General features: G+C 63.6%; 49 protein-coding genes (1 of these 49 running past the window's edge). 17 read left to right on the forward strand and 32 right to left on the reverse strand.

From position 1 onward, the window contains the following. Positions 1-182 (forward strand): hypothetical protein (locus AB4037_RS29835; protein WP_441773972.1); only part of this gene is annotated, 182 nt, incomplete at its 5' end. 89 nt (positions 183-271) lie between these two features. Here AB4037_RS29835 and AB4037_RS29840 read toward each other — a convergent pair. Continuing rightward, on the reverse strand, positions 272-3,967 hold the full coding sequence (locus AB4037_RS29840; RefSeq protein ID WP_441773973.1) for an AsmA family protein: 3,696 nt from the start codon (positions 3,965-3,967) through the stop codon (positions 272-274). Between the two features lie 723 nt (positions 3,968-4,690). Here AB4037_RS29840 and AB4037_RS29845 point away from each other — a divergent pair. Then, a complete protein-coding gene (locus tag AB4037_RS29845) occupies positions 4,691-4,852 on the forward strand; it encodes a hypothetical protein (protein WP_156771335.1) in 162 nt (53 codons plus the stop codon). A gap of 312 nt (positions 4,853-5,164) precedes the next feature. Here the strand turns inward: AB4037_RS29845 and AB4037_RS29850 are convergent, their stop codons facing one another. Further along, positions 5,165-6,577 carry an FAD-binding oxidoreductase gene (locus tag AB4037_RS29850; RefSeq protein WP_441773974.1) on the reverse strand — a complete coding sequence of 471 codons (1,413 nt, stop codon included), beginning with the start codon at positions 6,575-6,577 and terminating at the stop codon, positions 5,165-5,167. Positions 6,578-6,879: 302 nt separating this feature from the next. On the opposite strand from AB4037_RS29850, the gene AB4037_RS29855 reads away from it, so the two are divergent. After that, positions 6,880-7,398: a thioesterase family protein gene (locus tag AB4037_RS29855; protein WP_441773975.1), complete on the forward strand. Its 519-nt coding sequence runs from the start codon at positions 6,880-6,882 to the stop codon at positions 7,396-7,398. Here AB4037_RS29855 and AB4037_RS29860 read toward each other — a convergent pair. Beyond that, on the reverse strand, positions 7,381-8,190 hold the full coding sequence (locus AB4037_RS29860; RefSeq protein WP_441773976.1) for a DUF817 domain-containing protein: 810 nt from the start codon (positions 8,188-8,190) through the stop codon (positions 7,381-7,383). The genes AB4037_RS29855 and AB4037_RS29860 overlap by 18 nt on opposite strands. 32 nt (positions 8,191-8,222) lie before the next feature. Here AB4037_RS29860 and AB4037_RS29865 point away from each other — a divergent pair, with 32 nt between their 5' ends. From AB4037_RS29865 to AB4037_RS29880, 4 genes are all read left to right on the forward strand, one after another. Further along, positions 8,223-8,402, forward strand: a complete 180-nt coding sequence (locus tag AB4037_RS29865) for a hypothetical protein (protein ID WP_441773977.1) — start codon at positions 8,223-8,225, stop codon at positions 8,400-8,402. A 108-nt stretch (positions 8,403-8,510) separates the two neighbouring features. Continuing rightward, positions 8,511-9,482, forward strand: coding sequence for an ABC transporter substrate-binding protein (locus tag AB4037_RS29870; RefSeq protein ID WP_441773978.1), 972 nt, complete (start codon positions 8,511-8,513; stop codon positions 9,480-9,482). Between the two features lie 231 nt (positions 9,483-9,713). Further along, a complete protein-coding gene (locus AB4037_RS29875) occupies positions 9,714-10,790 on the forward strand; it encodes a quaternary amine ABC transporter ATP-binding protein (protein WP_441773979.1) in 1,077 nt (358 codons plus the stop codon). Further along, positions 10,787-12,766: an ABC transporter permease gene (locus tag AB4037_RS29880; RefSeq protein WP_441773980.1), complete on the forward strand. Its 1,980-nt coding sequence runs from the start codon at positions 10,787-10,789 to the stop codon at positions 12,764-12,766. Before AB4037_RS29875 ends, AB4037_RS29880 begins: the two co-directional genes overlap by 4 nt. Before the next feature lie 204 nt (positions 12,767-12,970). Here AB4037_RS29880 and AB4037_RS29885 read toward each other — a convergent pair whose 3' ends face one another. Then, positions 12,971-13,612 carry a LysE family translocator gene (locus tag AB4037_RS29885; protein ID WP_441773981.1) on the reverse strand — a complete coding sequence of 214 codons (642 nt, stop codon included), beginning with the start codon at positions 13,610-13,612 and terminating at the stop codon, positions 12,971-12,973. A 101-nt stretch (positions 13,613-13,713) separates the two neighbouring features. Between AB4037_RS29885 and AB4037_RS29890 the strand changes: the two genes are divergently transcribed. Continuing rightward, positions 13,714-14,631 carry a DMT family transporter gene (locus AB4037_RS29890; RefSeq protein ID WP_441773982.1) on the forward strand — a complete coding sequence of 306 codons (918 nt, stop codon included), beginning with the start codon at positions 13,714-13,716 and terminating at the stop codon, positions 14,629-14,631. 140 nt (positions 14,632-14,771) lie between these two features. Continuing rightward, the gene (locus tag AB4037_RS29895; RefSeq protein WP_441773983.1) at positions 14,772-17,132 is read left to right on the forward strand and encodes an ATP-dependent helicase; all 2,361 of its coding nucleotides are present in this window, start codon (positions 14,772-14,774) and stop codon (positions 17,130-17,132) included. 205 nt (positions 17,133-17,337) lie between these two features. Here AB4037_RS29895 and AB4037_RS29900 read toward each other — a convergent pair whose 3' ends face one another. Both AB4037_RS29900 and AB4037_RS29905 read right to left on the reverse strand, forming a co-directional pair. Continuing rightward, the gene (locus tag AB4037_RS29900) at positions 17,338-18,699 is read right to left on the reverse strand and encodes a dicarboxylate/amino acid:cation symporter (RefSeq protein ID WP_434955766.1); all 1,362 of its coding nucleotides are present in this window, start codon (positions 18,697-18,699) and stop codon (positions 17,338-17,340) included. A 367-nt stretch (positions 18,700-19,066) separates the two neighbouring features. Then, complete coding sequence (locus tag AB4037_RS29905; protein ID WP_441773984.1) at positions 19,067-20,302, reverse strand: cytochrome P450; 1,236 nt, start codon at positions 20,300-20,302, stop codon at positions 19,067-19,069. Positions 20,303-20,397: 95 nt separating this feature from the next. On the opposite strand from AB4037_RS29905, the gene AB4037_RS29910 reads away from it, so the two are divergent. From AB4037_RS29910 to AB4037_RS29920, 3 genes are all read left to right on the forward strand, one after another. Then, positions 20,398-21,567: an aminotransferase gene (locus AB4037_RS29910; RefSeq protein WP_441773985.1), complete on the forward strand. Its 1,170-nt coding sequence runs from the start codon at positions 20,398-20,400 to the stop codon at positions 21,565-21,567. Positions 21,568-21,649: 82 nt separating this feature from the next. Further along, the gene (locus AB4037_RS29915) at positions 21,650-22,573 is read left to right on the forward strand and encodes a 50S ribosomal protein L11 methyltransferase (RefSeq protein ID WP_434955763.1); all 924 of its coding nucleotides are present in this window, start codon (positions 21,650-21,652) and stop codon (positions 22,571-22,573) included. A gap of 140 nt (positions 22,574-22,713) precedes the next feature. Further along, complete coding sequence (locus tag AB4037_RS29920) at positions 22,714-24,525, forward strand: aminopeptidase P family protein (protein WP_441773986.1); 1,812 nt, start codon at positions 22,714-22,716, stop codon at positions 24,523-24,525. Between the two features lie 72 nt (positions 24,526-24,597). Here AB4037_RS29920 and AB4037_RS29925 read toward each other — a convergent pair whose 3' ends face one another. The 13 genes from AB4037_RS29925 to murB form a co-directional block, all read right to left on the reverse strand. Then, the gene (locus tag AB4037_RS29925; RefSeq protein WP_434955761.1) at positions 24,598-24,900 is read right to left on the reverse strand and encodes an AzlD family protein; all 303 of its coding nucleotides are present in this window, start codon (positions 24,898-24,900) and stop codon (positions 24,598-24,600) included. Continuing rightward, the gene (locus tag AB4037_RS29930) at positions 24,890-25,630 is read right to left on the reverse strand and encodes an AzlC family ABC transporter permease (RefSeq protein WP_434955760.1); all 741 of its coding nucleotides are present in this window, start codon (positions 25,628-25,630) and stop codon (positions 24,890-24,892) included. Before AB4037_RS29930 ends, AB4037_RS29925 begins: the two co-directional genes overlap by 11 nt. Before the next feature lie 119 nt (positions 25,631-25,749). Continuing rightward, positions 25,750-26,607, reverse strand: coding sequence for an AraC family transcriptional regulator (locus tag AB4037_RS29935; protein WP_434955759.1), 858 nt, complete (start codon positions 26,605-26,607; stop codon positions 25,750-25,752). 68 nt (positions 26,608-26,675) lie between these two features. Next, complete coding sequence (locus AB4037_RS29940; RefSeq protein ID WP_434955758.1) at positions 26,676-27,155, reverse strand: DUF3828 domain-containing protein; 480 nt, start codon at positions 27,153-27,155, stop codon at positions 26,676-26,678. Positions 27,156-27,160: 5 nt separating this feature from the next. Next, positions 27,161-29,284 (reverse strand): NAD-dependent DNA ligase LigA, encoded by a 2,124-nt coding sequence (gene ligA, locus AB4037_RS29945; protein ID WP_441773987.1) that lies wholly within the window; start codon positions 29,282-29,284, stop codon positions 27,161-27,163. 106 nt (positions 29,285-29,390) lie between these two features. Then, on the reverse strand, positions 29,391-29,954 hold the full coding sequence (locus AB4037_RS29950) for an REP-associated tyrosine transposase (protein WP_441773988.1): 564 nt from the start codon (positions 29,952-29,954) through the stop codon (positions 29,391-29,393). Positions 29,955-30,024: 70 nt separating this feature from the next. Beyond that, positions 30,025-31,719, reverse strand: a complete 1,695-nt coding sequence (recN, locus tag AB4037_RS29955; protein ID WP_441773989.1) for a DNA repair protein RecN — start codon at positions 31,717-31,719, stop codon at positions 30,025-30,027. Positions 31,720-31,836: 117 nt separating this feature from the next. Then, complete coding sequence (locus AB4037_RS29960; RefSeq protein WP_434955754.1) at positions 31,837-32,703, reverse strand: outer membrane protein assembly factor BamD; 867 nt, start codon at positions 32,701-32,703, stop codon at positions 31,837-31,839. A gap of 263 nt (positions 32,704-32,966) precedes the next feature. Next, positions 32,967-33,926 (reverse strand): UDP-3-O-acyl-N-acetylglucosamine deacetylase, encoded by a 960-nt coding sequence (lpxC, locus tag AB4037_RS29965; RefSeq protein WP_434955753.1) that lies wholly within the window; start codon positions 33,924-33,926, stop codon positions 32,967-32,969. A gap of 326 nt (positions 33,927-34,252) precedes the next feature. Next, on the reverse strand, positions 34,253-35,917 hold the full coding sequence (gene ftsZ / locus AB4037_RS29970) for a cell division protein FtsZ (protein ID WP_441773990.1): 1,665 nt from the start codon (positions 35,915-35,917) through the stop codon (positions 34,253-34,255). Positions 35,918-36,155: 238 nt separating this feature from the next. Continuing rightward, positions 36,156-37,481: a cell division protein FtsA gene (ftsA, locus tag AB4037_RS29975; RefSeq protein ID WP_434955751.1), complete on the reverse strand. Its 1,326-nt coding sequence runs from the start codon at positions 37,479-37,481 to the stop codon at positions 36,156-36,158. After that, positions 37,478-38,374 carry a cell division protein FtsQ/DivIB gene (locus AB4037_RS29980; protein ID WP_441773991.1) on the reverse strand — a complete coding sequence of 299 codons (897 nt, stop codon included), beginning with the start codon at positions 38,372-38,374 and terminating at the stop codon, positions 37,478-37,480. Before AB4037_RS29980 ends, ftsA begins: the two co-directional genes overlap by 4 nt. A gap of 355 nt (positions 38,375-38,729) precedes the next feature. Continuing rightward, entirely contained in the window at positions 38,730-39,647 is a 918-nt protein-coding gene (gene murB / locus AB4037_RS29985) for a UDP-N-acetylmuramate dehydrogenase (protein ID WP_434955749.1), read from the reverse strand. Positions 39,648-39,762: 115 nt separating this feature from the next. On the opposite strand from murB, the gene AB4037_RS29990 reads away from it, so the two are divergent. Together AB4037_RS29990 and AB4037_RS29995 are read left to right on the forward strand one after the other, a co-directional pair. After that, on the forward strand, positions 39,763-40,350 hold the full coding sequence (locus AB4037_RS29990) for a nucleotidyltransferase family protein (protein ID WP_441773992.1): 588 nt from the start codon (positions 39,763-39,765) through the stop codon (positions 40,348-40,350). Next, positions 40,347-40,898: a DUF4269 domain-containing protein gene (locus AB4037_RS29995; protein ID WP_441773993.1), complete on the forward strand. Its 552-nt coding sequence runs from the start codon at positions 40,347-40,349 to the stop codon at positions 40,896-40,898. Before AB4037_RS29990 ends, AB4037_RS29995 begins: the two co-directional genes overlap by 4 nt. Before the next feature lie 31 nt (positions 40,899-40,929). Here the strand turns inward: AB4037_RS29995 and AB4037_RS30000 are convergent, their stop codons facing one another. Together AB4037_RS30000 and murC are read right to left on the reverse strand one after the other, a co-directional pair. Continuing rightward, positions 40,930-41,610: a DNA alkylation repair protein gene (locus tag AB4037_RS30000; protein WP_441773994.1), complete on the reverse strand. Its 681-nt coding sequence runs from the start codon at positions 41,608-41,610 to the stop codon at positions 40,930-40,932. A gap of 51 nt (positions 41,611-41,661) precedes the next feature. Further along, positions 41,662-43,065, reverse strand: coding sequence for a UDP-N-acetylmuramate--L-alanine ligase (gene murC, locus AB4037_RS30005; RefSeq protein ID WP_434955745.1), 1,404 nt, complete (start codon positions 43,063-43,065; stop codon positions 41,662-41,664). 213 nt (positions 43,066-43,278) lie between these two features. On the opposite strand from murC, the gene AB4037_RS30010 reads away from it, so the two are divergent. Then, positions 43,279-43,749 carry a hypothetical protein gene (locus tag AB4037_RS30010; RefSeq protein WP_441773995.1) on the forward strand — a complete coding sequence of 157 codons (471 nt, stop codon included), beginning with the start codon at positions 43,279-43,281 and terminating at the stop codon, positions 43,747-43,749. 72 nt (positions 43,750-43,821) lie between these two features. Here AB4037_RS30010 and AB4037_RS30015 read toward each other — a convergent pair whose 3' ends face one another. The 6 genes from AB4037_RS30015 to AB4037_RS30040 all read right to left on the reverse strand — a co-directional run bounded on the left by AB4037_RS30015 (position 43,822) and on the right by AB4037_RS30040 (position 50,051). Then, positions 43,822-44,874, reverse strand: a complete 1,053-nt coding sequence (locus tag AB4037_RS30015; RefSeq protein ID WP_434955743.1) for a DUF2955 domain-containing protein — start codon at positions 44,872-44,874, stop codon at positions 43,822-43,824. After that, positions 44,864-45,976 (reverse strand): HlyD family secretion protein, encoded by a 1,113-nt coding sequence (locus AB4037_RS30020; protein WP_434955742.1) that lies wholly within the window; start codon positions 45,974-45,976, stop codon positions 44,864-44,866. The genes AB4037_RS30015 and AB4037_RS30020 overlap by 11 nt, the downstream gene beginning before the upstream one ends. Further along, positions 45,976-46,608, reverse strand: coding sequence for a MarC family protein (locus AB4037_RS30025; RefSeq protein ID WP_441773996.1), 633 nt, complete (start codon positions 46,606-46,608; stop codon positions 45,976-45,978). Before AB4037_RS30025 ends, AB4037_RS30020 begins: the two co-directional genes overlap by 1 nt. A gap of 388 nt (positions 46,609-46,996) precedes the next feature. After that, positions 46,997-48,091 (reverse strand): undecaprenyldiphospho-muramoylpentapeptide beta-N-acetylglucosaminyltransferase, encoded by a 1,095-nt coding sequence (gene murG / locus AB4037_RS30030; RefSeq protein ID WP_441774038.1) that lies wholly within the window; start codon positions 48,089-48,091, stop codon positions 46,997-46,999. Beyond that, positions 48,085-49,254, reverse strand: coding sequence for an FtsW/RodA/SpoVE family cell cycle protein (locus AB4037_RS30035; RefSeq protein WP_441773997.1), 1,170 nt, complete (start codon positions 49,252-49,254; stop codon positions 48,085-48,087). Before AB4037_RS30035 ends, murG begins: the two co-directional genes overlap by 7 nt. 179 nt (positions 49,255-49,433) lie before the next feature. Continuing rightward, on the reverse strand, positions 49,434-50,051 hold the full coding sequence (locus AB4037_RS30040; protein ID WP_434959614.1) for a TetR/AcrR family transcriptional regulator: 618 nt from the start codon (positions 50,049-50,051) through the stop codon (positions 49,434-49,436). 78 nt (positions 50,052-50,129) lie between these two features. Here AB4037_RS30040 and AB4037_RS30045 point away from each other — a divergent pair, with 78 nt between their 5' ends. Then, complete coding sequence (locus AB4037_RS30045; RefSeq protein ID WP_441773998.1) at positions 50,130-51,101, forward strand: alpha/beta fold hydrolase; 972 nt, start codon at positions 50,130-50,132, stop codon at positions 51,099-51,101. A 92-nt stretch (positions 51,102-51,193) separates the two neighbouring features. Here the strand turns inward: AB4037_RS30045 and AB4037_RS30050 are convergent, their stop codons facing one another. Next, on the reverse strand, positions 51,194-51,379 hold the full coding sequence (locus tag AB4037_RS30050; protein ID WP_434955739.1) for a 4-oxalocrotonate tautomerase: 186 nt from the start codon (positions 51,377-51,379) through the stop codon (positions 51,194-51,196). Positions 51,380-51,492: 113 nt separating this feature from the next. Between AB4037_RS30050 and AB4037_RS30055 the strand changes: the two genes are divergently transcribed. Then, entirely contained in the window at positions 51,493-52,377 is an 885-nt protein-coding gene (locus tag AB4037_RS30055; RefSeq protein ID WP_441773999.1) for a LysR family transcriptional regulator, read from the forward strand. 11 nt (positions 52,378-52,388) lie between these two features. On the opposite strand, the gene murD is transcribed toward AB4037_RS30055, so the two are convergent. The 4 genes from murD to AB4037_RS30075 form a co-directional block, all read right to left on the reverse strand. Beyond that, positions 52,389-53,777: a UDP-N-acetylmuramoyl-L-alanine--D-glutamate ligase gene (murD, locus tag AB4037_RS30060; RefSeq protein ID WP_441774000.1), complete on the reverse strand. Its 1,389-nt coding sequence runs from the start codon at positions 53,775-53,777 to the stop codon at positions 52,389-52,391. A gap of 14 nt (positions 53,778-53,791) precedes the next feature. Next, on the reverse strand, positions 53,792-54,913 hold the full coding sequence (mraY, locus tag AB4037_RS30065; RefSeq protein ID WP_434955736.1) for a phospho-N-acetylmuramoyl-pentapeptide-transferase: 1,122 nt from the start codon (positions 54,911-54,913) through the stop codon (positions 53,792-53,794). A gap of 172 nt (positions 54,914-55,085) precedes the next feature. Further along, the gene (locus AB4037_RS30070; protein ID WP_441774001.1) at positions 55,086-56,537 is read right to left on the reverse strand and encodes a UDP-N-acetylmuramoyl-L-alanyl-D-glutamate--2,6-diaminopimelate ligase; all 1,452 of its coding nucleotides are present in this window, start codon (positions 56,535-56,537) and stop codon (positions 55,086-55,088) included. Between the two features lie 154 nt (positions 56,538-56,691). Then, positions 56,692-57,671, reverse strand: the 3' portion of a protein-coding gene (locus AB4037_RS30075; protein WP_441774002.1) for a peptidoglycan D,D-transpeptidase FtsI family protein. Its footprint extends 826 nt past the window's final position; 980 of the gene's 1,806 nt are visible here — the last part of the coding sequence; the start codon falls outside the window, past its right edge; its stop codon occupies positions 56,692-56,694.

Genomic DNA, 57,671 nt, shown 5'->3' on the forward strand with positions numbered 1-57,671 from the left:
GCGCGAATGGCCGTGCGCGAATGGCCGTTCTCAACAAAGCTGACAATCCGATCGCGAAGATCCTGAGAATAGCTCCTGCCCATGATCCACCTCCAATAACGGTGAATCACAAATTGCCCTCCAAGGGAATCGCCGATTCCAGTTTCAGATCCGACGCTCTAGATCTGCTGTCTTGTGTGTAACGCAAAATAGACGGCCTTATAATACCACCCGCAACCACCGACATCTGCTTTCAACCTGGAATAGCGGTAAGCAACGGCCCTCCCCCGCCTCAGGGGCCGATCGGCGGTGATCCGATGGGAGCCTGCGGCAAGGCCGGCCCGGAATTCGGCAGAAGCGGGGCTGGCACCACCGTGGTGTGGCCGGGGGTTACCGACGAGGCGGGCAGGTTTTCGAGAGAAGGCAATTTCACCGGCGGCACGCCGGGAAGCCCGGCCGTGGGCGCCAGCGGGACCCCCGCCCCGCCCGTTGCCGGCACCGGTGCTCCCGGCCTCAGTTGCAGAGGTGGACTGGTGGGTGCCGGGACCTGAAGCTGGGCTTTCCGACGCGCATCTTCGATCGCCTTCTGCATCTTCAAGGCTTCCGCGCGACGCGCGTCCTCCTGAGCCTTCTCCTCGATCCGCCGTTGTGCCTCCAATACCTCGAGTTTGCGGGCCTGCTGTTCGACACCGCGAATACTGAGCCAGGCGACAAGGCTCGATACATCGACCTGCTTTTGCAAGGCGTCGATGGTGCCGCGCAATTGCACCGGGATGATTGGGGCCGGGCCCCCGAAGCCATCGGCCGGATTGGTGGGGGAGAGCGCGATGTCGGCCTTCACCGTCAGGTCCGAGAGATCCAGCAGACCGGAGAGGGCAATGCTGCCCTGCGCCGAGGTGGCTCGGGTCGAGGAGAGACGGAGCACGCCGCCCGCGAGCGAGAGATTGCCGTTGATCGTCCCGGTCTTCAGCGGAGCTTCATCCAAGCTGCGTTCGAAGGCTTCCCTGACGTGACCGGCGTCGCCGGAAAGTCCACCATCTACCGCCACCACCGTCTGGCCGAAGGCCTTTTCGGAGAGCCCCGCCAGCGATGCCTGGGCAAGTTCGGCGGTTCCTCCCCCCGTGAGGGAGGACATCAACGCGTCGGGCGAGCGGCCATTGCCCTGGAATTCGACGCCCATGGCCAGTTCGCCAGAAAGCTGACGTCCCTGCAGCGCGACCTTGTGCAACGAGAAATGTCCGCTTGCGGCAGTATCGAGGGCGGCATGCGAAAGCTGGAGGGCACCGCTGACATCACCGCCGGCGAGTTTTGCAGCAAAATCATCGACGGCCACCTTGCCATTGCCGAAATTCAGCACCGCGCGCGCATTGTCGAGTTCGGGCAGGCGTCGAGACAGGCGCAACGTCTTGGCCGAGACGGAGAGCCGACCTGCGAAGGCATCGAAGGTTCCCGCACCAAAGCTCTCATCGGAAAAGGCATTGCCATTGGTGTTCCCCGCGCCCAGATCCGCTCCCGAGAACAGCGAGCCGAGCAGTTGCCCATCAGCCTTGAGAAAATTCAGGCGACCGTCGAGGCGCGTCGGCTTGCCGGCATTGATGGTGAGCGCTCCGCTGACCGGCATGCCGAGCACTGTCCCCGTCAGATCATCGAAGACATAACGACCTGCCCTGGCACGAAAACCGGAGTCCAGCGTGGCACTCTGGGAAGGAACCACGCCCGGAAGCGGCAGGCTCAGTAGCTGGGCCGGCACCAGCGCATCGTCGGTGCTGGCCGTCAGGCGCCCGTCGAAAGCCGGCGCTTCGAGTGAACCGGTCATCTTGCCGGTACCGGAGAGTTGCAGCCCCGCTCCTTCGAAACTGGCGTTCCAACGCATCGCGCCGTTGAGCGGACCCGACAGGGCCATCTCCAGCGAGGCACGCCCGGGCACGGAACCCACCGCATAGTCGAGCCCAGCCTGGCGCATCAGCGTGGCGACGTCGAGGCTGTCGGCCTTCACCCTGATATCGGCGTTCTCGCCTGCGCCCGTGCCCGCGAATTGGGTGTCGAGTTGCAGAACGCTGCCGCCGAACTTGCCGTCGACCGAATAACGCCGCGCAGCCCCGAAGGCAACGGAAAGGCTGGCATTGGCCGGCGAGAGCGAGGCCGCGCGGGCCGCAAAGGCATTGACCCAGAAAACCGGCAGCGTGCTGCGCTTGAGCGTGGTAGCCAGCCCCGAAAGATCCTTGCCGTTCAATACGATGCGGATCTCGCCCTGTGGCTCGGCACCGATATTGTCGATGCGGCCATTGGCGGTGAGATTGGCGCCGCCGAGGTCGTTGACGACCACATCCTCGAGCGCGATCAGCTTGCCGCCCGCCTTGATATGCCCACTGACCGATTTGGCCTCGATTCCCGACAGGGCCAACGCTTCCGCCTGCAAGCGGATATCGGCTTCGCTGAACAGATCGCTGCTGCCGGGCAGGAGAGCGGCCACCGATGGCAGCACGTCGAGATCGATACGCTGCGCGGCCAGATTGGCTTCGACCCGCCCGGCGGACCGGCCGTGTGCCAGGCGGTTCCAGGCCAGCCTGCCCTTGACCGCGGCATCGTCGATGGCGAGGGTCAGCTGCGAAAAGTCCACCTTGTCGGCGTCGGCGTCGAGGGCTGCCTTCAGGGACAGTTTGCGGGCGGCATCCGGCCGCCCCAGAACGGGCTGGCCCTGCAGCCAGCCGATCAGGCCGGTGGCCTGGCCCGATTTGAGGTCGAGATTGCCCTTGAACCCGCCTCCTTCGTCATTGACGTCGCCGGCCAGCAAGAGATGGCTCTTGCCCGGCAATGTCGCCTCGAGACGATCGACCTGCAATTTCCCCTCGGCAACCCTGAGGCTCGCCCGGGCATTCTGGATCAACTCGCCGCCCAGCATGAGGCCATCGGCGGCAAGATCGATCTGGGCGTTGGTGGCGGCTCCGGCAAGCGTCGGTACGGTCCTGGCAAGCCTGGCCAGCACCGCGGCCGGTGGCTGGCGCTTGTCGGGGCCGATACCGGCGAAACGATCGAGTTCGAGCTGCTTGCCGGCAAGGTTCGCCTCCAGCACCGGCGTGGCGCCGAAAGCCAGGTTCACGCTGCCGGCAAGCTTGAGGGCCCGCTCGTCCGGCCCAAGCTGGATCGACACCTTGTCGGAGGCCACGCCTGCGGGCGTGGCGGTCACCGGCCCCGACATACTCCAGGCCAATTGCTCGCCAGCGGCCTGATCATCCGGCCCCCCTTCTCCCGCCGCCTTCGCGGAGAAGGTCGGACGCAGCAGCGTCGCCATCCCGACAAAGGTCGGCTTGCCACCCTGAAGCTTGACCTGACCGTCGAGATCGAGCGTCACCGGCTTGTCCGCCGGCACCGCGGTGATGCGCAGATTGAGGCTGCCCTTCTCGGCAACGCCCGTCGCGATCTTTATCGTATGAGGCACGCCGGCGATCTTGATGCCGCCCTCGGCCTTGTAGGGACCGAGTACCGAACCGGATTCACCGACCAGATTGATGCCGGTCAGGCTGATGTCCTGGCCGTCGACCTTGTTCACATAATGAAGCGATCCGCCGCTGACCTCGAAGCTTTCGACCGCGGCCCCGAGCGACACCGGATATTTCGAAAGGGGAGCGATTGTCCCCTCGTCATCGGCCGCTACCGACAGGGCGGGATCACGCACCACCACATTGGAAAGATCGACATCGCCGCGCAGCAGGCCGCCGAGGCTGACGTCTCCATCGATGCGCGCAACGTTCAGCCTGGTAGTGCCATAGGGGTCTCCGATGCTGACATCCGAGAGCGAAAGCCAGGGCTGGGGCAAGAGGCGCGCTTCGATCGGGCCACGAATGATGACGGTTGTGCCGAAATGCTGCGTGAGGCGGTTGCCGATATCCTCGCGCCAAGCGTTCCAGTCGACGTAGAGGGGCGCGGTGAACACAGCCGCGAACGCCACGATCAACAAAAATCCGATAACGGTGAGCGCCTCGCGCACGCCGCACGTCCTTTCCAATGCCTTTGCAATCCAGTACCGGGAATCGCAAAGGTGCCTCCAAACGAAGGGTTAGAGCAAAATGCGTTCCGTCAGAACACGCTTTGCCCTCGACCGCCAAATGTTTCACCCCGCCGATGGCGCCACGGTGAATCCGGTTTCGAGGTCCCTTCCCTGCCAGCGACGACCATACGCGAAAACCGCGGCGAGACGAAACCGGGAACGTGGAGAAACTGTGGTCCCGGGTCACTGCACAGGGCGGCGGGAGATGGTCCCAAACGGTCGAAATCCCGATCGAAACTTTCATTATGAACAGATTCGGCAGCAATTGTCTTACGAACGACCCGCCATGTTCACATTTTCACCAAGTCTTTAGATTTCATTAAGACCCGTACAAAATTTGTGCTATGACATCCTCCGCCGGAATAAATGCTAAAGCATGAGCCGGCTGGGCTGTGCCTGAATGCTCCCCTACAAAAGAATGAGCAGCGGGCGAAAAAGGGGCGGTCGAATTCGTGGCCGTTCGTCACAACAGCGTCGCGTCAATAGAGGAACGGTATCTCTCGCTTTCAGTGAGGTGGGTACACAATGTTACGCTTGATCAGCTCCGTCGGAGTCGTATTGGCGTTAGGTGTCTTCGGCGCAGGCTTCTATACGGTTGGGACTAGCACGGGGCAGTCTCCGTTGGCCCGTAGTGAGCCGACAAGCCGTGTAGCAGCAGCGAACATGCTGGTTTTTCTTTCGGTGGACAAGCAAACACAGCAGGCTGGTTATCTCGACGGCCGGCCCGTTCCTTCCGGTTTGACGATGCCGATCATCGTTCGTGTCAAACCCAAGGACGCTACTGAAGGAAAGGCCGCTGGTCAGCCGGTGGTGGTGACGCCATAGGAGAGGATAGATTCAACGGCCAAAGCGTTTTGCGATTGGACAGGATCGCAAAGACGCGTCGAAACGGGAGTTAGAGCAGGAGAGCGTTGAGCCATAAACGCACTTTGTTCTAGGAGGGACCGGGCCGGAACTATCCTTGAGCAAACAGAGCCGGGCCCGATCGCAGGCAAGGTTCAACAGGCACCCGGATACGTGCCCAAGATGAATGAAGACGATGGGCGGATGTTTCGAGGAGAAGCATCCGCCTGTTGCTTTTTGCGGCGGTTCCTGAAGCCGGTACGCTCGAACGGGTGTCCGGCTCCGGCAGGCCGCTCAATCGGGAAAGATCTTGCCAGGATTCATGATGCCGGCCGGATCCAAGGCCTGCTTGATCGCCCGCATCGCCGCCAGGGCCGGGGCACCGTGTTCGGCCTTGAGATATTTGCGCTTGCCCTGCCCCACGCCATGCTCGCCGGTGCAGGTCCCTTCCATGGCCAGCGCCCGCTCCACCAGCCGTTCGAGAAAGCCCTCGCAGGCAGCGACCTCGCGAGGATCGCTCATGTCGATCATCGGCTGCACGTGGAAATTACCGTCGCCGACATGCCCGACGATCGGCGCGATCAGACCGGTGGCATCGATGTCCCGGCGGGTTTCGGCCACGCATTCGGCTAGGCGCGACAGCGGCACGCAGACATCGGTGGCAACGATCTCCGCGCCCTGCCACATGGACTTGACCGCCCAATAGGCGTTGTGGCGCGCCGCCCATAGCTTGGTGCGCTCCTCGGGCTTGGTGGCCCAGGTGAAGGGACCGCCGCCGAACTCGGTCGCGATTTCGCCGAAGCGTTCGGCCTGCTCGGCCACGCCGGCATCGCTGCCATGGAATTCCAGGAACAGCATCGGGGTCTCTGGCAAGCCCAGGCCGGAATAGGCATTGGCCGCCTTCACCATCAACGTGTCGAGCAGTTCGATGCGCGCCACGGCAAGGCCGGACTGGATGGTGGCGATCACGGCATCGCAGGCGGCCTTCTCACTGCCGAAGGGACAGATACCGGCGCTGATGGCCTCGGGAATGCCATGCAGGCGCAGGGTCACTTCCGTGATGAGGCCAAGCGTTCCCTCCGAACCGACGAGCAAGCGCGTAAGGTCATAGCCGGCCGAGCTCTTCTTGGCCCGGCTCGCCGTCGAGACGATCTCGCCATTGGCCAGCACCGCCCGCAGCGAAAGAACATTATCCTTCATGGTGCCATAGCGCACCGCATTGGTGCCGGAGGCACGCGTTGCCGCCATGCCGCCCAGGGAAGCGTCGGCACCGGGATCGATGGGAAAGAACAGCCCCTGGTCGCGCAGATAGTCATTGAGCTGCTTGCGCGTGACCCCCGGCTGCACCACGGCGTCGAGATCCTCGGCATGCACGGCAACGATGGCGTTCATGCGGCTGGTATCGACGGAGACGCCGCCTTCCGGTGCATTGACATGCCCTTCCAGACCGGTTCCGGTGCCGTAGGGAATGATGGGCACGCCATGGCCGGCACACAACCTGACGATATTAGCCACTTCATTTTCATTCTCAGGGAAAACCACGGCATCCGGCGCCTGGGCGGGCAGCCAGGTCAGCGTGCTTGCATGCTGGTCGCGCAAAGCCTGGCTTGCCGAAAAGCGCGGACCGAATTGTCCGGCCAGGGCATCGCAGACGGCAGAGAGATCTTCGGGCTGGTAGCGCCGGGAATTTGCGCCGGAATTGACCATAATATGTTACTTTGTCTTGAGGTATCAGCCATTTGGCATACACTGACTTGGAAGCCCTGCGCCAGAGGGTATCGCGATCGTGATCGATCGTCGCCCATCCAGTGTGGGCAGACCTGGAACGAGACTGAATATCCGAGCCTGCCCAACAGGTTCGGATATTCAGTTTGAAGTGGGTGAGAGGGCAGAAGATCGAGGGCTTTTTGCGACTACCAAGAGTCGTAGAGGCACCGCAAAACAAGGAGTTAGAAGCAAAAGTGCGTTTTTTTCAAAACGTGCTTTGCTCTAGTGGCGTGGAGGCGGAAATGTTTGACACCAGCAAATTGCCAGCATTGTTCTTCGCGCCGTTCGTATCGTCACAGATGCGCATCGAGCCCCATTGGATCGACTATAACGGCCATCTGAACATGGCCTATTATCACGTCCTGTTCGACAACGCCCTTGGCGAAGCCCTGGCGCTCGTCGGTCTGGGGGAGGATTATATCCGTGAGCGCGGCATGTCCTTCTTCACCGGGGAAGTACACGTTATCTACAAGCGTGAACTTCACCTCGACGATCCCGTGCGTGTGCGCTTGCAACTGGTCGGCTATGACGAAAAGCGTCTGCATATCTATGAAGAACTCTGTCATGCCACCGAAGGCTGGGTGTCGGCCACCTGTGAACTGATCTCGCTCAATATCGACATGGCGACCCGGCGGGTGGCTCCCTTCCCTTACGACATCATCGACAATCTCGCCGAGATGCGCTCCTCGCATGGCTATCTGCCCACGCCCGAGATCGTCGGCCGGGCCATCCGCACCCCGGCGCTAGTCAGCCGGCAATAGCCGGCGGGCGCTACGCGCCAGCAGCACCGGCCGGTGCACCAGCGACACCAGCACGAAGCTGACGATCATCAGCAGATACCAGGCCCCGAGCTTGCCGAAGGAAACCAAGGCGAAGCCGTGGCGCTGGTTGGGATAGATCCAGACCTGGCCGAAACTGCCGATGTTCTCGGCGATCCAGATGAAGAAGGCAACCAGGAAGAAACCGAGCAGCAGCGGCATGGAGCGCGGTTCCCGGTCCACCGTAAAATAGATCTGCGTGCGCCAGAACAGGATGACTATGGCGGCGAACAGGCCGAGGCGGATATCCGGCAGAAAATGGTGGGTGAAGAAATTCACATAGATCAGTCCGGCCAGCAGGATCGTCCAGCGCATGCGGGGATAGAAACTGTAGCGGAAGTCGAACAGGCGGGCCGCGCGGGCGATGTAGCTGCCGACGGCCGAATACATGAAGCCCGAGAACAGCGGCACTTCGCCGATCTTCAGCAGGCTCGGCTCGGGATAGGCCCAGGAACCGGCCTGCGTTTTGTAGATCTCCATGACGGTGCCGACGACATGGAAGACCGCGATCACGGCGGCTTCTTCCCAGGTCTCGAGCTTGAGCGCAAGCAACAGGCCCTGGATACCCAGTGCCGCAAAGCAGAGGAAATCATAGCGGCTGCCCCAGGCTCCCTCGGGATAATAGAAGCGCGTTGCCAGGATGAGGGCGAGAAAGGAACCGCCGAACAGGCAGGCCCAGCCCTGCTTGAGGCCGAAGAGCCAGAATTCGCGAAGGAAGAGCCTGAACATTGCCATGCCCAATCCTTGCAGGCGCGTTTGCAGCCTCGATGCAGATGCAATGGCGCGCCCGTGAAATCCGGGCGCAGGATCGGCGTACGCCATGGCGGAAAATGAGCGCACCGCTGCGCCGCATTTTCGAGCAAAGCGCCCAAATAATCACCATCAACGCTTTGAAATATAAACAATATTCTTGGCACGAAAATAACTTGCCCAAGGGCTTTGTCTGAGCGACACTTCCAGGATCGGCATTGGCGACAGACCTTGGGCGGAAGACCTCGCCCCACAAGAGGCACAAGCGCCGGCCGGCCATTCAGAGAGACGGAAGGGTGCCTATTATGGACTGCCTGAAAGTATTTCGACGCAGCGGCCTTGCGGCCGTGGCGGCCGCTTTGCTCGTGGGAATTTCACCGGCCTCGGCGGCTTCGCCGGAATCCTCCGATCCCATCAAGATCGCCTTGTTCGATTGGACCAGTGTCAATCTCAATGCCAAGATCCTGGGCGGCATCCTGGAAAAGCTGGGATACACCGTCGAATATCCCACCGCCGACTATCTCTCCAGCCTGTCGACCGGCCTTACCAATGGCGATCTGACCCTCGGCGTCGAATTTTGGGACACCACCGCCGGCGAGGCCATGAAGGCCTCCGACGCCACCAAGCAGACCGAACGCCTGGGCAAGCTTGGTCCCAAGGCCAAGGAGGAATGGTGGTACCCGATCTATATGAAGGAGAAATGCCCCGGTCTGCCCGATTGGAAGGCTTTGCTGGACCCCAAATGTGCCGAGGCCTTCTCCACGCCCGATACCGCTCCCAAAGGCCGCTACCTCGGCGGACCCGTGACCTGGGAAGGCTTCGATGACGAGCGCGTGGCAGCCCTGAAGCTGCCCTTCACGGTCATCCATGCCGGCACGGACGGTGCCATGTTCGCCGAGCTCGATTCCGCCTATCAGCGCAAGGCCCCAATCATGCTGTGGATCTATTCGCCACATTGGGCCACGGCGAAATATCAGGGCGAATGGGTGAAATTCCCCGAATATGAGCCGGCCTGCTACACCGATCCGAAATGGGGTACCAACCCGGATGCCAAATATGATTGCGGCAAGCCGCATGGCGAGATCTGGAAATATGCCTGGGCCGGCATGAAGGACAAATGGCCCGTGGCCTACAAGGTTGCCAAGGCCTACACGATCGAGACCGACGAACTCAACAAGCTGAGCGGCCAGGTCGATCTCGAAGGCAAGAGCCTGGACGAGGTCGCGGCCAAGTGGGTCACCGACCACGAAGCGGCCTGGAAAGCCTGGGCCCAATGACTCGCCGAGACGGGCGAGCCTGGAGAAGCTGAACGAAAAATCGCAGGAACCTCAAGGTTTTTGTCGTCACCGGGCTGTCCCGGAGATCCTTGCGCCCTCCAGGCTGCGGCATCTGGATGCCCGGGACAGGCCAGGGCATGACAAAATCAGAACACCCGCGTTCTGGCCTCGATTTCCAAGTCAGGCTCCGGAGGCCCGTCCCTCAATCCCCGATGCAACCAAGAGGCACCGATGCAAGCCGCGATCGCTTCGCCAGGCCCGGACACCGCCACACGCGCCGTGAAGCTGGCCTGCCGCGACGTCTGGAAGGTTTTCGGCCCAAATGCCGCCCGCGAACTGGCCCGGCACGGCCAGCGACCGACGGATGAGGACCTTGCCAAGGCAAGCCTGGTCGCCGCCGTGCGCGAGGCCAGCCTTACCGTGCACGAGGGCGAGATCTTCATCATCATGGGGCTGTCCGGCTCGGGCAAATCTACCCTGCTGCGTTGCCTGGCCCGATTGATCGAGCCGACCGCCGGCACAGTCGAGTTCGACGGCAGGAATCTGCTCAAGGCCAGCGAGGCCGAGATGATCGAACTTCGCCGCCACAAGATGGGCATGGTGTTCCAAAACTTCGCCCTGCTGCCGCATCTGAGCGTGATCGAGAATGTCGCCTTTCCGCTGGCCGTCCAGGGCATCGCCAAGGCCGAGCGACTGAAACGAGCGCAGGACATGGTCGATCTGGTCGGCCTGCGCGGCCGCGAAGGCTTCTATCCGCGCGAACTCTCAGGCGGCCAGCAACAGCGCGTCGGCATCGCGCGCAGCCTCGCCACCAAGCCCGAACTCTGGTTCCTCGACGAACCCTTCTCTGCTCTCGATCCGCTGATCCGCCGGGAGATGCAGGACGAACTCGTCCGGCTGCAGAAGGTGCTGCACAAGACCATCGTCTTCATCACCCATGACTTCGACGAGGCGATCCGCCTCGCCGATCGTGTCGCCATCATGAAGGATGGCGCCATCATCCAGACCGGTACGCCGGAGGAACTCGTCACCCGGCCGGCAACCGACTATGTCGCCGAGTTCACCCGTGACGTCCAAAGGGCGAAGGTGGTTTCCGCCCGCGGCCTCATGCGTCCCGCCCAGCCCGGTTCCGCCTATGCCGGCAATCTCGCCCCGGCGGACAAGGTCTCCTCTTTCGCCGCCGACATCATCGGTGCCGCCGCGCCCTTCGCGGTCCGCGATCCTGCCGGCGCCCTGCTCGGCGAGGTCATGCCCGACGCCGTGCTCGATATCCTGACCGGCGGCGACCAGCGCAGGAACGCCGCTTGAGCAAGTCAGCCCCCCTTTCCCTCGCTCAACCGCATACATCGCCTGGTGGCCGGGTAACGACCTGGACCGTGATCTGGTGCCTTGCTTTCCTGCTCGCCATCACGCTCTACTTCATGAGGTCGAATGCAGGCTGGCTTTCCGCCTGGCCCGATGACTGGGTCATTCCCTTCGCAGGTTGGATGTCGGCCGTCATGGCCTGGATGAAAAGCAATCTGAGCTGGCTGACACGGGCGATCGCCGCCATCCTCGACCTTCCTCTCCAGATTGCTTTCGGATTGCTGGCCAAGCCGTTGAAATTATGGGGCATCCCGCTGCCGACATTATCCTGGCTGGGCGTGATCTCAGCGGCGATCATCGCAGGCCATGCTGCCGGAGGGCTGCGGCTCGCGGCCCTGATGGCGGCCTGCTTTGGCTATATCGCGCTTTTCGGCCAGTGGCAGGGGGCCCTGCTTACCCTCGCTTTGATCCTGATCTCGGTGCCGCTTTGCGTGCTGACAGGCCTGTTGTTCGGCGTCGCCGCCTGGCGTTTTCCGAAGCTGGATCGGCTGGCGGTCACCCCGGCCCTCGATCTGATGCAAACGATCCCGACCTTCGCCTATCTCATCCCCATGTTGATCCTGTTCGGCAACAGCCCGGTCTCGGCGATGATCGCCACTTCGATCTTCGCCACGCCGCCAATGGTGCGGGCCACCATGGTGGCGCTGTCCCGGATTCCCTCCGAGATCGCCGATTTTGCCGTCATGGCAGGCTGCACGCCGCGCCAGAAGCTCTGGCGCGTGCTGATCCCCACGGCGCGGCCCATGCTCATGGTCGGCGTCAACCAGGTGATCATGCTGGCGCTGAACATGGTGATCATCTCCTCGATGATCGGCGCGGGCGGGCTCGGCTATGACGTGCTGCTGGCCCTGCGCGCCCTCAAGATCGGCCAGGGCATGGAGGCGGGCTTCGCCATCGTGGTGCTGGCCATCGCCCTCGATCGGCTCTCGCAGGCCTTTGCCTATCGCGGCGGCCAGCCCGTGCATCGGGAGGGCAGCGGGCTCTTCGCCCGCCATCCCCATCTCGTCCTGGCGCTGGCTCTGCTGATTGCAAGCACGCTGGCCAGTCTCGTCTTGCCGGCTCTCGCCAAAATCCCCTCGGGCTGGACCTTGTCGACTGCGCCGTGGTGGAAGGCGGGCGTCGATTGGATCACCGTGCATTTCTTCGACGTGATCGAGGCCCTGCGCGTCGGGCTTCTCGTTTATGTGCTCAACCCGGTCCGGGCCTTCTGCGAAGCCATTCCCTGGCTCGCCGCCCTGGTCCTGCTGGTGCTGGCGGGTTACCGCCTTGCAGGCTGGCGCCTCGCCGCCCTCATCGGCTTGCTCGTGCTTTTCTGCGCCTCGTCCGGGCTGTGGCAGAAGACGATGTCGACCGTCTATCTCTGCGGCGTGTCAGCGATCCTCGCCACGCTGATCGGCATGCCGATCGGCGTCTGGGCCTCGCGGAGCGACCGGGTGTATCGCGTGATCGAACCTGTAGTCGATACCCTGCAGACCCTGCCGTCCTTCTGCTTCATCATTCCGATCGTGATGCTGTTCCGGGTTGGCGACGTCACTGCCCTGATCGCCACGGTCTCCTTCGCCGTCGTCCCAGCCATCCGCTATACCAATCATGGCCTGCGGCAAGTGCCGCCGACCCTGATTGAAGCAGCGAAGACGGCCGGTTGCACGCGCTGGCAGACCTTCCGCCTGGTGCAATTGCCGATGGCGCTGCCCGAGATCATGCTCGGCATCAACCAGACCATCCTGCTGTCGCTGAGCATGATCATCATCTGCGCGATGATCGGCACGCGCGATCTCGGCCAGGAGGTCTTCATCGCCCTCGCCAAGGCGGATGCCGGCCGCGGCATCGTCGCCGGCCTTGCCATCGCCTTCATCGGCATCGTCGCCGACCGCCTGATCGGGGGCGCCAGCGCCAAGGCGCGCAAGCGTTTGGGGTGATGCCAGCTGTCATGGGGAGTTCGACGAACAAGTGTAGCTGCCATCCTCGGCCGAGCAGCTTACGAGCATCGCGAGGAAGCGCGAGGGGAAGGGGATCCAGGAGGTGAGGTGGCGCATTTGCCCCCTGGATCCCCTTCCCTCGCCACTGCGTGGCTTGCCGGGGATGACAGCGTGAAGCGACTACCTATTTCCCGGGTTCTCGCTTTACCCGCGCGCGGAATCCGCCAGGCCGCGCGCGCCATCGAGCAGCGATTTCAGGCCGAAACCGATGAAGACGACGCCGACGATCCGCGTCACCCACAGGCCATGGCGTGCGAAGAAAGTCCGGATCGGCTTGAGGCCGATGGCGACATAGAGGACGAAGTCCGCCGCCACGAAACCGAGAAAGGCGGCCACGATCAGGCCGGGCGTCGCGCTCCAGGTGATGTGATCGCCATAGGGCGCCACCAGCGCCCCGAAGGTGGCGAGTGCCACGGGATAGGATTTCGGGTTGGTCAGGCCGAAGATCACGCCATTGACCAGAGGCCGGTCGGCGCCGATCACCGCAGCCTTGCAGTCCCGGCGCGTCATCACGGCCCTCACCCCCATATAGATCAGGTAGAGGCCGCAGCCGATGCCTAGGATGTCGAACAGGGTCGGGCCGATCTGGCTCACCCCGACAATCGCCGCCAGCGCCGCCACCGACCATAGGATATCGCCGACGAGATGACCGGTCATGAACCAGGCGCCGGGCGTGCGTCCCTTGGCGGCACCGAGCGCGAACAGGGCCAGGAAGGCCGGCCCGGGCGAAATCGTATAAAGGAAGCCAGCGAAAAAGGTTGCGGTGAGCAGGGAAACATCGAACATGGGAATCGGCTTGGCGGCTAGAGAAGTTTTCATAGCGCACGGCCGGCGTCCCGACGCAAGCGGGCATGCGTTCCCCCTTCCCAGCCCGTACAAGCTTGTTCATGCCTGTCTCCAAGACGTCCGAACCTCTCATCCTGCTGCTGGCGACCGGCACCTTTCTTGGGCTCAACTTCCCGCTCGGCAAACTGGCCGGCGCGGCCGGCATCCAGCCGGCGGTGTGGACCCTGCTGATCTCGACGGGCTGCGCCCTCGTCATCGGCGCTGTCCTGGCGCTCAAGCGCGAGACCTTTCCGCTGACACCACCTTATCTGCGCTTCTATGCCATTGGCGGCACGATTTCCTATGCCATCCCGAATTTCCTGGTCTATCTGACCATTCCGCATCTGGGCTCGGGCTATGCCTCGATCATGTTCACCTTGTCGCCGATCATCACCACGATCCTGGCGACGGCTCTGAATGCGCGGCGCCCGAATTTGCTTGGCGTCATCGGCATCCTGATCGGTTTCGTCGGCGCCATGCTGATCGTGCTCGGCAAGGGGCGGGTCGGCGATGCCAGTTCGCTGTGGATCGGCATCGGCTTCCTCATCCCCCTCTCGCTCGCCATCGGCAATGTCTACCGCACCCTGGACTGGCCGCCGAATGCCCGCCCGCTGCCCCTGGCGGTCGGCACCAATCTCGCCTCCTCCCTGGTGGTTTCGGCCGCTTTGCTGCTTGCCAATGGTGAACTCGGCCTCACTTCCCTCGCCGAAGCCCCGCTGCTCAGCGTGATCCAGGTCGCAGCGAGCGCTGCGATGTTCGCCGTCTTCTTCCGCCTGCAAATGGCGGGCGGGCCGGTCTATCTTTCCCAGATCGGCTATGTCGGCGCTGCGGTCGGGCTGGGCAGCGGCACCTTTTTTTTGGGCGAGCACTATGACCTGCTCACCTGGCTCGGCGCCGTGGTGATTGCCGTAGGCGTCATCGTCACCACCATTGCCCAGCGCGCGCCGTCGACAGCGCCAAGCGCGGTTGGGAAAAGCTGAGGCCGAGGGCGCACCCAGCCTCCTCTTAACCGATACGCGGCGCAACTGTTGACGCATACCGATGGGAAGTGCTCGCAATCTCGACGCGCCTCCCCATCTAAGTCATTATCCGGCAATCCAGAATCACGCGAAAATCCGATTTGTCCGATCCCCGTTCCCCTTCCCTTGCCCATCAGCCGGCCGCCGGCGGCATCGCTGCGCGCGCCATGGCCGCCGCAAGGCCTGCCGCCTATCTCACGGGCTTGAACCCTGAACAGCGCGCGGCTGTGGAAACGCTGGACGGCCCCGTACTCGTGCTGGCGGGCGCCGGCACCGGCAAGACGCGTGTGCTGACCACTCGCATCGCCCATATCCTCGCCACCGGCCGTGCCGCCCCCCACCAGATCCTCGCCGTCACCTTCACCAACAAGGCGGCGCGGGAAATGCGCGAGCGCATCGGCGTTCTGATCGGCCAGAGCGTGGAAGGCATGCCCTGGCTCGGCACCTTCCATGCCATCGGCGTGAAGATCCTGCGCCGCCATGCCGAGCTGGTCGACCTGAAATCCAATTTCACCATCCTAGACACCGATGATCAGGTCCGCCTGATGAAGCAGGTGATCTCAGCCGCGGGAATCGATGAAAAGCGCTGGCCTGCCCGCCAGCTTGCCCATGCCATCGACGGCTGGAAGAATCGTGGCCTGACGCCGGCGCAGGTCCCTGCGGGCGAAGCCATGTCCTTTGCCAATGGCAAGGGCGGCGAGCTCTATGCCGCCTACCAGGCCCGGCTCAAGACCCTGAACGCGGCCGATTTCGGCGATCTCCTGCTGGAATCCATCCGCCTGTTCCGCGAGAACCCGGGCGTTCTGGCCGAATATCACCGCCGCTTCCGCTTCATGCTGGTGGACGAGTACCAGGACACCAACGTCGCCCAATATCTATGGCTGCGCCTGCTGGCCCAGACGCCGGCGGGCGAAAAGCCGAATCTGTGCTGCGTCGGCGACGACGACCAGTCGATCTATGGCTGGCGCGGGGCGGAGGTCGACAACATCCTGCGCTTCGAGAAGGATTTTCCGGGCGCAACCGTGATCCGGCTCGAGCGCAATTACCGCTCGACCGGCCATATTCTCGGCGCGGCGGGGCACCTGATCAGCAACAATGAGGGGCGCCTCGGCAAGACCCTGTTCACCGACGACGAGGAGGGCGAGCGCGTCACCGTCGCCGGCTCCTGGGATTCGGGGGAGGAAGCCCGCGCCATCGGCGACGAGATCGAGGCGCTGCAGCACAAGGGCCACGCCCTCAACGACATCGCCATCCTGGTGCGCGCCTCTTTCCAGATGCGTGAATTCGAGGATCGCTTCGTCACGCTCGGCCTGCCCTATCGCGTCATCGGCGGGCCCCGCTTCTATGAGCGCGCCGAAATCCGCGACGCCCTCGCTTATTTCCGCGCCACCATGCAGCCGGCAGACGATCTTGCCTTCGAGCGCATCGTCAACGTGCCCAAGCGCGGCCTCGGCGACGCCACAGTGCAGATCCTGCACGACTATGCCCGCCATAACGGCGTGCCGATGATGCAGGCCACGCGGGTGCTGGTGGAAACCGAGGAACTCAAGCCCAAGCCGCGCCAGACGCTCGGCGCCCTGATGGCCTCCTTCTCGCGCTGGGCCGCCCAGAGCGAGGTGCTCGGCCACCAGGAACTGGCGGAACTGATCCTGGAGGAATCCGGCTACACCGACATGTGGCAGAAAGACCGCACGGCCGAAGCCGCGGGCCGGCTGGAGAACCTCAAGGAACTCGTGCGCTCGATGGAAGGCTTCGAGAACATGGCCGGCTTCCTCGAGCACATCTCGCTGGTGATGGATGCCAGCGAGGAAGGCGCCAGCGAGGACAAGGTCTCGATCCTGACGCTGCATGGGGCCAAGGGCCTCGAATACGAGACCGTGTTCCTGCCCGGCTGGGAGGAAGGCCTGTTCCCGCACCAGCGCTCGCTCGACGAGAACGGCCGCGCCGGCCTGGAAGAAGAACGGCGCCTCGCCTATGTCGGCCTCACCCGCGCCCGCCGCCGCGCCAAGGTCTGGTTCGCCTCCAACCGCCGGATTCATGGCCTGTGGCAATCGACCATGCCGTCGCGTTTCGTCGACGAACTGCCTGCCGCCCATGTCGAGGTGATGGAAGCTTCCAATTCCTACGGCTCCGGCGGCTCGCTCGGCATGAGCCGTTTCGACAAGGCCCAGCCTTTTTCCGGCTCGAACTATTCGACGCCGGGCTGGCAGCGGGCCCAGCACAACATGGCGTCCGGATTCCGTACCACCCAGGCGCCGCTTCGCCGCGAGCCCCTGACCATCGAGGGCGAATTGGTTGCCCGCTCCACCGGCACGGCCTCGGCCTACAAGGTCGGCGCCCGCGTCTTCCACCTGAAGTTCGGCTATGGCGAGGTGGCTGAAGTCGACGGCAACAAGCTCACCGTCGATTTCGACAAGGCCGGCCGCAAGCGTGTGGTCGACAGCTTCGTCGAGGCTGCATAGAGCTGGTTTTCGAGCCAACTAAGGCGCGACCAGCCTTCTCCCCTTGCGGGAGAAGGTGGACCGGCGAAGCCGGGCCGGATGAGGAGTACCAGCACCCATCCTTCACGGTCCCATATCCCCCTCATCCGCCCCTTCGGGGCACCTCTAGTCAACTCAAGAGAGTTGACGACACCCGCAAGGGGAGAAGGGTTGGTCGTAGCTCCCCTCATCCCTTGGCCGGCACACCGGCATCGAGATTGTCGATGCCGCCGGCCTGGTTGAAGCGGGCCTCGTCGAGGATGCCCTGGCGCTTGGAGACCAGCAGCGGCACCAATGCCTGACCGGCGACGTTGACCGCCGTACGGCCCATGTCGAGGATCGGATCGATGGCGAGCAGGAGGCCGACACCGGAGAGCGGCAAGCCCAGGGTCGACAGCGTCAGCGTCAGCATCACGGTGGCGCCGGTGAGGCCCGCGGTGGCGGCCGAGCCTATCACCGAGACGAACACGATCAGCGCGTAATGCTCGATGCCGAGCGGGATCTGGTAGAACTGGGCGACGAAGATCGCCGAAATGGCCGGGTAGATCGCCGCGCAGCCATCCATCTTGGTGGTCGAGCCGAGCGGTACGGCAAAGGCGGCATATTCGCGGGGCACGCCGAGGCTGCGCTCCGTCACCGCTTCGGTGACCGGCATGGTGCCGACCGAGGAGCGCGAGACGAAGGCAAGCTGGATCGCCGGCCAAGCACCCGCAAAGAAGCGAGCCGGGCTCAGCCCATGCAGCACCAGCAGCAGCGGGTAGACGATGAGCAGGACGATGGCGAGGCCGATATAGATGGCGAGCGCATACCAGGAGAGCTGCCCCAGTGTCTGCCAGCCATATTGCGCCACGGCCTTGCCAAGCAGGCCGATCGTGCCGATCGGGGTCAGGCGGATGACCCACCACAGGATCTTGCGCACGATGGCGAGCAGCGACTCGTTGAAGGTGAGGAAGGGATTGGCCCGTTCGCCGACGCTCAGGGCCGCCACGCCGACCGCAATGGCGATGACCAGGATCTGCAGCACGTTGAACTGCAGCGAGGTGGAGGCAGCGCCATCAACGAGCTTGGTCGAGGCCTGGATGCCAAAGATATTGGCGGGCACCAGGCCCTTCAGGAAATCGAGCCAGGAACCGGTGGTGGCCGGCGCCTTGGCCGTCTCCGCCAGCACGCTCGAATGCAGGCCCGGCTGGATGATCAGGCCGAGAGCGATGCCGATCAGCACGGCGATCAGGGCAGTGATGGCGAACCACAGCAGCGTCTGCCAGACCAGCGCCGCGGCATTCGACAATTTACGCAGATTGCCGATCGAGGCGACGATTGCAGTAAAGACCAAGGGTGGCACCAGGGCATAGAGCAGCTGGACGAAGATCGAGGCGATCGTCGTCAGCGTCTGCACCAGCCAGTTCGGGTTGCCCGTTACGTCTGGCCCAAGAGAGCGGGCGTAAAGGCCGAGCGCCAGTCCCACCACCATGGCGGCGAGCACCTGGAAACCGAAGGAGGCATAGAAGGGCTTGGCTGCCGCCGCTTGCGGGCTGGAGGGGGTTGCCATGATCAGTCCCTTGCAATGTGTCAATGACAATATAACACAGTGTGTATGTTATATATTTGCAATATCCATAACATGAGCGGATTTGAAAGAAAACGACAGCCAAGACAAAGCTGACACGCCCCTCGTGCAGGGCTTGCTCCTGGGATCGCAGGCGTCCTCGTCCATGGGCGCTAACTTCGGGTGGTGGCACCAGATTGGAGGGTCGATCTCCAGATCGACCATCTTGGAAATGTCGAGCCAGATAGAGGACAAAGGTGGTCGATCTCGCTCCATCAATTGATGGAGCTGTGGAGATCGACCCTCCCGCTACCTGCGCCTCTGGCCGCCAAGTTAGCGCCCATGGGCGAAAACGCCTGCGATCCCAGGGTTACCAGCTCAAATCCAGCGCCTTCAGCCCGTGGAAATGATAGGTATCGGCATAAACCGGCGTTCCCTCCAGCCGCAGGCCGGGCAGCCGTTCGAACAGGATCGGTACCGCGACCTCCAGTTCCAGCCGCGCCAAGGGCGCTCCCACGCAGAAATGGATGCCGCCGCCGAAGCTGACATGAGGCGGACGCTGCCGCGTCATCAGGAAACGCTCGGGCTCCTCGAAGCGCTCAGGATCATGGTTGGCGGCACCGAGCAGCAGGCCGATCTCATCGCCCTTGCGGAAGGTGGCCGGCCCGAGCGTCACGTCCTCCAGCGCATAGCGCTTGAACATATGGAGTGGTGGATCGAAGCGCAACATTTCCTCCACCAGCCCCTCGCCGCCCGCCAGCACCGCCTCACTGTCAAGACCGGCCTGCAGGATGGACTTTACGCCATTGCCGATGGCATGCACTGTCGCCTCATGGCCGGCATTGAGCAGGAGGATGCAGGTGGAGATCAGTTCCTCCTCGCTGAGCCGGTCACCCTCGGCTTCGACGGCGATGAGGTGGCTGATGAGGTCGTCGCGCGGCTCGGCCCGCCGCCGCTCGACATAGCCGCGCAGGAAGGAGGAGAAATCTTCAGCTGCCGCAACGGCTTGATCCTCGATGCTACGGCTGCGGCTGAACTGATACATCGCCACCATATGGTGCGACCAATCGAGCAGCTGCGGCGCCATCTCGACCGGCACGCCCAGGAGTTCGGCAATCAGGATCACCGGGATCGGCGTGGCGAAGGCCCCGATCAGATCGACGCTCCCTCGCCCCTCGAAACCGTCGATCAATTGGTAGGCAAGGGCCGCGATCCGCGGCCTGAGGCGCTCGACCTGTCGGGTGACGAAGGCCCGATTAACCAAAGTGCGCAGCCTCGTGTGAACAGGCGGCTCACGCTCCAGCATGGAATGGGCATCGACGGCATCGAAGGGCGCCAGATGAGGCTGCGGCTCCGGCCAGCCGAGTTCGGCGCGAGTGGCCACGTGGAGCACCTCGCGCCCAAAGCGCTTATCGCGAAAGAGGTCGAACACCGTCTGGTGCGAGGCCGCGCACCAGCAGCCATATTCCTCCCAGAAGAACAAGGGGCATGCTTCGCGGATGGCCCGGTAGGTGGGATAGGGATGCTGCACGAAGGCAGCATCGGTGGGGCTGAGCGACACGGCCGCGCGGGCGGCATCGATCCTGAGGCTGGGTGGCAAAGACATGGGAGAAGGCGTAGGAGATTCCTGCGACAATGTCATCGCCGCGGCCATCTGGAATCCACTTGTCAGGTCAATGCGCCGCAGGCATTTAAGGGCCCATGAGCACGCTGCCCGCCATCAATCCCAATCTCCTCGACACCGCCACCCCGCCGATCCCGGAAGCGCAGGCCTGGGCGCGCGACTATGACGGCGCGGCGGGCCCGCTGATCGACCTCTCGCAGGCGGTTCCGGGCTATCCACCGCATGCGGAGCTGCTGGAGCGGCTCGGCCGCAATGCAAGCGCGGCATCGAGCGCGAGCTATGGCCCGATCGAGGGCGATACGGTTCTGCGCCAGGCCTATGCCGCGCACCTCTCCAGCCTCTATGGCGGCAAGGTCGACTGGCAGACCGTCTCGATCACCACCGGCTGCAACCAGGCGTTCTTCGTCGCGGCCCTGGCAGTGGCCAAGGCGGGTGACTCAATCCTGTTGCCGAGCCCCTGGTACTTCAATCACAAGATGACGCTCGACATGCTCGGCATCGAGGCTCGGGCATTGTCCTGCCCGCCTGAAAACGGCTTCGTGCCGGATGTCGAGAGCGCCGCCGAACTGATCGATCCCACCACGCGGGCGATCCTGCTGGTTACGCCCAACAACCCGACGGGCGCCGTCTACCCGCCTGAAACCATCGAAGCCTTTGCGCGCCTGTGCCGGGAACGTGGCCTCTTCCTCATCCTGGACGAGACCTATCGGGACTTCGTCGCCGGTAGGCCGCACGGACTCATCGCTTCCGGTGATTTCGACAACACGCTGATTTATCTCTACTCCTTTTCGAAGAGCTACTGCATTCCCGGCCATCGACTGGGCGCGCTCGTCGCCGCCCCCGCCGTGGCGGCCGAAGTCGGCAAGGTTCTCGACACGTTGCAGATCTGCGCACCGCGCGCCGCCCAGGCCCCCGTCGCCTGGGCCATCGACGGCCTGACGGAATGGCGTGAAGCCAATCGCCTGGAAATCGACAGGCGGGCAGCCAGCTTCCGCGCGGCCTTCGAGGGCATCAACGGCTGGCGGATCGATGCGATGGGCGCCTATTTCGCCTTCCTGCACCATCCCTTCCATGGCCATACCGCCGCGAGCGTGGTCAAGGAGTTGGTGGAGAAGGCCGGCGTGCTCTGCCTGCCGGGTCCCTATTTCGGCCCAGGCCTCGAAGGACATATGCGGGTCGCCTTCGCCAATGCCGGCGTGGAACAGTTGCGGGCCCTGCGCGAACGCTTCCAGCGTTTCGGCGGCTAGGGAGCTTGGGGCTGCAGGAAACAACATCGCGTTAATCGCGATTTCCGTTGCCCTTCGGCGATCGGCGCGATAGCCAAGCGACATGCTCGAAGGTCTTCATCCCAACAATCCCACTCATGTCGCGCGTATCGTCACCGACGAGATGCGCGCCCGTCGCATCGCCGACCTGCTCGGCGAAGCCTTCGATCCCACGGAAACGGCGATTGCCGCCTTCGAGAGGGAAGACGGCACGGCCAAGCCCCCCTGGCTGGTCGAGGTCTATTTCCGCACCGAGCCGGACGAAGCTTCCGTAAGGGACCTGATCGCGCTGGCGGCCGGCCCTGACATGGAGGTGATCTTCGACGCGTTCGGCGACAAGGACTGGGTCGCCGCCTCCCTCGAGGGCCTCGCGCCAGTCAGTGCAGGCCGCTTCACCGTCCATGGCAGCCACGATCGGCAGCACGTGCCTGGAAACACCATCGGCATCGAGATCGAAGCGGCCCTGGCCTTCGGCACCGGTCATCACGGCACCACGCGGGGCTGTCTCCTCGCTTTGGACGATCTCCTCAAGCGCAAGCGCCCGAGCCGGCCGCTCGATATCGGCACCGGCACCGGCGTGCTCGCCATCGCGGCTGCGCGCGCCCTGCGCCTGCGCGTCCTGGCTTCTGACATCGATCCGGTTGCCATCGCCACCGCGCGCAACAATATCCGCTTCAACAAGGCCGGAGCCTATGTGGAGAGTTTCGTGGCGCGCGGCACCACCGCACGCGCCATGCAGACCAACAAGCCGTTCGATCTGGTCTTCGCCAACATCCTCATGGGCCCGCTGGTCCGCCTGGCGGCACCGATGAGCCGCCTCCTGGCGCCCGGCGCCACAGTGATCCTCTCGGGTCTGCTCCACTCCCATGCCAATGCCGCACTGGCGGCATATCGCGCCCAGGGGCTGCATCTCATCCGCCAGATCAAGATCGACGAATGGACAACGCTGGTGCTGTCGTATGGCGGTGGCAAGCCAAAGAAGCTGTGAGCAAGCAAAACCATTCCCTTCTTCCCTTGCAGGAGAAGGTGGCGGCCGCCGGATGAGAGGTGTTGGCGCCAAGTCTGCAAGGGCGCGTCTCTCCCTCATCCGCCTGCCGGAGAAGGCAATTATATTTCAAGGGTGATCAAATGGCTTTTCAGTCCTTCGACGAAATTTCCCAGCCCAGCCTCGGCCCATCCCGCGCGGCAGCGTTACGCGACAAGCTCGCCGCCTCGGGCCTCGACGGCTTCGTGGTTCCTCGCTCCGACGAGCATCAGAACGAATATTGCCCGCCCTCGGAAGAACGCCTCGCCTGGCTCACCGGCTTTGCGGGATCAGCCGGCATCGCCATCGTCCTGAAGGACCAGGCTTCGATTTTCGTCGATGGGCGTTACACCGTACAGGTGCGCGAGCAGGTGGACACCTCGACATACACGCCGCGCCATCTCATCGAAGAGCCGCCGGAAAAATGGCTCGGCGCCGTGCTCAAGCCTGGCATGAAACTCGGCTATGATCCGCATCTTCAATCGATGAACGAGGTCGAACGTCTTCGCACCGCCTGCGAGAAGGCGGGCGCAAGTCTCGTTGCTGTCACGGAAAACCCGGTCGACGCCATCTGGACGGATCGTCCTGCCCCGCCCCTCGCCCAGATCATCCTGCATGACGTCGCTCTGGCTGGCGAGAGCGTTTCCTCCAAGGTCGAACGCCTGCAGGCCAAATTGCGCGAGCAGAAGATCGACGCCGTCTTCACCAACGATGCCCATGCCTCCGCTTGGCTCTTCAACATCCGCGGCGGCGACGTCTCCCACACGCCCCTGCCCCTCTCCTACGCGCTGGTGCCCGCGGAGGGACAGCCGACCTTGTTCGCCGATGGCCGCAAATTTTCCAACGCGGTGCGGGACGATCTCGCCCAGCATATGGCGATCGCCGAGCCGCGCCAGATAGAGGCCGTGCTCGCTGGAAGCGTGAAGGGCAAGACGGTGCGGCTCGATCCCGGCATGGTGGTCGAGCATTTCGCCACCTTGGTCGAGCAGGCCGGCGGCAAGGTGCAGAAGGGCGGCGATCCCGTGGCCCTCCTGCGTGCCGTCAAGAATGAGGCCGAGCGGGCCGGCGCCAGGGCCGCCCATATTCGCGACGGCGTCGCCTTCGTGAACTTCCTCGCCTGGTTCGAGCAGGCCGTGCCTGCCGGCAAGGAAACCGAGATCTCGGTGGCCGAGGCCCTGGAGCGCTTCCGCGAAGGCACCGGCGTCTTGAAGGACCTCTCCTTCCCCTCGATCTCCTCGGCCGGGCCGAACGCCGCTTTGCCGCATTATCGCGTCAGCCACGCCAGCAACCGCCCGGTGACGCCTGGCTTCTTCCTGATCGACTCAGGCGCGCAATATGTCGACGGCACCACCGACATCACTCGCACCATCGCGGTAGGCGAGGTCTCGCCCGAGATGAAGGACCGCTATACCCGCGTGCTCAAGGGCCACATCGCCATCTCCCTGGCGCGCTTCCCCAAGGGCGCCTCGGGCGCCCAGCTCGACAGCTTCGCCCGCGTCGCGCTCTGGGAGATAGGTACCGATTTCGACCATGGCACCGGCCATGGCGTCGGCTCCTATCTCTCCGTGCATGAAGGGCCGCAGCGCATCTCCAAGCTCGGCACCACGCCGCTGGAACCCGGCATGATCCTGTCCAACGAGCCGGGCTATTACCGGGTCGGCGCCTTCGGAGTGCGCATCGAGAACCTCGTCCTGGTCGAAGAGATCGAGATCAAGGGCGCCGAGCGCACCATGTACGGCTTCGAGACGCTCACCCTCGCGCCCATCGACACCAGGCCGATCGTATCGTCCCTGCTCACCCAAAGAGAGATCGACTGGCTCAACGCCTACCATGTCCAGGTGCGCGAGACGCTCGCCCCTCTGCTCGACGAGCCGGAGCGCCAGTGGCTGGAGCAGGTTACGCAGGCGATCGGTTAATCGGGGCGCTAGCCTTCGGGTCAGCCTTGCGACGCTCAAGCGTTAACGAAGAGGCGGGTCTGAAGACCCTCCTCACCCCATGGCCATCCTCAACAGCACCACGCTGACCACGCCGACCGCAATGGTGACGAGCAGGGGCATGCGGGTGGCGGAGACAGCGGTGATGCCGGCGGCGATGGTTTCGGCCGGCCCGGTCGCCAGGGCGACCGGAGCGATCACGGAAACCAGCACGGCTGCCGGGATGGCGTCGAAGGCGGCCTTGGTGCGGCCCGCCAGAGCGAGGCGGCCGCCCAGGAAGATGCCGGCGATGCGGGTGGCGTAGGTCACCAAGGCCATGGTGAGGATGGCAGCGACCGTATGGGGATCAAACGACATCGATGGCCTCCTTGGTGTCGAGCTTGCTATGGCCGGGAGGCCCGGCCAGGAAGCCGGGATGGCCCGTCAGGAAGGCAGCCAGAATGCCCGCCAGGGCGCCCGCGGGCACATGCCAGGGTGCCCCGATCTTCAAATAGACCAGCGCCGCCACCACGGCGCTGGTGAGGATGGTCGCCGCCGAGCTGCGCCCTTCCCAAAAGCCTGCGATCAGCCCGATGAACAGGGCCGTAAAGGCGAAATCGGCGCCGTAGCGGGCAGGATCGCCCAGAAGCTGGCCGACGAGCCCGCCCGCCGAGCTCCACAGCGCCCAATTGAGATAGAAGAACACCGACATGGCGAAATAATAGGTCGGCGTCAGCTCGGCCCTAGCGGCCCGGCGCTCCGACATCGCCCAGTTCTCGTCGGCCATCATGAAGAAGCCGAGAAAACGCTGGGCGGGCGAGAACAGCGCCGTCTTGGGTGTCAACGAGGCCCCCATCAGGATATGGCGGCAATTGATCAGCAGGGTGCCGAAGGCCAAGGTCAGGATGGAAACCGGCTGCACCCATTGTTCGAGGGCAGCGAATTGCGCACTGCCGGCAAAGACGGTTGTCGACATCAGCGCGATCTCGGCCGGCGACAGGCCCTTGGAGACAGCGATGGCGCCGAACAGGAAGCCGATCGGAATCGCCGCCAGGGCGGGCGGAGCGATATCGATCAGCGCGGAACGGATTTCGGAACGGGCGGACAAGGGACAACTCCTGATGGAGCGCCCTGATTAAGCACAACGCAATCGCCAGTCTTGGACAAAAGTTGCATCAGGAGTGTCAGCCTCTGGCCAACGTTTGTCGGCCGGAGGCTGACGCTCCATCACCCGCGAAAAGCGCCCGGCGTCACACCCATGCGCGCCTTGAACACTCGGTTGAGATGGCTCTGATCGTAGAAGCCGCAGGCAGCAGCCACTTCGGCCGGCCCTTCGCCTGCCGCCAGCAGGCGGCGGGCCGCCCGGTAGCGCCGGTCGGTGAGATAGGCATGCGGCGTGGTCCCCATCGCCTTGCGGAAGGAGCGCACCAGATGGCTGCGATTGAGGCCGGCCACAGCGGCAAGCTCGTCGAGGCCGACATCGCGCTCGAAATGCTGGTCCAGATAGGCGCGCGCCTTGGCAAGCGGCCCGCTCTCGTCACCGAGTTTGATCGGCTCGCCATGTCCGCCCCAACGCCCGAGCAAGGCCGAAAAGAAGCGGCCGAGCCTGGCGTCCCGTTCGAGCAGGGTTACGGCGGGATCGCTGAGTGCAATCTGCAGCTCCACCAGGTCAGCCGCCAGAGCAGGATCCTCGATCACCGAGCGATCGAACCAAGGTGTGCCGGCGGTCGAACGGCCGAAGGTGTCCTCGGCAATTGAGCGCATCAGATCGACGGTGGGGTAGAGTACGCGGTAGACGAAGCCCTCGCCCGCCGGCTCGCCGTCATGCAATTCATCGGGGCAGACCATCGCGAAACTTCCCGGCGAGGCATAATGCCTGACACCGCGATGCGAGAATGCCTCGCAACCATCGAGCACGGCGGCGATGGCATAGGTCTCATGGGTATGGGGCACATAGCGGTGCCGGCGGAAGATCGCGCTCAGGCATTCCAATCCATCATAGCGCTGCTCGCGCCAGAACCGAACGGCATCGCCCCGTTCGGCGGCATCCCCAAGTGTGGTGAAGGCAGTGGATTCCGACGGCATCGCCACAAGATAATGACTTTGTCGGCAAATTGCTTGGATGAAAGTTGCGTCCGCCGTAGCGGCCGCCTTTATTTCAAGGACAGCATCTGACGAAGGGACCAAGCCTCCTCAGTACTGCCCTTCTTCGAGATGTTGAAAACACGCCACTGCTCGTTTTCCTTCACCAAGTCGTAGACGAGTTCGTCGCGTTTGGGATCACCGCGATTGAAACTCACGCCCACCTGGGCCCGGTCACCCTGCAGCGAAGCAGGCTCGATCTTCAAATCCTTGATCATCGGATCCTGTGAATCGCTCACCGGATCGAAATCGAGCGCTCCCACCTCGCCCGACTTGGTGGATTCGTCGATATCCTTCTTCACTGCGGCGGCCAGGTCCTTGCTGAGATATTTGGCACGCAGCTTGACATCGCCGATGATGTCGATGCCCTTCGTCTCGGGCGTCTTTCCCGAATAGATCTGCTTCACTATCGCCTCGGGCGAGGTTTCGGCCGCCAGGGCTGGCACCGCCAGCCCCGATGCCAGCAGAAGGCCGAGGCAAAGTCTACGCATCCTGGTCATTCGTCGTGTTCCGCTCCATTCACGAGCTCGAACCATTCATCCTCATTGATGACCTTGACGCCGTGCTTTTGCGCATCCGCCAGTTTCGAACCGGCGCCGGGGCCGGCTACCACGAGATCGGTCTTCTTGGAGACGGAGCCCGAGACCTTCGCGCCCAGCCGGTCGGCCATGGCCTTGGCCTCGTCACGGCTCATGCGCTCCAGCGCCCCGGTGAACACCACCGTCTTGCCGGCGACAGGGCTCTCGGAGCGGGGCTTTTCAGCATCGAGGATGCGGATCTCCGCCGTCAGCCGTCCGAGGATGGCAAGGTTGTGGCTCTCGGCGAAATAGGCGCCGATGGCCTCCACCACGGTTTCGCCGATCTGGTCGATTGCATCCATCTCCGCACCGGCCTCCTCGTCCTTGGCGGCGATGCGCAGCGCCGCCTGCTCGAAGGCCTGCCAGGAACCATAGGCGCGGGCGAGCTGGCGGGCCGTGGTCTCACCGACATGGCGGATGCCGAGCGCATAGAGGAAACGCTCCAGCGCGATCTCGCGGCGGGCATCGATGGCCGCGAACAGGTTCTTGGTGGAGGTCGCGCCAAAACCCTCTCGATCCTTCAGCTTCTTCAGATTCTGGCCGTCACGGACTGCCAAAGTGAAGATGTCGCCGGGCTCGCGGATAGGCAAATCGTCATTCTCGAAGAAGAAGGCGATCTGCTTTTCGCCCAGCCCCTCGATGTCGAAGGCGCGGCGGGACACGAAGTGCCTAAGATGCTCGATCTTCTGGAAAGGACAGGCGAATTCGCCCGAGCAGCGCCGCACGGCCCCCTCCCCGCCCGTCACCGTTTCCTCGCGCACGACGGGGGTCTTCAGCGAACAAGGGCAGGTTTCAGGGAAGACATAGGGAACGGCGTCCGCCGGGCGCTTCTCGATCACGGCCCCCAGGATCTGCGGGATGACGTCGCCGGCCCGCTGCACGATCACGGTATCGCCGATACGCACATCCTTGCGGGCGATCTCGTCCTCATTGTGCAGGGTGGCATTGGAGACGACCACGCCACCGACGGTAACCGGCTGGAGCTTCGCCACCGGCGTCAAAGCTCCTGTGCGTCCCACCTGGATCTCGATACCCTGCAGCAGCGTGGTTGCCTTCTCGGCCGGGAACTTATGCGCCGTCGCCCAGCGCGGCGAGCGCGAGACGAAGCCGAGCCGCTGCTGCAGATCGAGCCGATCGACCTTGTAGACCACGCCATCGATGTCATAGCCCAGGGTGGCGCGCTGGGCCTCGATCATCCGGTAGTGGACAAGCAGGTCAGCCGCACCGTGGCAGCGTACCATCAAGGGGTTCACGGCAAAGCCCCAGTCGGCGAAAGCCCTCACCACCTCGAATTGCGTGGTGGCCGGAAGGGCGCTCACCTCGCCCCAGGCATAGGCGAAGAAGCGCAGGGGGCGGCTGGCGGTGATGGCGGCGTCGAGCTGGCGCAGCGAGCCGGCCGCCGCGTTGCGCGGATTGGCGAACAGGGGCTTTCCGAGAGCCGCCTGCCTCTCATTCATGGCATTGAAATCTGCGTGGCTCATATAGACTTCGCCGCGCACCTCGAAAGTCTCGGGGACATTGCCCTTGAGCACGTTGGGAATGTCGCCGATGGTGCGGACATTGGCAGTGACGTCCTCGCCTTCGGCACCATCGCCCCGCGTGGCGGCCACCACCAGCCTGCCCTTCTCATAGCGCAGCGAGCAGGACAGGCCATCGATCTTGGGTTCAGCGGTTACAACCACATCATCGCTCTCGCCAAGGCCCAGGAAGCGGCGGATGCGAGCCACGAACTCCTCGACATCCTCATCGGAGAAGCTGTTGGATAAAGAGAGCATCGGCACGCGGTGCCTTACGTTGGCGAATTTCTCCGACGGCGCCGCGCCGACTCTGTCGGACAGGCTCTCGGCCGATTTGAGCTCGGGGAAAAGCTCCTCGATCGCCGTGTAGCGCCGACGCAGGGCGTCGTAATCGGCATCGCTGAGAATCGGCGCATCGTTCTGGAAATAGGCCTTGTCGGCCTCGATCAACCGCGCCGCGAGCGCCTCATAATCAGTGCGGGCCTCGGCGAGCGAGAGGTCGGAGACGGATTTGGAAGTGTTCATGGCAGGCCAACCGATGCATTGCTTTGCTGTGGCTTAACACAACCATTCCAATCGGGGCAGAGGGACGGAGCGGGTTGCGCGTCGGTGGGCCGATCTCCAGATCGGCCTATTCGCCCGACCGAAAACGCGCACTTGACCATTTCCAGTCGATCGGATGACGGCAAAGTCCCGCTTTCACGGGATTGCGCTCGATATAGTCGATAGTTCGCCCGAATTGCTCCTCGTTTCGCATGAAACGGTCGAAATAGTCGCGCTGCCAAAAGGCTCCGTCTCTCTGAAGTACGCGGTTCGCTCTTAGGGCTTTGTATTTCTTCCAGGATCGGATGATATCGCCGAGCCGATGTCCCTCAATAGTCTCGAATAGGCAATGCACATGATTGGGCATGATACACCATGCCCACAAACGATAGCGCTCCTGATCGAAGGCAAACAAGGCCTGTTGCACGAGGTGCGCAATCTGGGACATCCCTAACCAACATGCACCAAGCCCCCTATCTAGTTCCCGTTCGATCTGTCGCCGATTGAGCTCCATTCGATCGATCGGATTGGCGAAATTCGTGGGAAGGCTGTCCACCAATCGAAATGTAACGAACTGCGTTGCCTCTGGTGAATCGAAATGAGGCAAGGAATGGGGCTGATACCAACCTAGATGTGGCTTCGTCTCGACCACGCAAATTCCGAGCCTAACCCGTGCCGATCTGGAGATCGGCACACCGAAATGCGACTGACGGCCTTGAAGACTATCGCGGCTGTATCGACCGGACGGCGCCGCCTCCACTCGCCAACAGCCGATCCGCCGCAGCCCGTGCTTCATCCGTCACATGAGCGCCAGCGAGCATGCGGGCGATCTCCTCGCGCCGCTTGTCGGTGTCCAGGGGAGAGACGCGGGTGGCGACCCTGTCCTTGCCTTCGGCCTCCTTGGCGATCAGGAAATGGGTGGAGGCGCGCGCCGCCACCTGAGGGGCATGGGTGACGTTGATGACCTGCACTTTGCCCGCCAGCCGCGCCAGACGCTGGCCGATGGCATCGGCGACGGCCCCGCCCACACCGGAATCGATCTCGTCGAACACCAAGGTCGGCGCCGAACCGCGATCGGCCAGCGCCACCTTCAGGGCCAGCATGAAGCGCGAGAGCTCGCCCCCCGACGCCACCTTCATCATCGGACCCGGGCGGGTGCCCGGGTTGGTCTGCACCCAGAATTCGACCCTGTCGAAACCATCGGGAGAAGCCAGGGTCTTGTCGCTCTCGACCGAGGTGGTGAACTTCGCCCTATCGAGCTTCAGAGGTGGTAATTCACCGTTGACAGCGGCGTCGAGCTGGCCTGCGGTGGCTCGGCGCTTGTCCGAGAGCACCGCGGCCTCAGCCTCATAGGCGAGACGGGCGGCACGATCGGCCTGCTCCAGGGTCTGGAGCTGCCCCTCCCCCTCGTCCAGGGCAGCGAGATCGGCCGTATAACGCTCGGCCAACGCCGGCAGATCCTCGACGGAGACGTCATATTTGCGGCTGGCGGCGCGCAGAGCGAACAGGCGTTCTTCCAGCCGTTCCAGCTCGGCCGGATCGAAATCGGCTTCATCCAATGCCGTCTGCAGCGCGATGCGGGCCTCTTCCAAGGCGTTGAGCGCCTGGTCCAGCGAGGCGATGGCCGGCTCGACCAGGCGTGGCGCCTGGGTCCCGCGTCGCTCGAGACGCCGGATGATGGCCGCCAGCGACGGCGTGGGAGAGCCATTGCCGCCAACCCCGTCATAGGCCTCCTTGAGGTCGACGGCGATCTTCTCGGCCTGCATCATATGGGTGCGGCGCTCGGCCAAGGCCTCTTCCTCGCCAGGCTGGACGTCGAGCTTGCCGAGTTCGTCGACCGAATGGCGCAGCCAGTCGCCCTCCGCCCGTGCCTTTTCCAGCCGGGCCCTGTGCTGTGCCAGCGACTGCGTCGCCTTGCGCCAGGCCGCATGCTTACCAGCCACATTGGCCGCCAGATCCTCCAACCCTCCGAAGGCATCGAGCAGGGCGCGGTGGGAAGCGGGATCAGTCAGAGCCCGGTCGTCATGTTGGCCGTGGATCTCAACCAGGGCAGCCCCCGTGGCACGCAGCACCTGCACGCTCACCGGTTGGTCGTTGATGAAAGCGCGGGTACGGCCATCAGCCATCTGCACACGGCGCAGGATCAGATCGCCGTCATCCGGGATATCGTTCGCCTTCAGCACAGCGCGGGCGGCATGATCGACCGAAACATCGAAAACCGCGCTGACCTGGCCCTGGCCGGTGCCGTGCCGCACCAGAGAGCCATCTCCCCGGCCACCGAGTGCCAAGGCAAAGGCATCGAGCAGGATCGATTTGCCGGCCCCAGTCTCGCCGGTCAGCACGGACAGGCCCGAGATGAATTCGAGGTCGAGCCGGTCGATCAGGACGATATCGCGAATGGCCAGTTGAACGAGCATGACAGCCTCTATACCGGGCTTGCGCCTGCGCCGCATGACAAAACATGAGGCTGCTCACAAGCAAAGGGCCGATCTTGCGACCGGCCCTTTACGAATTCGACAGTCGTTGCCAGCGCCTTAGAGCGTGATCGCGCTGCGGAACGTCCGGCTCAGCCAGGAATCGGTGTCTTCGCGCGGTTCCAGGCCATGCGACTTCACCAGCGTATAGGCATCCTTGTACCACTGGCTGTTGGGATAGTTGTGGCCAAGGATGGCGGCGGCGGTCTGCGCCTCGCTGGAAAGGCCCAGGGCCATATAGCATTCCGTCAGACGGCTCAGCGCTTCCTCGATCTGGCGGGTCTGAGCATAGTCCTTGACCACAGCCTTGTAACGGTTGACCGCAGCGGTATAGTTCTGCTGCTTCTGGTAGAAACGACCGATCTCCATTTCCTTGCCAGCGAGCTGGTCGCGTACGACCTGGATCTTGAATTTGGCGTCGGCGACATATTCCGACTTGGGATAGTCGGTGACGACCTTCTGGAAGCCGGCTAGCGCCTGACTGGCCCGATCCTGGTCGCGTGTGATGTCGGGGATCTGCTTATACTGGGAGTTGGCCCAGATATAGGTCATATAGGCCGCATCCTTGTCGGTCGGCCACAAGGTCACGTAGCGGCGCGACGAGGTGATGGCATCGTCGTAATTGCCCGACGTATAATTCGAATAAGCCATCATCAAAATGGCTTTCTTCTGCCATTCGGTCTGCGGATATTGCTTGTCGAGCGACTCGAAACGCTTCGAGGCTTTCGAATAGTCGCCCGCCTTCATGGCGACCAGACCCTGATTGTAGAGAAGATCCGGCGGATCGGTCGCCTGGGTCTTGTAACCCGGATCGTCATCCCAGAAACCGCAGGCGGCCAGCGGCGACGCCATCAGCGCAATGGCGACGGCGCGAACCGCGAGCCGCGTCGCGACAGTGCGGGAAGACGAGAGGGAACGCAGCGGCATCACTCAGACCTCTACTTCGACTAGTACTGGCATTGTCGCGCGCTTCCGGCAGATGAAACCATCCATCAGTTTCGCACCACAACGTTAAGACTTCGTGGTTCGACAAATCACGACCACCACCGGCCCGTCCTTATGGATAGGCCGCTATGCCGGCAGCAATTCCGGGGTCCTTGTAGCCGATTGTCCGGCCAAGCGCCACCGCCTCCGCAAAATTGTACAATGCTTTGCGGTGACGCTGTCAAGCGAGGCAAAAGCCTTCGCGCTCAATTGGTATCAGGCGCGAAGGCCGCAGCGGCCAGGCCGCTGGAGAGCTCGGCATGGCCGCTCTCGCGGCGTACCGGTGCATCGACCATGGTCCAGGCGCTGTCATCGGCGAACAGGGCCTGAAGCATCATGTAGTTCACGCGATGCCCACCGCAATAGGAACGGAACTGGCCGATCAGCGGAGCGCCGGCGAGTGCCAGATCGCCCACGGCATCGAGCATTTTGTGACGCACGAACTCATCGGCATAGCGAAGGCCTTCCGGATTGAGGATGCGATCCTCGCTCAGGGCAACCGAGTTCTCCAGAGACGAGCCGAGCGCCAGTCCCCGCTCCCACAGCTGCTCGACATCCTTGACGAAGCCGAAGGTACGAGCCCGCGACAATTCACGACGGAAATTGTCGGGCGTCAGGTCGAGCACACGGCGCTGGCGGCCGATCAGGGGCGTCTCGAAATCGATCTCGACGTCCATGCGGAAGCCCGCATTGCCGGACTTGTCCGACGGCGTCAGCTCGGCCCAGGCGCGTCCCATCTCGACGCGCACAGGCTTGAGAACCTTGATCTGGCGGCGGCGCGAACGCAGCGTGGCAATGCCGACCTGGTCGATCGCCGCGATGAAGGGAGCGGACGAGCCGTCCATCACTGGTACTTCAGCGCCGTCGACTTCCACGGTGACGTTGTCGATGCCGAGCCCACGCAGGGCAGCCATCAGATGCTCGATGGTCGCCACCGACGCCCGCGTGGTGTCGCCGATGACGGTGCACAGGCGCGTATCGATGACATTGCCGTAATGAGCAAGGATCTCCCGTTCGCGCCCATTATCCAGATGGGTGCGCAGGAAGATGATGCCGCTGTCGGCCTCGCTCGGATGCAAGGTGAGGGAGACGGGCTTGCCAGAATGGACACCGATCCCTTCGAGGGATACCCGGTCATTCAAAGTCGTCTGGAAACCAGATTTCATGTGCTTATTCCACAAGCCGTCCGCCAGGGTGGCGGTACCCAACCGAAACTAGACCGGCCTGCTTTCTGTTTGACCTTTTGATCCTATCATTCCCTGCCACGAGGACAGGGACTCGGACCTTTCTTCGAAAATACGTAAAGCAAAAACCAAAGGTTTAGCCAAATCACGCTTTCTTACGGTCTGTAACACAAGCTCGCCAAGTTCCGGCTGGAGAGCCTAGTTTTAAAATCCTTAATCATTTCAAAAAATTACGGCCCGGGTGATGCACCCGGGCCGTGATTGATCCGTGCTATGGTTACGATTCCGTCACGAAGACAAAACCGGCCTCAATTCGTATGGCGGCGCAGGAAGGCCGGAATCTCGAGCTGGTCGTCCTCGATCGAACGGGACTGCTGGGGTGCCGGACGCGGCGCCGGGGGACGGCGCTGGGCCTCGGGCGGACGTGGCGGCGCAGGGCGCGGCTCGGGCTGGCGGGCGACAGGCGCCGGCTCGTGTTCGACCTCATCCGCCTCGGGGCGGCCGAGGCCGACGGCGGCCAAGCGCTGGAGCAGCGTCATACGCTTCTTGTCACCGCCCTGGGGAGCCTCGGGACCACGCTGCGCGGCAATCTGGGCCTGCGCCGGCATCGGCAGGTCCTCGATGCGCGGCATGCGCGGCGGGCGGACGACAGCCCGCTCCGGTGCCGGCGGCACGAAATGCTCTGGCTCGGGATGGTGCTCGGGAGCACGCGGCGCTTCCTCGACCACCGGCTCACGGAACAGGGTCGGCTTGGGCGCCAGCGGGCGCAGAGTCACGTCATTGGCGGCAGCCACCGGCTCGACCGGGGCGGCCGGCGCAGGCTGGGCGATCTCCTGCTGGATCGGGGCTGTTTCAGCGGCCATCGGTGCCGGAGCCGCCGACGCGGTATTGCGCGGAGCGGCAACGCGGGCAGCCTGCACGGCCTGGGCGGCAGCCTGCTCACGCACGCGCTGGGTCATTTCCGCCAGGCGAATGTCGTCTTTGGAGGGCGAAGCCTGAGGAAGGATGGCCGAGTCGATACCGGTGGCGACCACCGAGACACGCATCGTGCCTTCCAGCGACGGATCCTGGGTGGCGCCCAGAATGATGTTGGCTTCCGGATCGACCTCTTCGCGAATGCGGGTCGCGGCCTCGTCGAGCTCGTAGAGCATCATGTCGGGGCCACCGGTGATCGAGATCAGCAGGCCGCGAGCACCCTTCATCGAGACGTCGTCGAGCAGCGGATTGGCGATCGCGGCCTCGGCGGCCAGGATGGCACGGCGCTCGCCGGAGGCTTCGCCGGTGCCCATCATCGCCTTGCCCATCTCGCGCATCACGGCGCGCACGTCGGCAAAGTCGAGATTGATCAAGCCGGGCTTGACCATGAGATCGGTGATGGAGGCAACACCCGAATAGAGCACCTGGTCGGCCATGGCGAAGGCGTCGGCGAAGGTGGTCTTGTCGTTGGCGACGCGGAACAGGTTCTGGTTCGGGATGACGATGAGCGTATCGACGCTCTTCTGGAGCTCGGCGATGCCGGACTCGGCCAGGCGCATGCGGCGCAGGCCCTCGAAATGGAAGGGCTTGGTGACGACGCCGACGGTCAGGATGCCGACCTCGCGGGCCACGCGGGCGATCACCGGAGCGGCGCCCGTACCCGTACCACCGCCCATGCCGGCGGTGACGAAAACCATGTGGACGCCATTGAGATGATCGCGGATCTCGTCGATCACCTCCTCGGCGGCGGCGCGACCAACCTCAGGCTGAGAACCTGCGCCGAGGCCCTCGGTGACCTGAATACCCATCTGCACGATGCGATCGGCCTTCGAAAGGGTCAGCGCCTGCGCATCCGTATTGGCGACGACGAAGTCGACGCCTTCCAATCCGGCCTCGATCATGTTGTTGACGGCGTTGCCGCCAGCCCCACCAACGCCGAACACGGTGATACGCGGCTTCAACTCCCGGATATCCGGCATTTTGAGGTTGATCGTCATGGTTCGCCTCTTTTGCAAGACGCGTCGCCGCGCCCCTTAATTGACCTTCATCAAGGCCTTACGACCCCTTCCTGCTCTTTGAATCAGAAAGTTACTGATTTGCGAAGCAGGCATTTGTGTAATCCGGCTAAATTCGACCGGAAAAATTAGTCAAAATGGCCTTGAAAAACCGACCATTCTTCATGTCTCAACGTTACTTTTCGATTCGAAACTCGATTTCCCTTTTGCAAATCGAAGTTTAGAAGCTGTGTTTCAACCAACGCCCTACCCGCCCGAAATACCCGTCTGTTCCGGTAGCTTGCGCCCGTGTCCGAACCTGCGGTTCGAAATGCTCGACTCCGGCGATTTGCGGATAGACCAGGAGGCCAGCTGCCGTAGCGAAAGGTGGCCCCTTGGCCGCTTCGGGCATGCCGGCAATGCCAAGGGGGCGCCCGATGCGGACCTGCCGGTCCAAAATCTTGCGCGCCAGTTCCACCGTGCCCGTCAATTGGCAGGCGCCACCCGTCAGCACGACGCGGCGCCCCGCTTCGGCCCAGGCGCCTGAACCGCGCAGGCGGTCGCGCACCATTTCGAGGATTTCCTCGATACGCGGCCTGATGATGCGGACCAGACGCGAACGCGGCACGTGATGAATGCCATCGCCTTGGTCATCCCCGACCGGTGGCACGGCGATGGTCTCGCGGTCATCCGAGGGGCTGGCGATGGTAGCGCCGTAGAGAACCTTCAGGCGTTCCGCCTCCGACAGCTTGGTCGACAGGCCGCGCGCCACGTCGGTGGTGACATGCGCCCCACCCACCGGCAGGCTATCGGCATGCACGAAGGCACGGTTGGCGAAGACGGCGACGGACGTGGTGCCGGCCCCCATGTCGATCAGGGTCACCCCCATCTCTGTCTCGTCATCGACGAGAGCCGACAGGCCAGCCGCATAGGGCGTGGCGACCATCGCCTCGACATGGAGATGGCAACGCTCGATGGCGAGCATCAAATTCTTGGCCGGCGTGGACTCGGCCGTCACCACATGCATGTCGACGCCGAGTTGACGTCCGAGCATGCCTCTGGGGTCGGAGATGCCACCGACGCCGTCCAGCATATGGCCGATCGGCAGCGAATGCAGCACGGCGCGTCCGTCGCGCACGGAATGGCTGGCGCCAGCATCGAGAACGCGGTGAATGTCGAGATCGCAGACCTGATGGCCACCGACCTCGACCGTAGCCGAATAGTGCTCGCTCGCCACCCGCCCGCAGGAAATGTTGACGATCACCGAATCCACCCGCACGCCGGCCATGCGCTCGGCGGCATCGACGGCGTGGCGGATCGCCTGCTCGGCGGCTTCCATGTCGACGACGGCGCCGGACTTCAGCCCGCGTGAGCGTTGATGGCCGATACCCAGGATCTGGGCCTGATGGCTACGGCCAGGCAGGAGATCGGCCCCTTCGAGCGGACGCAGCCGCGCGATCAGGCAAACGATCTTGTTGGTACCGACGTCGAGCACCGACATCACCGTGGTGCGGCGCGGCGCCAAGGGCTTGAGCTTGGGGGTCAGGCCATTCTCGAAGGGGCTCATGCGCGGCCCCCCTTTGCCTTCTTCTTGGACAGCGCGTCGGCCCGGGCAGCCGCGGCCTGCTCACTCAAACGAAAGGTAGCGCGATCGGGCATACGCATGTCGACTGCCAGAATATCCTTTTCCAAAACCTTGCCCTTCCGCTCAAGGCCAGCCAGAGCCTTCAGGGCCTGTTCCGGGTTGTCCTCGGGAAGGCGAACGACCACGCCATTGTCGAGCGTGAGATTCCAGCGACGCTGGGAGACGAGGGTGGCTCCCCTTACCCGCCCGCTCAGTTCGGGCGTGGCGGCGACCGCCGCGACGATCTCGCTGGCCCGCTTGTCGGCCCCCTCGCCCACCACCAGTGGCAGATCGGCAAAACGGGCCTCGACGTGGCTCTCGATCACGACGCCATCTTCGGCGATCACGTTGACCGAGCCGTCACGCTGCCACAGGGCATAGGGCGCGCGCTCCTCGATGGTAACCGAGAGCGTGGAGGGAAATAGCTTGCGAACCTGAGCCGATTTCACCAGAGGCAGCTTCTCCAACCCTTCGCGTGCCGCTTCGGCATCGAGAAACAGCAAGGAGGAGGTGTTGGTGACCCCGGCGGCGGCAAAGATCCTCTGATCCGTCAGCTCGCGCTGGCCGGTGACGGCGACGGTCTCGACCCGGAAGCCGAAGAGATTGGCCGCCATGTCGAGCGGCGCGCCATATTGGACCTTCATCTGCGGCCAGACCGGTCCGGTCTGGGCGCCATAGACGATGGTTCCCGCCAGAAAGGCGGTCGACAGCATGAGCCCCAGCCCTCGCGGGGGCTTTGCCAGCAGACGCTGCAGCCGCGACGAGCGCTGATCCACGAACGTCCTGGTCGTGAATCCGGCTTGGCGCAGGGAGGACAGATTGAAAAAACGCAGCATATGCTCGAAGCCAACGCTCTTGAGGAACCATCCGTTAGGGCGGTCTTTTGAAGGGCGATCTCAGGAGCTGATCACCCCCCTCAGGCGGGAAATGCTTCATGCCCCATTAACGTTAGCTTTCGGACAAATCAGTAAACAATCGGTTAGCGGCGCTTCAGCTTTGCCGCTTTAGGCTCTGGGGAGGCTCAGAAATCGACACCATGCCCGACCCGACATGACGCAAGGTCACTCTGCCTGCCATATCAAGCAGAGTTTCCCCGCAAGGCCACAGGACGGATTTCGCCGGAAAACGCTGCAAATAGCTGATATTTTACAAATTCCTCTCGATCGTACGATGAGAGGAATTTGCTTAAGGTCAGGCAGGCAGCCCAACGCGCTTGATTTCCCAGTCGAGCTCGATGCCCGAACGGTCCTTCACGCGCTCGCGGACGGTCTCGCCCAGCGTCTCGATGTCTGCAGAGGAAGCAGTGCCGAGATTGACCAGGAAATTGGTATGCATCGGCGAGACCTGGGCTCCGCCGATGGTCAGCCCGCGGCAACCGGCCTCATCAACCAGCTTCCAGGCCGAATGGCCGGGCGGGTTCTTGAACGTGGAACCGCCGGTGCGGGTATTGACCGGCTGGGACGAGGAACGTGTCTCGGTGATCTTCTGCATCTCCGCCAGGATCGCCTCGCGATCCCCCGGCTCGCCGCGGAAAGTCGCTTGCGTGAACACGACATCGGCTGGCACGCTGCAGCGCCGATAGCTGAAGCCCATGGCGGGAGCATCATAAAGCGCGATGGAGCCATCGCGGCGGACAGCGCGCGCCGAGACGAAGACATCCTTGGTCTCGCCGCCATAGGCGCCGCCATTCATGCGCAAAGCGCCGCCGATCGCGCCGGGAATGCCGCGCAGGAAGGACAGCCCCCGGATCCCCGCTTCCGCCGCCGCGCGCGCCACCTTGACGTCGGGGGCGCCTGCTCCGGCCGTGATGGCCAGACCGTCGACGGCAATGCCGCCGAAGCCCTTGCCGAGACGGATGACCACGCCCTCAACGCCACCGTCACGCACCAGAAGATTGGAGCCCAGACCGACCACCATCCAGGGGGTTTGCGTGGGCAATCCGGCCATGAACAGCGCCAGATCCTCCTCGTCCACCGGCGTGAACAGCACCTGGGCCGAGCCGCCGGTGCGGAACCAGGAGAGCGGTGCCATCGGCGCATTGGCGTCCAGCGCACCGCGCAATCCCGGCATCAGCGGGCGCAGCGAGGGGATGATGTCGGGAAAGGGCATGGTATCCGAAAAGATCTTGGTCTGATCAGTGGGTTGGCAAGGGCGCTTTATTGCCTACATTCGCCCAAAAGCCCAGCGATTCTGCTAAGCGGATTCCGTTTGGAGAGCTCGTACCTTGCCCCATCCGTCCGCTTCTCTTGAAGAGCGCCTGCGCACCATCGTCCGCGAGGATGAGAACCTCATGGCCTTTCTCGTCGCCGCCCGGATGCTGCGGCTGCCGCAATGGCGGCTGGCTGCGGGCTGCGTCTATCAGACCGTGTGGAACAGTCTGAGCGGGAAACCCGCAGGCACCGGCATCAAGGACTATGACCTCATCTATTTCGATGCCGACGATGTGAGCTGGGAGGCCGAGGATGCCGTGATCCGGCGCGCCGATACCGTTCTCGGCGGTCGCTGGCCGGTCGAGATCCGCAATCAGGCCCGGGTCCATCTATGGTTCGAGCGGCGTTTTGGCCTGCCCTATCCGCGGCTCAATTCGGCCGACGAGGCCTTCGGGCATTATGCCGCCGTCGTGCATGCGGTCGGTGTCCGGCTGGAGGAGGACGATACGATCGACATCGCCGCTCCCTTCGGCCTCGATGATGTTTTCGGCATGATCATCCGCCCCAATCCGAGACGCCGCGACGACAAGGGCCTGGCCGCAAAGGCGGCACGCGCAAAGGCGATCTGGCCGCAATTACGCCTGGTGGATCTGCAACCATGACGCCCAGACTGGACTATGCGCAGGCCTTGCGGGCAACGAAGCTGCTCGAGCTGTTGCACGCCTATGATCCCCATATCGCGGGCACACCGCCTCTCGGCGTCGACCTGCCCACCAGCGATATCGACATCCTCTGCCACGCCCCGGACACCCTCGCCTTCACCCGGACGGTCTGGGAGACTCTTGCCGGAGCGCCGGCCTTCTCCATCCATCAATGGATCGGTGGCGGGCGCCCGGTGATCGCCACCTTTACGGCAGAGGGCTGGTGCTTCGAGATCTTCGCCTCCCCGCAGCCCGTGGCCGAACAGGCTGGCTGGCGCCATTTCGTGGCGGAGCGGCGGCTGCTCACGCTGGGAGGAGCGCTTTTTCGCAGCCGCGTCATGCATCATCGCGAGGCGGGCCTGAAGACCGAGCCCGCCTTCGCCGCGGCACTGGGCCTGAAACGCGATCCCTATCAGGCCCTTCTCGATCTGGAGCGGCAAAAGGATGGCCATCTCGAGGCGCTCCTCGCCGCCGCCGGCTGCCTGCCCCCATCAGCGCAAAGGGAGTGAACCCGGAGGACGTTTGCGCGCCGGGTCCGCTTTACGCCTTGATATGCTTCAAGGCTTCACGCCGGCTGAGGCCGCTGAGCTCGGGGTGCTCCTCGACATAGCGGGCAACCTCCAAGGGATCGACGCGGGCATGGTGCCTGAGAGCCCAGCCGATCGCCTTGCGCAGGAAGAACTCCCTGGAGGCGATCGAGGGCGCGATGCAGGCATAGAGGAGTTCGAGATCCGTCTCCACCTTGGCGTCGAGCTGGCAGAGGATCGCACTCCGGCGCTTCCACATATTGGCGTCGACGGACCAGGCGAGCATGGCCTGTCGCATTGCCGCGCCGTCATTGCGCAGGATCGGTAGCAGGCGATGCGCGGCGATGACATCGACATAGTCCCACCAGGCACCGGTGACGATCATCTCCTCATACATCGGCAGGACTTCGAAGCGCTGGAACGACCTGGCAGCACGCAGGCCGGTCAGTTCGATGGCAGCGTAGCGTTCCTCGCGGAAACGGGCGCCACGCCAGATGGCGAGAACCTCCGCCTGCCAATGCCCAACGCTCTCAAAGCGAAGATCGGCGAATACGGCCTTGCAGATCTGCCTCAGCGGCACGGCGGAGACACCCAGATAGGGCATCGTCGATTTCATATAGGCTTGCATGCCCGGAGCCCGCGCCGGGTCTGCCGCAACCGCCAGACGTGCGTGGATCGTCTCGGCGAGGCTCATGCCCTCCTCCTACTAAGCGGAGTTTTCCGATGAGGCGCGAAACGCTTTGGCCTACCCCAGCGCCGCCAGTTCGCCAGGCAGCGCATAGGCCCATTGGGTGATGTTGCCGGCCCCCAGACACACGACATAGTCACCGGGCTTGGCCACCGACGCGACCAGGCCGGCGAGCGAGCCGGGGCGATCGAGCCCGACGACATGGCGGTGACCCCGAGCGCGGATGCCGGCAACGAGGCCTTCCTTGTCTGCCCCCGGGATCGGCGCCTCGCCGGCCGCATAGACATCGGCGACCACGACCATATCGGCATCGTTGAAACAGGCCGAGAACTCGTTGAACAGGCTCGCCAGGCGGCTGTAGCGATGCGGCTGCACCACCGCGATCACCTGGCCGGTGGTCGAGGCCCGCGCCGCCTTGAGCACGGCCGAGATTTCCACGGGGTGGTGGCCGTAATCGTCGAACACCGTAACGCCGTTCCACTCCCCGGTGCGGGTGAAACGCCGCTTCACGCCGCCGAAACCTTCCAGGCCCTTGCGGATCGCCTCGGCATCCATGCCGAGATTGTGGGCGACAGCGATGGCAGCCGTGGCATTGAGGGCATTGTGCCCGCCCGGCATGGGCAGGCCGAGATCGGGTAGCTCCACTACCGCGCCGGTCTTGCGGTCGCGAATGACGACCCGGAAACGCGAACGTCCACCCGAAAGATCGAGATCCAGCAGGCGCACATCGGCCTGCGGGTTCTCGCCATAGGTGACGACGCGGCGATCCTCGATGGTGCCGACCAGCTCCTGCACCACCGGATGGTCGAGGCACATCACGGCAAAGCCATAGAAGGGAATGTTCTCGACGAAGGCCCGGAAGGCATCCTTGATGGCCTCGAAGGTCTTGAAATGATCGAGATGCTCGGGATCGATATTGGTGACGATGGCGACGTCGGTCGGCAGCTTGAGGAAGGTGCCGTCGCTTTCGTCGGCTTCCACCACCATCCAATCGCTCGAGCCCAGCCGCGCATTGGTGCCGTAGGCGTTGATGATGCCGCCATTGATCACGGTGGGATCGAAACCGCCAGCATCAAGGAGCGTCGCCACCAGCGAAGTCGTGGTGGTTTTGCCATGCGTGCCGGCAACCGACACACAGGTCTTCAGCCGCATCAGTTCGGCCAGCATTTCGGCACGCCGCACCACCGGCAGGCGCTTTTCGCGCGCGGCGGCAAGTTCGGGATTGTCGCGCTTGATTGCGGTCGAGACCACGACCACCTCGGCCTCGCCGATATTCTCGGCGGCGTGGCCGATGAAGGTCTTCACGCCCTTATCCTTCAGGCGCTTGACGTTGTAATTGTCGGCCGCGTCCGAGCCCTGCACCGTGTAGCCCAGATTGACCAGCACTTCGGCGATGCCGGACATACCGATGCCGCCGATGCCGACAAAGTGGATGGGGCCAATTTCACGGGGCAGCTTCATGAGATCTCTCGAAAAGATGGGATTTGGCTTCGTATAGGGGTGCGGAGGCTAGGAGGCAAATCTTCATCGGAGCTGGATCAGGGAGACCCATTGCCACCGCTTTGGCCTGTCCCGGATATTCGGTCGATTAGACTGTCCTGCACGGCATCCGTTCGATTACATAGGTAAAATCAGGAGGCGCTTCGGTATCGTCCGGCAGCAAGGGGGGCGCATATGCAGCCATTGTCCCGAAATTCCATTTTCTATATTCTGTTCGTGGCAATCGAAACGGCTCTCGCCTCTTTCTTATTCTGGATAATTTTTCCGATATTTCGAAATTTGATTGCCAACATGGGTAAGGAGCAGGATTTACAACCGTGGATTGGGGTGATTATTGTCGGTGACACCTTCGCCCTTCTATGTTTCTATTGGGCGAGATATCGTTTTTTTCCTATCTATACACCGTTCCACAGTGCAGTCGTCGGCCACCTCCTCCAATTTACCAGCCGCGCCAGCTTTTTCATTGGCGGCGCGCTCTTCTCGGTAATTTTCTTCAGGCACGTGCCTGAACTCGATCCGCTCCCGCCCATCGGCCAGATTCTGGTGAAGGGATTTATCGTCATGAGCGTTCTCTTCGCCTTGTTCTGCTATTCGCTCGAACTCGAGCGACTGGGAAAGGCAATCGAGGTGCCCCCCGAAGCCTGACAAAGTGGGAAGAGCCGATATCGCGTGCAAAGAGGTAGCGGAGGGCGCTGAGACCGGCGTCACGTCTGGCGCTCATCTCGTGTCCGCGCCATTCTCGTCGATGTCGCCCGATCGCCGGGGCACAGATGCAGGCCACGACAAGGCCGTCAGGCAAAGCGTGCAGGCGATCGCAAACAGCACTTGGCCGATGCGTGTGGCAAAGCTTTCCACCGTACTGCCGGGCAGCGGCGACACACCCAGTCCCAGCAGCACGAGAAAGATGATCAGCGCGCCGGCATAGATCCTACCGGATGTGGGATCGGCAGCCGCCCTCCCGCCGAACAGCAAGCCGACCGTGAGGACGATCAGAAACAGGAAGGGCAGTTCCGGACGCAATTCCAACAGCGCAAAAGCGACGGAGGCAACGATGCCACCGAGCAGATTGACGGCAACCAGCCCGAAGGCCGCGCGACCGCTGGCAGCAAGGTCGAGCTGATTGAGAAGCGAAGCCACCGTGATCGGTACGACCACCGCCGATGAAAACCGGTCGCTGACGAGGCAGACCGTCACCATGACCAGCAGGATCGCCGCGTTCGCCAAGGCCCGCATGGTCGCCTGGCTCGATGGCGGAGAGACCGGCGTTGGGGGTATCTTGCCGCCCGTGTCGGGAAAGGCGGCGTGGGCGAGCCATGTAAGGACGACGCCGGCCACGGCGGCCTTCAGCAGGATGACAACGATGCCCTCGCCGAGGTCCTTTTGCAGGACACCGAGCAGGGGCACCATCACCGCGAGAATCAAGACCAGGAATGCCGCCTGTCCCCCCATGCCCAGTACCAGCAGCAGGAAGCAGAAAAAGTAGATCAGGCCGAGCGAGATCAGCAGCGCGGCCGGCTTGTCACCGAAAATGCCTGTCAGCCACACCATGGCCAAGCCGCAGACGGCAATCAGCACGACGAAGCCGACGGCCTGCCGCAGTCCGAGCGGCTTCAGGCCACCGATCAGGAATTGCGTCGCCAACATCGGAGCGAGGAAAGGCAAGGGAGAGCCTTCCGCCGTGCTCATCGTGAAACCGATGGCGACCGCGAAAGCGATGCGTAGGCCTTGACGCTTTGCCCGCGACAGCCCGGGATTCTCCTCAGCTGACATAGGTCAGCGCCGAGACCAGGCGGATCCAGAATCGGCCGACAGCGTTCATCGCCGGGTTTTCGCCGGTGTAGACCACGACACTGACCTGCGAGCCGTAGCGGATGCCGCGCGGCGGGCTATCCTTGAACACCAGTCGCACCGGGAAACGCTGAGGCTCGCGCACCCAGCCACTCTGGTTGCGGATGGTCGGAAGCCCCGTGGCGGGGTCGATGCTGCCCTGGGAAACGCCCCAGCCGATACTCTCGACACGCATGGCGAAAACGGTGCCGGGTAGAGAATCCAACACGACCTCGGCGTCATTGCCCGGCGCCATATATTCCAGACTGTTTTCCTTGTAGGCGGCTGCGACCCATATGCTGTTCGCGTCGATGAAGGTCAAAGCCGCCTGACCCGTGCCGATCACCTGGCCGACGCCGAGCTGGAGATTGGTGACGACGCCGTCCGACGGAGCAATGACGGTGGTATGGAGCAGATTGAGCCGGGCGCGCTCAAGCACGGCAAGTGCTTCCTTGAACTGCGGATTGTCGTTGCCTTGCGGCCCAAGCTGCTCGCGCGCTTTGGCGAGGTCTGCTTCGGCGCCCGTTACGGTCGCTTCCGAAACGCCAAGGGCCGAATTGGCTTCGTCAAGCTTGGCCCGTGCATAGATGCCTCGTTGCACCAGGATCCTCGCTCGCTCCACCTGGGCTCGTACATTCTCGCGATCGGCCTGTACCTTCACCAGCTTGGCCTGGGCGGATTCCACTTCCTGAGTGGAAGCGCCGATTGTCAGGCCGATGCGTTCGAGACCCGCCTGCGCCTCCGCGACGGCGATCTCATAGGGCTTCGGATCGATACGAAACAACACCTGCCCGGCAGCGATGCGGGCATTGTCGCCGACGCCGACTTCCAGCACCCTGCCCCCGACCTCTGACGCCATCCGCACCACATAGGCCTGAACCGCGGCCTGCGAGGAGATGGGGGTCAACCGCTCCATCGCCACCGAAAGCGCGAACACAACGATGACGATCAGGACCGTCACGAGCGCCGTGCGCCGCAGCGGGTTCCTCGGCGGTGGCGCCGGATCGGTGATAGCCGGCGCATCGGGACGGGCGGCCTCGTTCATCAATGGGCTCCGGTTACCGCAGCGATGACACCGAGATCGCGGAAGCTCGAGATCATCAACTGGACGGCAAGCGCCGCCAGCAACAGGCCGACGACCTTGCCGACAACCACCATGGCGCCGCCGCCGCCCTTCTTCAGCAGCTTGTCAGCCGAGAGCAGGATGGCAAGATTGATGCCCATGATGACGAGGACCATCACCGCAACGGTGATCAGTTCGCCGATGCTGTCCTTGGTGGCGACGACGGTGGTGATCGCCACCAGGCCCTGGGGCGTCGCCATCATCGGAATGGCAAGCGGATATACAGCGATGTCGGCGGAGGGCAGAGCATCGCCATCTTCCGCCTTCTTCTCGCTTCCCATCACCATGTCGAGGGCAAAGAGCAGCAGGATCAGGCCGCCTGCGATCTTCAGCGCCGGAAGCGTAATATGGAAGACACCGAGCAGCCATTGCCCCGCGAAGACGAAAACGAGGCAAACGATTGCAGCCACCAGCACGGTCTTGAAGGCCACTTGGCGCTTGAACGCCGCATCGGCCTTGCCCGTGAGCTTGGCATAGACGATGGCCGCCTTGAGCGGTCCGATCGTAATCAGCAGGATGACGAAAATATCGGCTAGCCCAATATCGGTGCTCATCGCCCCCCCAATCGCAGGCGCTTCGCCAAATGCGGTATTGTTCCCCGCGAGAATACAACTTGCGCTTGCATTGCAAGGATATCAAGCGCCTCCGACCCCGGGGGGCAATCGCTTTGGGTTATCGCGTGATGAAGACTGGAACGAGAGGCCCGCACTCCCGAAAACTCTCAAGCCCCGGACGAACGACAATTTGAAGCGATTACCCTGAAGTGGGTGTCCGGTCCCGGATGAGATGCCGTAGATCGATTTTAAACTATGGAGGATCTGGGGCTCATGTCGTGTACAAGCCCGCCAGCGCCCGCGAAACGAATAGGCCCGGAGCGCCTCAGCCCCGGCTTTCTCCACCACCTGCAGGTTCGCAAAGCCGGTCCGAGGACCCGCCCTCCCGTCACATCGCCGCCAGCTTGACCACCCAGTCGGCGAGGCGGCCGGCTGCGTCAGGAATACCGGCGTCCCGTGCATTGACGGCCATTGCCTGCAGCCCCACCGGATCGCCGAGGAGTGCCGTGAGATCGGCAGCCAGGGTCTCGGCAGTGAAGTCCGGTTGCATCACCATCCGGGCACCGTTGACATTGGCGAGCGTACGAGCATTGGCGGCCTGGTCCTGATCGAGGGCTCCCGGCAGCGGCACGAGGATCGACGGACGGCCGATGACCGAGAGCTCGGCGACGGTCGAGGCGCCGGAGCGGCTGATCACGAGATGGGCCCCCGCGATGCGGGCGGGCAGGTCACGAAAGAAGTCGCTGACCTCGGCGGTGACGCCGAGACCCGCATAGGTCCCGCGCACGGCGGCAAGATCCTCCTGGCGCGCCTGCTGCACGATCCTGAGCCGACGGCGCAATTGTTCGTCCAGCCGCGCGATCGCCGGCGGCACGATCGACGACATCACCGCCGCGCCCTGGCTGCCGCCGAAGACCAGCAGGTTGATCGGCCCATCCAGGTCGGGATAGGGAACCTTGGCTGCTTCCATCACAGCCGGCCGCACCGGGTTGCCGGTATGGACCAGCTTCGATTTCGGCACATCGTCCATCATCGCCACATCGGCAAAGCCGGTGGCGATGCGCGTCACCTTCGGCGCCAGCATGCGGTTGGCCCGGCCCATCACCGCATTGGCTTCATGGATCATGGTCGGGATCTTGCGCCAGGCCGCGGCCGTCAGCGGCGGCAGGGTCGGATAACCGCCAAAGCCGCAGACGACAGCCGGCCGCAGCCGGCCCAGCATGCGCCAGGCTGCCAGCGTACCGGTGCCGAGTTGCCAGAGCGTATTGGCCATGGCGAGCGGCGAACGCGAACGCACGGTCTCGGACGGGATGACATGAATGTCCTCCCAGGCGAAGGTACCGGTATAGCGTTCCACCCGTTCGTCGGTGGCAAGATGGGGGCGGAAACCGAGTGGCACGAGCGCACCCGCCAACGCTTCGGCCGGAAACAGATGGCCGCCGGTACCACCGGCGCAGAGCAGGACGATCTTGCCGCTCACGATGACAATCCGATGCCGGCTGCGGCCTGAGCCCTGCGGTCGCGGAAGCTGAAGGCGCTTTCAAGCATGTCGGTGCGCGGACGGCGGCGGGTGAGAGCCAGCACCATGCCCATGCCATAGGCCACCGAGATCAGCGAGGAGCCGCCATAGGAGATGAAGGGCAGCGTCATGCCCTTGGCGGGCATCATATGGAGATTGACCATCAGATTGATCGAGGACTGCATTCCGAACAGCAGAGTGAGGCCGGCGGTGGCGAAGCGGCAGAAGGGATCTTCGACCTTGTAGGCATGCCAGAAGCCGCGCAGCACGATGAGGGCGAACATCGCCACCACTGCCATGACGAAAAGAAGGCCGAACTCCTCGCCGGTTACCGCCATGATGAAATCGGTGTGGGAATCCGGCAGGATCAGCTTGTAGGTGCCCTCGCCCGGCCCCTTGCCGAGCCAGCCGCCTGAAAGGAAGGCATCGCGCGCCACGTCGACCTGGAAAGTGTCGGTGCCCTCGGGCTTGAGGAAGCGATCGATACGCGAGGTCACGTGCGGGATGAACTGATAGGCCGCCACGATGCCGACGACACCGATGCCGCCGAGCCCCACCATCCAGAACCAGTGCAGCCCGGCCATGAAGAACAGCGCGCCCCAGACGATGGAGATCAGCATGGTCTGACCGAAGTCGGGCTGCAGGATGAGCAGTCCCGCCGAGCAGGCCAGCAGCAGCATGGCGAGGATATTGGCGGGAACGTCCGGCCGCTTAACGTTTTCGGAGAACAGCCAGGCCGCCAGTACGACGAAGGCCGGCTTGAGGAATTCGGAGGGCTGGATGCCTGCGATCCAGCGCCTGGAGCCCTTCACCTCGGCGCCGAACAGCAGTGTCGCCACCACCAAGGCTGTGGCGAACAAAAACATCACCAGCGCCAGCCGGCGGATCGACTGCGGCGACAGGAAGGACACCCCGATCATCACCATCAGCGCCACCGGGATCATCATCGCCTGGCGGTTGACGAAGTGAAACATGTCGGAGATGCCGATGCGCTCGGCGACGGCGGGGCTCGCCGCCAGCAGGAGCACGATACCGGTCAGCATCAGGGCCAGGATCGTCATCAGCATCAGCCGATCGACGGTCCACCACCAGGCATTGAAGGCTGAACGTTCGGTACGCGAGGCCATGAACAGGGAGTCCGTCAGCTGAGGCAGGATCGCCCTAGCAGTGCTCCCGACAGGGTTTAGGAAGGGTTAAATGCGAAGGCTTTACCGCGCTTTTGCCGGCAATGCCCCTGGACCACCGATTGAACAGCCGCCCCCAGCCGCTCGGAGCGATCGGCACCGATCTGCGCCTCGGCCCTCTTCTATTGTCGCGCCTGGCCTCGGAGCTGCCTGCGGTCGAGCCCCGCCACCACATCCTCGACGATCCCCTGCAACTCAGCCCGGCCGATACCGTCCCGCGCCTGGATCGAAATCCCCTGCATGACGGCCGCCAGATGTCTTGCCAAGCCCGGGATCGTCCCGGCGTCGGCGAAGGGCCGGAGCGCCTCAGCGATCTTGGCTCGGATGGCGTCGCGCCGTGCCGCGAGATCGCGGGCCAGTGTGGCATGGTCAGGATGGCAGGTGATCATCCCGCTGGAGATCATGCAGCCACGCTCGCGGTCGGGATGGATGACGGCCCCGACCGCCGCTTCCAGCAGCAGGCGCACGGCCTGTGGCAGGCCGCTCGCCTCCGCGACGGCGGCGAAATCGAGTAAGCCGATGCTGCCCTCATAGCGGGCGAGCGCCTCCTGATAAAGCCCGGTCTTGCTGCCGAAGGCGGCGTAGAGGCTGGGTGGTGCGATCCCGATCGCCTTGGTGAGATCCCCGATCGACACGCCCTCATAGCCGTGGCGCCAGAACAGCCGCATGGCTGTCTCGACCGCCTGCTCCCGATCGAAGCTCCAGGGCCGCCCGCCACGTGATTTCGAACCATGTTCCATATCGAGTACTAAACAACATCTTGACAGGCAGCGTCAAGCAAGTTGAATAGCGATCGATAAACAAGATGGAAGAAAGCAATGGACCCTTCGAAACGCCTTTTCCTGGGTGCTGCAGCCGCCCTCACCGCTCTCGCCATCGAATCGGGACTGACAGGTTCCGCATCGGGCGCGACCGGCAAGAAACAACCGAATGCCGCCGCGAAGGCCGGCCGATCCGGCTCAGGGCGTGAGAGCTTCATCGTCCCTTCGGCCGATGGCACGCTGCTCGCCGGCGAGGCACAGGGAGATCCGGCAACGCCCGAGATCCTGTTCATCCATGGCCTGCGCCAGAGCCGGCTCAGCTGGGACAAGCAGTTTGCCGATCCGGCACTGGACGGCTTCCGGCTGGTGCGTTTCGATCTGCGCGGCCATGGCGATTCCGACAAGCCAGCCTCGCCCGACGCCTATTCCGATACCGATCGTTGGGCGGATGACGTTGCCGCGGTGATCGCGGCCACGAAGCTGCGCCGCCCCATCCTGGTGGGTTGGTCGCTGGGGGGCCATGTCGCCGGTGCCTATCTGCGTAAATATGGCAGCTCGCGGATCGCGGGGATCAACCTGGTCGATGCCGTCACCAAGCTGTCGCCGGATCTGCTCACTCCGCTCGCGGTCAGCTTCGCCAAGACGGCGATCTCACACGATCTCGGCGAACGGACCGCCGCGACGGCCGACTTTCTCGCCGCCTGTTTTCACAAGCCGCTCACCGGCATCGAGCTGCAGCGCATGCTGGTGGTCAACGGCATGACCGGGCGGGCGGTGAACGAGGGCTTCGTGAAGATCGCCACCCCCGATCTCGAACCGGTGTTTCAGGCCTATCCCGGCCCGATCCTGCTGACGCATGGCATTCATGACCGGCTGGTGCGCCTGGCGATGTCCGAACGGATCAAGGCCCTTCATCCTGATAGCCGGCTCTCGGTCTACGCCGATAGCGGCCATAGCCCCTTCTATGAGGAGCCGGCACGATTCGGACGGGAACTCGCGGCCTTTACGACCGCGTCGACAAGAGGCTGATGCCGCGTGGAGCCGGTTCGATCCGGCAAGCAGATCCTGCCGGCTCCCGCACATTCCGCAGCAAGACCATCGCCCGCCGCGGAAAGACACGCTCAACTGTCCGATTTCAGCTTTCCTGCAACGGCCCAGGCATCCTTCGGGACCTCGGTGATGATGATCTCGACGGCTTCCGGCGGACAAACCAGGGTCTCGACGACAGCTTTGGTCGCCGCCTGCACGAAATCGCGCTTTTGTTCGAGTGTACGTCCGGGATGCATTTCCAGTCGCAGGATAGGCATGGTCACTTCCTCATGAAAAGGTCCGATAGCGGGCCTCCCGCAATGTTCTCCAAACCCGGTGGCTGATAAATAGCCATCTGAGCATTTCATTCAGAACCATATGGATTGCAATCATGGACAAGCTCGCCGGCATGGCCATGTTCGTCAGGGTGGTGGAAGAAGGCAGCTTCGCCGCCGCGGCGGAGACCAGCCGGGTATCGGCGACCATGGTCGCCAAGCATGTCCGCCTGATCGAGCAGCGCCTGGGAGCCCGACTGCTTCACCGCACCACGCGCCGCCACCAGCTCACGGAAGTCGGCAGGCTCTATTACGAACGCTGCAAGACGGCACTGGCCGAGGTGGCCCTGGCCGAAGCGAGCGCCTCCGAATTGCAGGCCAGTCCGCGTGGGCGTCTGCGCTTGGCCGCGCCGGTGAGTTTCGGCAGCGAAAGCCTGGTGCCGGCCCTGATCGACTATCTGCAGCGCAATCTCGACGTCACCGTCGATCTCATGCTCGACAACCGCACCCCGGACCTGATCGGTGAGGGCTGCGATCTCGGCATTCATATCGGCGATCTCACGGATGAAAACCTGGTGGCCCGTCCGCTGAAGTCCTATCGCCGAATCCTGGCGGCCGCGCCGTGTTACCTGGATGTGCACGGGCGGCCAGACCATCCGCGTGAGCTCTGCGATCATGATTGCCTCGGCCATGCCTATTGGCGCACGCAGGGCATCTGGCATCTCGTCGGCCCGCACGGCGAAACCTGCACGGTAAATGTCGGGGGCCGCTTCACCACCAATCAGGGATCGGCGCTGCGCGTGGCGGCGCTCCATGGCGCAGGCATCGTTTTGCAGCCCGAACTGTTGTTGATGAACGATATCGACGCCGGCCGGCTCGAACCCGTGCTGCCGCTATGGTCCTATCGTCCCACACCGATGCACCTCGTCTACGCCCCGGACCGGCGGCCGACGGCCATGCTGCGCAGTGCCATCGACTTTCTGGTGGCCCGCTTCGGCTGATCGAGATGCCGTCAGGCCTTTCCGATACCCGGCAGGGACAGCACGGCCCGGGAGAAGGCCTTGCCCCGTTCTTCGAAATTGCGGAACTGGTCGAAGGAAGCGCAGGCTGGGGAAAGCAGCACCACGGCCTCCTCGAGACCGGAAGCCGCCGCGTCGGCAGACGCCAGAGGCACCGCCTTCTCGATCGTCTCCGCCCGCACATAGGGCACCCGCCCTTCCAGTGTCGCAGCGAACTCCTCCGTCGCCTCGCCGATCAGATAGGCTTTGCGGATCTTGGGAAAATACTCGGTCAGGGCCTCGATGCCGCCGGTCTTGGGCTTGCCGCCGGCGATCCAATACAGGGTCGGGAAGGATGACAGGGCCTTGGCCGTGGCATCGGCATTGGTGGCCTTGGAATCGTTGACGAACAGCACAGGCCCAAGCCGGCCGACCTGTTCCATGCGGTGGGCGAGGCCCGGGAAGCTGCGCATGCCGGCCTGGATCTGATCCAGTGTCAACCCGCCGGCCCGGGCAGCAGCCAGCGCAGCACAGGCATTCTGGGCATTATGCGCGCCGCGCAGGGAGCCGATGCCGGCGAGGCTGGCGACTTCGGCCGCCCTGCCCGCTTCGGCCGAAAACAACCTGTCGCCAACGGCGTAGACGCCGTCGCTCAATGGCCGCTCCACCGAGATGCGGATGGGCCTGCCGCCCTGGCGCTCGATCTCGTCGGCAACAGCAGCGCACCAGACATCGTCGACGCCGACAACTGGCGTGCGGGCGCCTTCGACGAGGCGCGCCTTCACGGCGGCATAATGTTCCAGCGTGCCGTGGCGGTCGAGATGATCCTCAGTGACGTTGAGCAGGATAGCGACGGAGGGATCGATGCTCGGTGCCAGATCGATCTGGTAGGAGGAGCACTCGACGATATGCACCTTGTCGGGCGACGGCGGATCCAGCGACAGGATCGCCGTGCCGATATTGCCGCCGAGCTGTACGTCGTGGCCGGCTGCGGCGAAAAGGTGGGCGATCAGTGCCGTGGTCGTGGATTTGCCGTTGGTGCCGGTGATGGCGATGAAGGGCGAGCCCGGCGCCCTCGCCCGGCGCTCGCGGACGAAGAGTTCGATATCGCCGATCACCTCCACCCCATGTGAAGCGGCCAGCTTGACCGACCAATGCGGCTCGGGGTGGGTGAGCGGTACCCCGGGCGACAGGACCAGCGCGGCGACGGAGGACCAGTCGATCTCATTGAGGTCGCGGACGTCGAGCCCCTTGTCGCCAGCGGCCTTGCGTCCGGCTTCACCATCGTCCCAGACGATGGGCCTGGCGCCACCGGCGGCGAGAGCTTCGGCAGTCACCAGGCCGGACCCGCCTAGGCCGAACACGGCAACAGCACGGTCGCCGAAGGAAGTGATCGGGATCATGACGATCTTTCGTCCTATCTGAGCTTGAGCGTGGCAAGCCCGAGCAGAGCCAGCACCACCGCGATGATCCAGAAGCGGATCACGACCTGCGGTTCCTTCCAGCCAAGCTGTTCGAAATGGTGATGGATCGGCGCCATCTTGAACACGCGCTTGCCGGTATAACGGAACGACAGCACCTGGATGATCACCGACAGGGTCTCAGCCACGAACAGGCCGCCCACGACCAGCAGGACGATCTCATGCTTGGTGGCCACGGCGATCGAGCCCAGCATGCCGCCGAGCGCGAGCGAACCGGTATCGCCCATGAAGATCTGGGCCGGCGGCGCATTGAACCAGAGGAAGCCGAGCCCCGCCCCGATCATCGCGCCGCAGATCACCGCGAGTTCGCCGGTGCCAGGTACGAAGTGAAGCTGCAGGTAGTTGGCGAAATTCGCGTTGCCGACGAGATAGGCGATGACACCGAAGGTACCGGCGGCCACCATCACCGGCACGATGGCAAGCCCGTCCAGGCCGTCCGTCAGATTCACGGCATTGCCGAAGCCTACGATGATGAAGGCGCCGAAGACCACAAAGAAATAGGAGAGGTTGATCAAGAGTTCCTTGAAGAAGGGAAAGGCGACCGAGGTCGCCTGCGAGATCGGCGCTCCGCTGCCCCACAGGAAGCCGAGGAAGCGCGCCCCGCCCGCCTGTGCCATCAGGATCACGGCGACGCCGGCGATCAGGAATTCCAGAGACAGGCGCGCCCGGCCGGAAAAGCCCTTGTGGCTTTGCTTGGTCACCTTGAGATAGTCGTCATAGAAGCCGATGGCGCCAAAGCCGAGCGTTACCAACAACACGGCCCAGACATAGACATTGGCGAGGTTGCCCCACAGCAGTGTCGATACGCCCAGCCCCGACAGGATCATCAGCCCGCCCATGGTCGGCGTGCCGCGCTTGGACAGATGCGATTGCGGGCCGTCGTCGCGGATCGGCTGGCCCTTGCCCTGCTTCACGCGCAGCCAGGAGATCGTCCACGGCCCGAAGAAGAACACGAACAAAAGTGCCGTGAAGATAGCCCCACCGGTCCGGAAGGTGATGTAGCGGAACAGGTTGAGGAGCTCGAAATGTTCGCTGAAGCGGCTCAGCAGATAGAACATGGAAATCCTTTCAACCTCAGAGCATTTTTTGAAAAAATGCGTCGAAACAATAGAGCAGCCTGCGAAAGGCTTGATTCTTCCTGGAGCGCGGACATCCTGTCCGCTCTTCCTAGCTCGCTAACCGCGGCGTTTCCAAGAGCGGACAGGATGTCCGCGCTCCGAAGGATGGCCATCACCCGGCCCTCGCGGCGATCGCCTCGCGGGCGACATCGTGATCGGAGAAGGGGAGCACCGTCTTGCCGACGATCTGGCCTGGTTCGTGTCCCTTGCCGGCGATCAGCAGCACATCCCCGCGCCCCAGCTCCACAATCGCTGTCTCGATCGCCAGGTGCCGGTCACCGATTTCGATCGCGCCTGGCGCTGCCGCCATGATCGCCGCGCGGATCGTGGCGGGATCCTCGCTGCGGGGATTGTCATCTGTGACGATGACCTTGTCGGCCAGCCGAGTGGCGATCTCACCCATGATCGGGCGTTTGCCGGCATCGCGATCGCCGCCGCAGCCGAAGATCACCACCAGCTTGCCCTGCACGAAGGGACGCAAGGCCTCCAGCGCCTTTTCGAGCGCATCGGGCTTATGGGCATAGTCGACGAGCACCGGTGCCCCCTCGACGGTGCCGACAAGGTCGAGGCGTCCCTTGGCACCCTGAAGGTGCTCGAGAGCAGCGAAGACGGCATCCGGCTCCCCGCCGGTCAGGAGGCACAGGCCGGCGGCGACGAGAGCATTCTCCACCTGGAAGCGCCCCGCGAGCGGCAGCCGCACCCGATAGGCCCGGCCCCGATAGTCGAGTTCCAGATGCTGGATGAAGCCTTCGATATCAACCGATTTCAGGCGGATGCCGTCACCCGCCTCGCCGACACCGAGAACATGCAGGCCCTTCCGGCGCGCCGCGGCCAATACGGCGGCGGCCTCGGCATGGTCGGCCGCCACGACCGCCCCGGCGCCATCGGGCAGGAGATCGCGGAACAGCCGCAGCTTCGCCTCGAGATAGGCCTCGAAGCTCGCATGATAGTCGAGATGATCGCGCGACAGATTGGTGAAGCCGCCGGCTGCCAGGCGCACGCCATCAAGCCGGAACTGGTCGAGGCCGTGCGAGGAAGCCTCCATGGCGAGATGGGTGATGCCCCTGCCCGCCAGTTCGTCGATCAGACGGTGCAGCTCGACCGGATCCGGTGTGGTGAGGGATCCATAGGTCTCGCCCCAGGGCGCCACGACGCCGACGGTGCCGATGGACGCCGATTGATACCCTGATATCGCCCAGATCTGGCGAACGAAAGCGGCGACCGAGGTCTTGCCACTGGTACCGGTGACGGCAATGATGGTTGCCGGTTGGCGGTCATAGAAGGCCGCCGCGATCTCGCTCAGCGCCTTGCGGGCATTGCCGACCTTGATCTGGGCGACTGACGCAGGCACGTCGAGCGGGGCTTCGGAGACAACAGCCACCGCACCGGCGGCAATGGCCTGCGGGACATAGGCCGCGCCATCGCTCTTCGTACCGGGAATGGCGACGAAGACGAAACCCGGCTTCACGGCGCGGGAATCGGCGGTGACGCCCGTGACCTCGAGCGCACGGGCATCGGCGGCCAGGGAGCCTTCGGAAACGATGTCGGCGAGGCGTTTGGTCATGAATGTCCTGGTTTTCGACGATTCGGAATCGGCGGCTTTATTAGAGTGCCTAAGAGCAATGGCAATGCAGTTTCAATGGCCGATCGATGCATCCCGGCCATGCATTGCCGCAAACTGCAATGGGCGGGTCGTCGGACCCGCCCATTGGATGATCTTATCGGGCCGCCAGCCAGGCCATGCTCTGGTTCAACTGGTCCCTCGGGGCGTTGAGCGGCGGAACCGGATTGGGAACCTCCATGAAGCGGGGTTTGACGCCGAGGAGCGGGCCGACGCGCTCCAGGATCTTGCCGGTGGTGACGCCGGCGTTCCAGGCAGCCGTGGAATATCCATAGGTCTCGGGCAGGCCCTTGGGCTCGTCGTAGAGAACGGTGATCAGATATTTCGGCTTGTCGAAGGGAAACACCGCCATGAAGGTGGTGAAGTTCAGGTTCTTGTTGTAGCGCCCGCCGATCAGCTTTTCGGCCGTGCCGGTCTTGCCGCCAACCTGATAGCCGAAAATGTCGACCTTCTTGGCCGAGCCATTGGTGGCGTTGAGGCGCATGATGTAGCGCATCACGTCGGAGGTGTGGGGCTTGAGCACCGGCTTGGACAGGGCCAGAGCCTCGTCCTCGTCGCGCTTGATGAAGGTCGGCTTCATCAGATGGCCGCCGTTCATCATTGCGCCAACCGCCATGACGGCCTGCAGGGGTGCAACGGTGATGCCTTGGCCGAAGGCAATGGTGGCGGAGTTCAGAGTGCCCCAGCGACGCGGCAGGATCGGCGCGGCATTTTCGGGCAGCTCCGTCACCAGGCGATCGAGCTGACCCATCTGACGCAGGAAGGCCTGGTGGGCAGGCACGCCCAGGCCGAGCGCCATGCGGATGACGCCGATATTCGACGAATAGGTGAACACCTCCGGCAGGCTCAGCATGCGGCGCTGCGGATGGTAGTCGCGGATGGTCCAACGCCCGATGGTGACGCTGCCGGCCCGGGCATCCAGCATGGAATTGGTGGTGAACCGGCCCGATTCGAGCGCCATGGCCAGGGTCAGCGCCTTGAAGGTCGAACCCATTTCATAGGTGCCGACATTGATACGGTTGATCCTGTTGGGATCGAGGGCATCGGCCGGATTGTTGGGATCGAAGTCCGGCAATG

Source organism: Labrys sp. KB_33_2, assembly GCF_052114505.1.
In the GTDB taxonomy this organism is placed as follows: domain Bacteria; phylum Pseudomonadota; class Alphaproteobacteria; order Rhizobiales; family Labraceae; genus Labrys.

Bases quoted from the DNA above. Each gene is read 5' to 3' on its own strand.
- AB4037_RS29870 (WP_441773978.1), top strand. From the start codon at position 8,511: ATGGACTGCCTGAAAGTATTTCGACGCAGCGGCCTTGCGGCCGTGGCG.
- AB4037_RS29980 (WP_441773991.1), bottom strand. From the start codon at position 38,374: ATGCTGCGTTTTTTCAATCTGTCCTCCCTGCGCCAAGCCGGATTCACG.
- AB4037_RS29960 (WP_434955754.1), bottom strand. From the start codon at position 32,703: ATGCCGCTGCGTTCCCTCTCGTCTTCCCGCACTGTCGCGACGCGGCTC.
- AB4037_RS30055 (WP_441773999.1), top strand. From the start codon at position 51,493: ATGGACAAGCTCGCCGGCATGGCCATGTTCGTCAGGGTGGTGGAAGAA.
- AB4037_RS30000 (WP_441773994.1), bottom strand. From the start codon at position 41,610: ATGAGCCTCGCCGAGACGATCCACGCACGTCTGGCGGTTGCGGCAGAC.
- AB4037_RS29855 (WP_441773975.1), top strand. From the start codon at position 6,880: ATGTTTGACACCAGCAAATTGCCAGCATTGTTCTTCGCGCCGTTCGTA.
- AB4037_RS30020 (WP_434955742.1), bottom strand. From the start codon at position 45,976: ATGAACGAGGCCGCCCGTCCCGATGCGCCGGCTATCACCGATCCGGCG.
- AB4037_RS29935 (WP_434955759.1), bottom strand. From the start codon at position 26,607: ATGCCGTCGGAATCCACTGCCTTCACCACACTTGGGGATGCCGCCGAA.
- ftsZ (WP_441773990.1), bottom strand. From the start codon at position 35,917: ATGACGATCAACCTCAAAATGCCGGATATCCGGGAGTTGAAGCCGCGT.
- murB (WP_434955749.1), bottom strand. From the start codon at position 39,647: ATGCCCTTTCCCGACATCATCCCCTCGCTGCGCCCGCTGATGCCGGGA.
- AB4037_RS29845 (WP_156771335.1), top strand. From the start codon at position 4,691: ATGCTGGTTTTTCTTTCGGTGGACAAGCAAACACAGCAGGCTGGTTAT.
- AB4037_RS29915 (WP_434955763.1), top strand. From the start codon at position 21,650: ATGCTCGAAGGTCTTCATCCCAACAATCCCACTCATGTCGCGCGTATC.
- AB4037_RS29875 (WP_441773979.1), top strand. From the start codon at position 9,714: ATGCAAGCCGCGATCGCTTCGCCAGGCCCGGACACCGCCACACGCGCC.
- recN (WP_441773989.1), bottom strand. From the start codon at position 31,719: ATGCTCGTTCAACTGGCCATTCGCGATATCGTCCTGATCGACCGGCTC.
- AB4037_RS30040 (WP_434959614.1), bottom strand. From the start codon at position 50,051: ATGGAACATGGTTCGAAATCACGTGGCGGGCGGCCCTGGAGCTTCGAT.
- AB4037_RS29860 (WP_441773976.1), bottom strand. From the start codon at position 8,190: ATGGCAATGTTCAGGCTCTTCCTTCGCGAATTCTGGCTCTTCGGCCTC.
- AB4037_RS29905 (WP_441773984.1), bottom strand. From the start codon at position 20,302: ATGTCTTTGCCACCCAGCCTCAGGATCGATGCCGCCCGCGCGGCCGTG.
- AB4037_RS30035 (WP_441773997.1), bottom strand. From the start codon at position 49,254: ATGGCCTCGCGTACCGAACGTTCAGCCTTCAATGCCTGGTGGTGGACC.
- AB4037_RS29940 (WP_434955758.1), bottom strand. From the start codon at position 27,155: ATGCGTAGACTTTGCCTCGGCCTTCTGCTGGCATCGGGGCTGGCGGTG.
- AB4037_RS30015 (WP_434955743.1), bottom strand. From the start codon at position 44,874: ATGTCAGCTGAGGAGAATCCCGGGCTGTCGCGGGCAAAGCGTCAAGGC.
- AB4037_RS29995 (WP_441773993.1), top strand. From the start codon at position 40,347: ATGACGCCCAGACTGGACTATGCGCAGGCCTTGCGGGCAACGAAGCTG.
- AB4037_RS29885 (WP_441773981.1), bottom strand. From the start codon at position 13,612: ATGTTCGATGTTTCCCTGCTCACCGCAACCTTTTTCGCTGGCTTCCTT.
- murD (WP_441774000.1), bottom strand. From the start codon at position 53,777: ATGATCCCGATCACTTCCTTCGGCGACCGTGCTGTTGCCGTGTTCGGC.
- AB4037_RS30010 (WP_441773995.1), top strand. From the start codon at position 43,279: ATGCAGCCATTGTCCCGAAATTCCATTTTCTATATTCTGTTCGTGGCA.
- AB4037_RS30045 (WP_441773998.1), top strand. From the start codon at position 50,130: ATGGACCCTTCGAAACGCCTTTTCCTGGGTGCTGCAGCCGCCCTCACC.
- mraY (WP_434955736.1), bottom strand. From the start codon at position 54,913: ATGTTCTATCTGCTGAGCCGCTTCAGCGAACATTTCGAGCTCCTCAAC.
- AB4037_RS29850 (WP_441773974.1), bottom strand. From the start codon at position 6,577: ATGGTCAATTCCGGCGCAAATTCCCGGCGCTACCAGCCCGAAGATCTC.
- AB4037_RS29890 (WP_441773982.1), top strand. From the start codon at position 13,714: ATGCCTGTCTCCAAGACGTCCGAACCTCTCATCCTGCTGCTGGCGACC.
- AB4037_RS29900 (WP_434955766.1), bottom strand. From the start codon at position 18,699: ATGGCAACCCCCTCCAGCCCGCAAGCGGCGGCAGCCAAGCCCTTCTAT.
- AB4037_RS29865 (WP_441773977.1), top strand. From the start codon at position 8,223: ATGCAGATGCAATGGCGCGCCCGTGAAATCCGGGCGCAGGATCGGCGT.
- lpxC (WP_434955753.1), bottom strand. From the start codon at position 33,926: ATGAAATCTGGTTTCCAGACGACTTTGAATGACCGGGTATCCCTCGAA.
- AB4037_RS30070 (WP_441774001.1), bottom strand. From the start codon at position 56,537: ATGACCAAACGCCTCGCCGACATCGTTTCCGAAGGCTCCCTGGCCGCC.
- ligA (WP_441773987.1), bottom strand. From the start codon at position 29,284: ATGAACACTTCCAAATCCGTCTCCGACCTCTCGCTCGCCGAGGCCCGC.
- AB4037_RS29920 (WP_441773986.1), top strand. From the start codon at position 22,714: ATGGCTTTTCAGTCCTTCGACGAAATTTCCCAGCCCAGCCTCGGCCCA.
- AB4037_RS30050 (WP_434955739.1), bottom strand. From the start codon at position 51,379: ATGCCTATCCTGCGACTGGAAATGCATCCCGGACGTACACTCGAACAA.
- murC (WP_434955745.1), bottom strand. From the start codon at position 43,065: ATGAAGCTGCCCCGTGAAATTGGCCCCATCCACTTTGTCGGCATCGGC.
- AB4037_RS29910 (WP_441773985.1), top strand. From the start codon at position 20,398: ATGAGCACGCTGCCCGCCATCAATCCCAATCTCCTCGACACCGCCACC.
- AB4037_RS30025 (WP_441773996.1), bottom strand. From the start codon at position 46,608: ATGAGCACCGATATTGGGCTAGCCGATATTTTCGTCATCCTGCTGATT.
- AB4037_RS29925 (WP_434955761.1), bottom strand. From the start codon at position 24,900: ATGTCGTTTGATCCCCATACGGTCGCTGCCATCCTCACCATGGCCTTG.
- ftsA (WP_434955751.1), bottom strand. From the start codon at position 37,481: ATGAGCCCCTTCGAGAATGGCCTGACCCCCAAGCTCAAGCCCTTGGCG.